Source organism: Flavobacterium sp. AK-345, assembly GCF_058310175.1.
The window spans coordinates 1-57,671 of sequence record NZ_JBZEER010000003.1 but is presented as its reverse complement, the minus strand read 5'-3'; the positions used below and the strand labels follow the sequence as shown (position 1 = coordinate 57,671).

Here is a 57,671-nt window from a genome sequence, read left to right as displayed (position 1 = left end):
CGTCAGAGGGTGCGCCAATTCCAGCATCAACAATTACAGGAACATTGCTTTGTTCGATAATAATCTCAAGAAAATCAATTGTCTTTAAACCTTTATTGCTTCCAATAGGAGAGCCCAAAGGCATTACGGCAGTTGTTCCTGCATTTTCCAAATGTTTGCACAAAACCGGATCAGCATGAATGTAGGGCAAAACAAAAAATCCAAGTTTAGCCAGTTCTTCCGTCGCTTTCAATGTTTCAATCGGATCAGGCATTAAATATTTTGGATCAGGATGAATTTCGAGTTTCACCCAATTGGTTTCTAATGCTTCACGCGCCAATTGAGCTGCAAAAACAGCTTCTTTTGCATTTCTTGCTCCGGAAGTATTAGGTAACAAATGAATATTTGGATGTTGCAAATGCGATAAAATAGCATCTGTTTCGGTTTCGAGATCAATGCGTTTTAAAGCAACAGTAACTAATTCACTTTCTGAGGCTAAAATTGCTTTTTCCATTTCTCTGTTTGAGCCAAATTTCCCGGTTCCTAAAAATAGGCGTGAGGTTAATGTTTTATCTCCAATTTTAAACAATGATGTTTGCATATAGTTTTTCATTAAGTTTTTGGATTAATTTTTTCTTTTTGTCGCTTTTTGTGATCATTCCAGACACAGCAATGCCATGAATTCCAGTTTCAATCAATCGTTCTACATCTTCTAATGCGATTCCGCCAATGGCGTAAATTGGAATTTTGAGGTTGCTGCTTTTTAGTTTCTGAATAATTTCCAAGTATCCGGATAAACCCAGAATTGGACTTAATTTTTCTTTTGTTTCAGTAAACTGAAAAGGCCCTAATCCAATATAATCACAACCGTTTTTTATATGATTTTGAATGTCTTCAAAAGTATTGGCTGTTCCGCCAATGATTTTAGTGTTTCCCAGGATCGCCCTTGCTTCGGCAATATTCATATCGGTTAAACCCAAATGCACACCATCGGCTGCAATTTGTTGTGCCAGATAAAGATTGTCGTTTACTATAAAATTGGCGAGATATTCTTCGCATAAAAATTTTACAGCTTCCGCTAATGTAAAAGTGTCTTTGGCAGTTTGATTTTTGAAACGCATTTGTATCCAATCGCATCCGGCGTCGAGAGCCTGATGGATATTATACAATTGTTCTTCGATTGTTCTTCCTTGTGAAATGTATTGCAGTTTATGGTACATAATGATATCCGGTTAAAGTTGAAGTTGAGCTCAGGTATTTTTCTATGTAGGTTTTAGCATTTTTACAAGCTTCTTGTAAAGTTTGATCTAATGCAAGATTTGAGGCAATTGCGGCTGACAAAACACAACCGGAGCCATGTTTTTCAAAGCACTTTTTTTCTGAGGGCAATAAATCAATTATTTCATCTTTTAGAAACAAACGATCTGTTCCAATAGCCAAAGGATTATGTCCGCCTTTTAGTAAAATAGCACTCGAGACTTCATTTTGCATTCTAAGCTGGTGCTGAGTAAAACCTGGGAAAAGCAATTCTATTTCATTATAATTAGGCGTTATCAAATCAATTTTGGATAATATTTTATTCAGATCCAAACGATCTTCAATACTCATAAACTCAAACTTTGTTGTTGATTTTAAAACAGGGTCCCAAACAATTTGTGTTGAAGGTGATAACAACTTAATGGTCGAAAGAATTCGATTTAAATAATGCAGATTGGGAACAATTCCGATTTTTACAGCATTGATTTTATACCTTTCAAATAAAGTTTCAACAGAACGAATGACGTAACTAAGATCTATCCATTGAATGTCAAAAAACTCATTTTCGGTTTGAATTGTATTTGCTGTTAAAACAGCAAATCCAGTCAGGGAATGTTGTTCGAAAGTTTTGATATCTGCTAAAACTCCTGCGCCACCAGAGGGATCGAAACCGGCTATACTAAGTATGAATGGACGATTTGCTGACATAATTTAAATTGTTTTACAGGATTTTCATTGTTCCAAATAGTTCCTAAAAGTGCAACATCATCAAACCCATTTTTGAGAGTTTTTTTAATGTTTTCAGAATCAATTCCGCCTAAAGCGATACATTTTGTACTGTGATTTGTTCTTGATTTTAATGCTTCAAATAAATTTTCTTTTGGATAATAATCTTCCTTAGAAATACTTTTAAAAACCGGACTTAAAAATGCATAATCGAAATGATTTTCCAATGCATTGAAATCTTCAATTGAATGAGTTGAAGTTGTATACCTGCAAGGTTTTGAAAACCTCGCAGGATAATCAAAACTGTTCTTTCTGTCTTTTTCAGAGAAATGGATTCGGGTAATTCCAAAATCTTCTGCTAATTCATAATGATTATGCAATACCAATTTAGATCGAAATTCGATTTTTATCTGATGAATAAATTGTGCCATTTCTATTTCAGAAAAATTAGGCTTCCGAATATGAAGCAAAGACAATCCTTCCTCAAATAAAGAATCAATAATGCTGATTTCGCCAGAAATTGCAGAAGGATTAGTAATCACAATCATATCTTTCTTCTTTACTCTATTTTCTTTAAATGTAAATCTCTTTCCCCTGTTCAATAAATTCTTCTGATTTTTCCTGCATGCCTTTTTCGGCGGCAGCCACATCTCTAATTTCCTGAGATATTTTCATAGAGCAGAATTTTGGTCCGCACATCGAGCAAAAATGAGCAACTTTTGCACCGTCAGCAGGAAGTGTTTCATCATGAAATTCCCTGGCCGTATCAGGATCAAGAGACAGATTAAACTGATCTTCCCAACGGAATTCAAAACGAGCTTTGCTTAATGCATTATCACGATATTGGGCACCCGGATGACCTTTGGCCAAATCTGCAGCATGGGCTGATATTTTATAAGTTATAACGCCATCTTTTACATCTTTTTTGTTGGGTAAACCAAGATGTTCTTTTGGCGTTACATAACATAACATCGCACAGCCGTACCAGCCAATCATGGCGGCTCCAATTGCAGATGTAATATGATCGTAACCCGGAGCAATATCAGTCGTTAATGGTCCAAGAGTGTAAAATGGCGCTTCGTTACAATGTTCCAATTGTTTATCCATGTTTTCTTTAATCATGTGCATTGGCACGTGACCCGGACCTTCAATGAAAACCTGAACATCATGTTTCCAGGCAATTTTTGTGAGTTCACCCAAGGTTTCTAATTCTGCAAATTGTGCAGCATCATTAGCATCTGCAATAGAACCCGGACGTAAACCATCGCCAAGAGAGAAAGCCACATCATATTGTTTCATAATTTCACAGATTTCTTCAAAATGGGTGTATAAGAAGTTTTCTTTATGATGAAATAAACACCATTTTGCCATAATTGATCCTCCTCTGGAAACAATTCCGGTAACGCGATCTGCAGTTAAATGAATGTAGCGCAACAAAACTCCTGCATGAATTGTGAAATACGAAACACCTTGTTCTGCCTGTTCAATTAAAGTGTCACGAAAAACTTCCCAAGTCAAATCTTCGGCGATTCCTTTTACTTTTTCTAAAGCCTGATAAATCGGAACTGTTCCAATTGGAACCGGCGAATTGCGAATAATCCATTCTCTGGTTTCATGAATGTTTTTTCCGGTAGACAAATCCATAATTGTATCTGCACCCCAGCGACAAGCCCAAACTGCTTTTTCGACTTCTTCTTCAATGCTCGAAGTCACAGCGCTGTTACCAATATTGGCGTTTATTTTGACCAAAAAGTTACGACCAACAATCATGGGTTCACTTTCAGGATGATTGATATTGTTGGGAATAATTGCTCTTCCGCAAGCTACTTCACTACGAACAAATTCGGCTGTAATTTTGCTTTTTGGTGTGTTTGCTCCAAAACTGTGTCCGTTGTGTTGACATTGCATTGCTTTAGTTTGCTCGTTTAGGAGTTCAATGCGTTGGTTTTCACGAATCGCAATATATTCCATTTCAGGAGTAATTATTCCCTGTTTCGCATAATAAAGCTGAGTTACGTTGGCGCCTTTTTTTGCACGTTTTGGCTGGTGTAAATACTCAAAGCGAAGATGGTTTAAACTTTCATCTTTCAATCGGCTTTGACCGTAATTGGAAGAGATTTCTTCTAAGATTTCGACATCATTTCGATCTAGGATCCAGCTTTCGCGTAAGCGAGGTAATCCTTTTCTAATGTCGATTTCAATGTTTGGATCTGTATAAGCACCTGAAGTGTCGTAAACAGTTACAGGCGGATTTTTCTCAATCCCACCATTTGAAAGCTTTGTATCGCTAAGAATAACTTCGCGCATAGCAACTTTTATAGGATGAATTTCGCCACTAACGTATACTTTTTTAGAATTGGGAAAAGGAGTTCTGGAGATTTGTTCTTCGGTTGTCATAGAGAGAAGTTTTATGGTTTGTTGTTTTTTGTTTCAGGTTTCAAGTTTCAAGTTTCAGGTTGATCTTGACTGTGTTTTTTGTTTGCGCTCGTATAGGCGCACTGTAGTGCGTCTACGTTATGTATATAATTGGAATTTGGAATTTATTTTTTGGAATTTAACTCCTATCCTCCCTGAGTAGCAGAAATAATCAAAATTTCGTCAGTTTCGGATACAAAATGTTGGTTCCAATTAATTTTTGGAACAACAGTATTGTTGATGGCAACGGCAATTCCGTTTTGTTTATTAGGAATTTCGAGATCGAGCAATGATTGAACGCTTAGCGATTCAGCATTGAACTTTTTGATTTGTTGGTTGATTTTTAGTTCCATTCCTTAAGTTTTTAGGTTTTATAAGATTCACTGCAGTGAATCTCTACCTTAGGAATGGCTACAATTACGCATGAAAATGCGCGCAGAAGTCATCTTACTTTTCCCTACGCTAGTATGAACTAGATCAGGTTCAGAGGGTAAAATCTCAGCCTGCTTTTTTAGCAGACACCCCTAAAGTGTGAAGCAAATATATGTAATTTTTGTTTAAAAGTTTCAAGTTTCAATTTTCAGGTTGTGAAAAATTGAAAATTGTGACTGAAAACCGAGAGTGTTTACGAGCTTCTTTTCCAGCAATTTTCGGCGTGATCATTGACCATTCCGGTGGCTTGCATATGAGCATAAACAACAGTTGAGCCCACAAATTTAAAACCTCTTTTTTTTAAATCTTTACTAATTTCGTCAGAAAGTGGAGTAGTGGCAGGAACGTCTTTTGACGTTTTTGGATGATTTATAATCGGTTTTCCGTTAGTAAATTTCCAGATGTAATCAGAGAAGGTGCCAAATTCTTCTTGTATTTTCATAAAGGCCTGTGCATTTGAAACTGCGGCATTTATTTTAAGTTTATTTCTGATGATTCCGGTATTTTGTAGTAATTCTTCGATTTTGTTTTCAGAATAAAGGGCTATTTTTTTGTAATCAAAATGATCAAAAGCATTTCTGAAATTTTCTCTTTTGTTTAAAATAGTAATCCAGCTTAGTCCTGCCTGAAAAGTCTCCAAAATTAAAAATTCGAATAAAGTAGGATCGTCGTAAACCGGAACACCCCATTCCTCGTCATGGTATTTTTTATATAAATCGCTGGCGGTGCACCAACCACATCTTATCGGTTCCATTTTTTATTTCAAATGTATAAAAAAACCTCAAATCAATTAAGATTTGAGGTTGTTCAAAATTAGTATCTTTTAAAAATTAGATTTTTTTGTATACTTGTACGGCTGAAACTGTGATTCCTCCTTGAGAATAAGTGAATTTTATTTTTAGTTTGCTTCCTGTTAATTCAGCAACTTCATATTCTTCTTCATCTTCACTTGCGTATTTTTTAGTCAATTTGCTTCCGTCTTTAGTCCAAGTTCCTTCTTGAGTATAAGCAGTACATTTATCATTAGAAAATTCTGAGTAACTATCAACAAATTTTCCGTCTGTTTTAAATTCGACGATATCGTTATCACATCCTTCATTTGTAGCTGGCTCTAATGCTTCCTGACCATTAAAAACAACTCCTACTTCAGTAAGTTGCCATTTTCCTTCGATTGATCCTCCATTGTCATCATCACTACTACAAGACGTTGCTGCTAATCCTAATGTCAATACAGACAAAAATAAAATGCTTAATTTTTTCATTTTGGTGGGTTTTTAATTGTTAATTTTTTGGCAAAAATAAAATCTTTTTCAAAAAATTAACATAATATAACAGGTTTTTTCGTCTTTATTTTAAATTTTTATGTAATGTATTGATAAAGAGCTTACTTGTTAAAAACGGCTTTTTTTAAGCTGTAAAAATGATCTTGTTAAAATTAAAATGTATGCTTAGGCGAAAATTAAAATGGATGTAAAGAAGGATATTTGAGTATAAATTTAGAATGATTTGCTGTTATTTATTTACCAATTTCCCAGTGATATCCTTTTACCTTTGGAATATAAGCGGATTGGCCAATAATCACCAAATCATTATAGATTTTTCTATTATATTTTATGCCGATGGCTTTGCCGGAAGTGTACATTTTATTAGCAACAAACTTAATTTTCATACGACCATCGCTCAGCTTTGCATCTGAAATTTTTTCAATAAACCAGGTCGAATGCCATTTTAGATCAATTTCATCTTCGGCAGTTTTAGTAACACTTTTTACTAGTTTTACTGCGTCTTTCGGAATTGCAAAATTGTGAATTAAGTCTTTTTGTGTCAGGGTTTCCCCAATTTCAGCCCCAGAAAGAATTTTACGAATATTAACAAAACTTATTAATTGATTATTTGATTCGTTGTTTGTTTCATCTGCAATGCTTTTCTTTTCAATTGCTGAACTATCAATTGGTTTATTAGGGAATAATATTTTTTTAGTATTAGTAATATTATGTTTGTTTTTAATAGGTGTAGTAATAGTTATAGTATTTGAAGAAATAGTTTCAGAAATAGGTTTTAAAGAATTGACAGGATACAGCTTTTTCTTCGGCCGTTTTTTTTCGTCGTTACCACAGCTGGAAAAGCAATATACTATAGAGAAAAGTATAATTATGATGTATTTTTTCATTGTGGTAATTCGTCTTATAGTTCTTGAGAATGATTTTCATCATCTTCACCTAAATATTTTTTTATTAAATGATGACCAGCATAAATTAACGGAGTAAGTAAAACGGCTACTGATAATTTGAAAATATATCCGGTCAATCCTGATGAAATAAAAGTATCAAAATCAATTTTTCCAGGTAACCAGAAAGCAATTCCAAGAACAATAAATGAATCGAATAATTGAGAAATTACAGTTGATCCTGTTGTTCTAAGCCAGATTTTTTTTTCGCCGGTTCGTTTTTTAAAGAACCAAAAAATCCAAACGTCAATTAATTGAGATGCAATAAATGCTATTAAACTACCTACGATAATCCACATACTTTGCCCGAAAACGGCCTGAAATTGTTCATCATTTACCGGACTTATTCCTTTTGCAGCCGGAATTACGATTGCCATAAACAATATCAAAAAGGCATATGCAATTAAACAGGCTGTTATAAAAGAAAGTTTTTTAACTCCTTTTTCTCCGAAATATTCATTAATTAAATCTGTAGTAAGAAAAACAATTGGCCAGGGTAAAATACCAATACTCATTACAAATGGTCCAATCTGAATTAATTTTCCTCCAATAAGCTCTGCAACAACGGCGTTGGTAATAAATATTCCGGCAAGAATTACAAATACAATTTCTTTTTTGGTTTTAAACATACTATTTCGGGTAAATTATTTTTCAAATTTAAGGTATTTCTATTTAAATTATTGTTTGAACTAATAAATTAAAAGATCAAATTGAGCGTAATAAAATTGTAAATTTGGGTTAATAATTTATTATAAATGCATTTAAAATGGACAATATTGTGCTTTAATAGATTATTTTTTATGAATAAAAATCATGTTATTTCTTATGACTACAACAACTTTTAACGCTACAGAAGGATCTTTTCAGAATCCATTACTTCAAAAATGGTCAGGTCCTTATGGAGGAGTACCTTCTTTTGATAAATATAGAGTTTCAGATTTCCAACCGGCAATAGAGTTTGCTATTCAGGAAAATTTAAATGAATTAGATGCTATTGCGAATAATTTAGAAACACCAACTTTTAAGAACACAATAGCAGCACTCGAAAATTCAGGAAAAACAATTGCCAGAATTAATGCTGTATATGGAATATATAGCTCTAATATTTTTACAAAAGAATTTGGAATTGTAGAAACAGAAATGTCACCGAAATTATCAGCTTTGAGTGATAAAATGTACCAAAATAATAGACTTTTCTCTCGTATTGAAACTTTGTACAATGCAAAAGACAAAGAAAAACTAAATAGCGAGCAACAGCGCTTGGTTTGGCTGTATTATACAAATTTTGTTCGTGAAGGCGCAAAATTAAACCATGACGATAAAATAAAAGTGGCTAGGATCAATCAGGAATTGGCAACGCTTTTTACAAGATTCAGTCAAAATTTATTGGCAGAAGAAAATAGTCAATATGTAGTTTTAGAAACTCACGCTGATTTTGAAGGTTTGCCTGTTGAAATAAAAAATGCTGCTATTGCCGAAGCAAAAGAAAGAAATATTGATGCTTTGGGATGTGTTGCAAATACGCGTTCTTCAATTGAACCGTTTTTGACATTTTCTACCAGAAGAGATTTAAGAAAGAAAGCTTTTGATATTTTTGTTAAAAGAGGTGATAATGGAAATGAAAATGACAATAATGAAACGCTGATTTCCATTTTAAAATTGCGTTCTCAAAAGGCGAAATTGTTAGGATTTAGTTCATTTGCAGAATGGAGTTTGTCTAATAAAATGGCAAAAGACCCTGCAAAAACACTTGACTTAATGAATTCAGTTTGGAAACCGGCAGTCGAAAAAGTACAGCAGGATGTTGCCGAAATGCAAAAAATGGTAAATGCAGAAGGTGGCGATTTTAAAATTCAGCCTTGGGATTATCGCTATTATGCCGAAAGAGTTAGAAAAGCAAAATATGATTTAGATCAGAATGAAGTTAAACAATATTTGCAACTTGAAAACTTGCGTGAAGCTATGTTTTGGGTTGCAGGTGAATTGTTTAATTTAAGTTTTAAACAAATTACCGATGTGTCTGTTTTTCATCCGGATGTGTGTGTTTGGGAAGTAAGAAATAAAGTCACAGATAAGGCAGTTGGTTTGTGGTATTTTGATCCTTACGCGCGAGTTGGAAAACGTTCTGGTGCCTGGATGGATTCTTGTCGCGATCAGGAGAAGTTGGATGCAGATGTTCTGCCAATCGTATCTAACAATTGTAATTTTATTAAAGGAAACGAAAATGAAGCTGTTTTAATTTCCTGGGATGATGCCACAACTTTATTTCATGAATTTGGTCATGCGCTACACGGATTATGTTCTAATGTAACTTATCCAAGTTTGGCAGGAACGGCAGTTGCAAGGGATTATGTTGAATTCCCTTCGCAGTTATTAGAACATTGGCTTGCGACACCAGAGGTGTTGAATAAGTTTGCTCTGCATTATAAAACCAATGAACCATTACCACAATCAATGGTTGACAGAATAGAACAAGCGGCAAATTTTAACGAAGGCTTTGCAACGGTTGAGACAATTTCAAGTTCTTTTGTTGATATGGAGCTGCATTTGACAACTGAAACTATTGATCCTGATAAATTTGAAAAAGAAACATTAGAAAAGCTCAATATGCCATCAGAAATTGTGATGCGTCACAGAATTCCACAATTTGCACATATTTTTTCCGGAGATGGATATGCGGCCGGCTATTATAGTTATTTGTGGGCAGATGTAATAAATGCAGATGCTTATGAAGCTTTTATGGAAGGTAAAGGACCTTATGATAAAGAAGTTGCCAAAAGACTTTACGATACAGTTTTTAGTGTTGGAAATACTGTAGATAATGAAACAGGATATGAAAATTTTAGAGGAAGAGCACCAAAATCTGATGCACTGATGCGAGCGAGAAATTTTCCAATTACAGAAAAAATTTAATAAACATAGTGAAATAAAAAAGCCCGAATAAATTAATATTCGGGCTTTTTATATTGAAATAATAATAATATATTAACCTAAAGTAACTCTTTTGAAACCTGTAATTTCAACGTTGAATCCTTTAACATAATCACCAACTTTTTTACTATCATCTTTGATGAAGTTTTGATCAAGTAAAGCTTTTTCCTGATCTAAAGTAGTATTGTCAGAGATGAAACGTTGAACTTTTCCTGGAATAATTTTATCCCAAATTTGTTCTGGTTTACCTTCAGCTTTTAATTCAGCTTTAGCATCTTCTTCAGCTTGTTTTAAAACTTCTTCAGTCAATTGAGAGAAAGAAATATATTTAGGAACATTTTTTAAAGTTTTTCCTAAACGTTTTGCTTCTTCATTATCCTTTTCGATTACAGCAATGCGAGCAGCAAGTTCAGATTCAACGAAAGCAGGATCAAAATCTTTGTAAGATAATGTATCAGCTCCCATAGAAGCAACTTGCATAGAAACATCTTTAGTTAAAACGTCAGCATTAGGAATTGCAGCAGAAATTGCAGTTAATGCAGCAATTTTGTTAACGTGAACATAAGATCCAACGAAAGCACCTTCTAAAATTTCAAAACCACCGATTTCGATTTTTTCACCGATAACACCAGTTTGCTCGATTAATTTTTCAGCAACAGTAATTCCGTTGAAATCTGAAGCTAAAAATTCTTCTTTAGAAGAGAAGTTAATAGCTCTTTCTACTAATTCTTTAGCCAAAGTTACGAAAGCCTCATTTTTACCTACGAAATCAGTTTCGCAGTTTAAAGTGATGATAGCTCCTTTAGTTTTGTCAGCATTGATAAAAGAAACAGCAGCTCCTTCAGAAGACTCACGGTCAGAACGGTTAGCAGCAACTTTTTGTCCTTTTTCTCTAAGGTTTTGTATAGCTTTATCGAAATCTCCATCAGCTTCAACTAAAGCTTTTTTACAGTCCATCATTCCGGCACCTGTAGTTTGTCTTAATTTATTTACGTCTGCAGCAGTAATTGTTGCCATAATATTTTGAATTTTAATGTTAAAAGTAAAAATTCCATCTTTTAAATTCTAAACTCCAATTTTATTAAATTATCAACATAACGTTTTTAATTTTGTATTTGGATTTTAGAATTTAAAATTTGGAATTTAAAATTTGATTTATTCTTCAGTTGCAGGAGCAGCAGCTTCAACAGCTGGTGCAGCCTCTGCAGCAGGAGCAGCTTCAGCAGCAGCTTCTTCTGTAAATACTTCAGTTTCTTTATCAGAACCTCTGTCAGAAAGACCATCGATTACAGCAGCAGTTACTAAAGATAAAATTTTGTCAATTGATTTAGAAGCATCATCATTTGCAGGAATAACGTAATCAACCTCTCTTGGGTCAGAATTCGTATCAACCATTGCGAAAACTGGAATGTTTAATTTTTGTGCTTCTTTTATTGCGATGTGTTCAGCTTTGATATCTACTACGAACAATGCTGCAGGTAGTCTAGACATATCAGCGATTGAACCTAAGTTTTTCTCTAATTTAGCACGTAGACGATCAACTTGCAAACGCTCTTTTTTAGATAACGTCATGAAAGTACCATCTTTCTTCATTTTATCAATAGAAGACATTTTTTTAACTGCCTTTCTGATAGTTACAAAGTTAGTTAGCATTCCACCAGGCCATCTTTCAGTGATGTAAGGCATGTTTGCAGCCTTTGCTTTTTCAGCAACGATGTCTTTAGCTTGTTTTTTGGTAGCTACGAATAAGATTTTTCTACCTGATGCAGCGATTTTTTTCAAAGCTTCGTTAGCTTCTTCAATTTTTGCTGCAGTTTTATATAGATTGATAATGTGAATACCATTACGCTCCATATAAATGTAAGGGGCCATGTTTGGATCCCATTTTCTAGTCATGTGTCCGAAGTGAACACCTGCTTCTAGTAAGTCTTTTACTTCTATTTTGTTTGCCATTTTTGTACTAGTTTACGTTCTGTTGATTAGCAATGTATAAATGGCGGTTTCCCAGGCTTTATACATTTAGATGCTAAACTATTTCCTACCTCGATAGGAGAGCAACAACAACTGTGTTTTTTAATTTCAATAAATTGATGATGTCTTGTACCATATGCACAAGACAGGTAATATTAACGTTTAGAGAATTGGAATCTCTTACGAGCTTTCTTCTGACCGAATTTCTTACGTTCAACCATTCTTGGATCTCTTGTTAATAAACCTTCTGGTTTTAAGATAGCTCTGTTTTCAGCATTTACTTCACACATAACGCGTGCCAATGCCATTCTTACAGCTTCTGCCTGACCAGTTGAACCACCTCCGTAAACGTTTACTTTTACGTCAAAGTTGTTTACATTTTCTGTCATAGACATTGGTTGTAAAACTTTGTATTGTAAAGTTGCAGTTGGAAAGTAAGTTGCGAATTCTTTTTTGTTTACAGTGATTTTTCCTGTTCCTTCAGAAACATATACACGTGCAACAGCGGTTTTTCTTCTACCGATTTTGTGAATAACTCCCATTACTTAAGATCGTTTAGGTTAACAGTTCTAGGTTTTTGAGCTCCGTGAGTATGCTCAGCACCTACAACAACATTTAGATTTCTAAAAAGTTCAGCTCCTAATTTGTTTTTAGGTAACATTCCTTTTACAGCTTTTTCTACTAATAATGCAGGATTTTTAGATTGCAATACTTTAGCAGTTAAAGTTCTTTGTCCTCCTGGGTAACCTGTATGACGCATGTAAATTTTGTCATTCATTTTTGTACCTGTAAGGTTAATTTTTTCTGAGTTGATAACAATTACGTTATCTCCACAGTCAACGTGTGGTGTGTAACTTGGCTTGTACTTACCTCTTAAGATCATCGCAACCTTTGAAGCAAGACGACCTAAGTTATGACCTTCAGCGTCAACAACAATCCACTCTTTTGTTACAGTGGCTTTGCTAGCTGAAATTGTCTTGTAGCTTAATGCGTCCATAATATTATTTTAATTAAACATTCCATCCCCAATAAAGGGGATGCAAAAGTACAATTAATTATTTTAAAACCAAATACCTGAAAAGATTATTTTATCTACTGAAAATCAGCGTATCAGTTTTTTATTTAAAACAATAAAAAAAAACCACCTTCACAATAACGCGAAGGTGGTTCAATATTTAGAATTATTTTTCTTAAACAATAAATAAATTGGCAATATCAACTACTTGTTGTGTCGCAAGCGGTTCATCATAAGCTTCTGATCCGGCGGCTGCTCCAAATAAAGTAGCGGTATTATAACCTGCCTGTACTGTAACGCCTTCGCCAGCGTAAACTGCCTGAGTTGCTTCTGGCATTCCGGCACCTCTTTCATCATTAGAAATCCATCCTTTTAATCCGCGCAGGCGTCGTACTTCTGATGCGTGACGAGCTTCTACAGAGTGTATTTGTAATGCTGCAGTTAATAAGTCAGGTGTTGTAATTAAATTTCCGGCCTGACCTTTATAGGCTCTTACTCCGGTGTCTTCAAAGGCTTGTGCCAATGCTAAAAAGGTTGGATAATCACCAAAAGGATCAAATGCTCCACCAACAGTGAAATCAAAAGTAGGTTTCGGAACAAAATTTGCACTCATGGTACCGCCCAAACCAGCGATTAAAAAAGAGACGTGATCTGCTTCGTGTGCTGCAATTTGCTGGAAAACCTTTAAATCGCGTCCGCCATTTTCTGATGCAGGAATTACTCCTGAATCTAAAGCCATAGCATAAAATTCGTTTTCAAGATATTCTAAAGTCAATGCAAATTGCAAAGCCCCAATTGGAGTTGCGGGAGTTGCAGTAATATCTTTTGCTAATGCTTTATTTGCCATCGCAGATAATCCGAATGGAATTGATGCATATGCCAATGTTTTTCCTATGTTTCCAAACTGCGAAAAACTGTCTCTGCGAGAACCAGTGCTTCTCATTAAGCTATCATCAGTGAAGGTTTCTATAAATTTTAAAATATTCATAATTTCTAAGTTTTAGCTAGTTAAGATTAAGGTAAATATTTGGCAGTAAATTTTGTAGTAATAAATCCTCCTGCAATTGGCAGAATTTTTGAAGGATCCTGAGCAACATCTAATCCTGTTGATGTGTTAATAACATCATCACCGGCAAAATCTGCAGAATTTGGATTAATCAAACTTCTGATTGCTGAAGCGTGTCTTGCTTCTACAGAAACAATTTTCCCAGCCAATACTAAATAGTCAGGACTTTTAATTAATTTTCCCGCTCCGTTATAAGCAGCGACTCCGGTATCTTCTAGTGCTTTTGCAGTAGCAAGAACTTCGGTACGGCTGTTAAAATTTAAAGCACCATAATTAAAAGCTAAGGATGGAAGTAATTGTGAACTTGGATCAGGTAGCGCTCCGCTTAAAGCTGCTTTGAAAAAATCTCTGTGAATTACTTCATGATGGTACAAGTCAGTCAAAACCTGACGCTCTGTATCGTTAAAAGTTGCATTAAAACTTGTAGCATTTACAACTTTAGTATAAAAATCTGCTTCAAGCTGTTCTAAGGCATAAGCATAAGTTAGTACGCCAAAATCTCCTGATCCTAAATCGAAAACACCATTTCGAATTCCAGGCAATGAAGTGTCATCCATTTCTTCATCGTTATCATTATCGCTGCATCCAGCCAAAACCAAACCTGCGGTAACTAATGTTAAGCCACTGAGCTTAAGAAAGCTCCTTCTGTTATTCAATGAAGGATCTACTTCATGAATTTTAACTTCGTTTTTCATAATTAAAGGTTTTTTAATAAGTTAATAACATGTATTAAGTTATTAACGAAATTTTAGGAAGTGCGGTTTTATAAAATCAATCTTTTTTAGTTTTATTTTGAAAAGGGCTTATAATTTGAAATAGTAATAGGTGTTTTTTGTTTTATTTTCGGTAATTCTACTATATTTGTATCAATTACATAAACATTTATTAGATGAAAGCTAAAGCAACTCTAAAACAAATTGCGAAAGAACTAGGTGTTTCTGTGTCGACTGTGTCTAAAGCATTGAATGACAGTCCGGAAATCAGTGAGCAAACGAAGGTGAAGATTAAGGAGTATGCCAAACTCAAGAATTATAAGCCGAATGTTATTGGTCTGAATTTAAAGAATCGTAAAACCAAAACTATTGGGGTAATTATACCTAATATATTAAACTCCTTTTTTGCAAAGGTTTTTAGTGGTATCGAAAAAGTAGCGGATAAAAAAGGATATAATGTAATTACATGTATTTCGAATGAATCTTTAGAAAAAGAAATTCATACACTTGAAATGCTGAGCAACGGAACAATTGACGGATTTATTCTTTCTGTCTCTGAAGAAGCTCAGAAATTACAAGATTACAGTCATTTTTCTGCTATTATTAATGACGGAACGCCAATTGTAATGTTTGACAGAATTGCAGATGAAGTAGAATGTGATAAAGTTGTAGTTGATGATTTTGATTCGGCTTTAAATTCAACACAGCATTTAATTAATTTAGGATGTAAAAACATTGCCTTAATTTCTTCTGTAGATAATTTAAGTGTTGGGAAATTGAGAGCTGATGGATATTTAAAAGCTTTAAAAGACAACAATATTCCGGTAAACGAAAAAATTATCCTTCGTACCGATTCTGAAGATGATATGAAAGCTAAAATTGATGGATTGTTTGATCATAAAATCGATGCCATTTTTGCTTTGGATGAAAATGATTCGGTTGCTGCATTAAGAGTAAGTTTGAAAAAAGGTTTTAGAGTTCCGGAAGATATTTCGATAATAGGTTTTGCCGATGGAATTTTAGCATCTCGCCGTTTGTCACCAAGTTTAACTACAATTAGCCAACACGGAATTGAAATTGGAGAAGTTGCCGCTAAACAATTAATCAAACGATTAGAAGAAAAAGAAGATGAAACTTCAGATTATGAAACTATCGTCATTAAAACAAAGTTGAAAGAACGAGAGTCGACTAGAAAAGTTTAAAAAAATCAAAAAAAATATAAAAAAGACTGTCCGAAAGGGCAGTCTTTTTACGTTTTTGTCATTTCGACGAAATGACAAGATTGTAGTTAAATCTAAAAAATTCTTAATGCGCAGCAAGCCAGTCTTTACCCAAACCAAGTTCAACTTCTAAAGGAACTGCCATTATAAAAGCATTCTCCATTTCGTGTTTAATCATTGGCTGAATTTTCTCGAGTTCATCGTTGTGAACATCGAAGACAAGCTCATCATGTACCTGAAGCAGCATTTTAGATTTCCAGTTTTCTTCTGTTAGTTTTTTATGAATGTTAATCATTGCGATTTTAATGACATCGGCAGCACTTCCCTGGATTGGAGCGTTAACTGCATTTCGTTCAGCAGCACTTCTTACCACAGCATTTACTGAGTTAATGTCTTTTAAATAACGGCGACGTCCCAAAATTGTTTGTACATATCCTTTTTCGCGCGCAAATTCGATTTGCTCATTAATATAAGATCTTAATCTTGGATATGTTTTGTAATACGCTTCGATCAAAGCAGCACTTTCGCTTCTTGATAACGAAGTTTGATTGCTTAATCCAAAAGCCGAAACACCATATATAATACCGAAGTTTACTGTTTTAGCATTGCTTCTTTGTTCGCGTGAAACTTCTTCTAACGGAACATCAAAAACTTTTGCAGCGGTGGCTTTATGAATATCTTCTCCATCCTGAAAAGCTTTAATCATATTTTCTTCACCACTTAAAGCGGCGATAATTCTTAATTCTATTTGCGAGTAATCGGCAGAAATTAAAGTATGGTTTTCATCACGAGCTACAAACGCTTTACGAATCTGACGGCCTCTTTCGGTACGGATCGGAATGTTTTGTAAGTTCGGATTATTAGAACTCAAACGTCCCGTTGCAGCAACGGTTTGCATATAATCGGTATGAACGCGCAATGTCTTTTTATCTACTTGTTCTGGCAAAGCCAAAATATAAGTGCTTTGTAATTTCACCATTTGGCGCCAATCCAAAATTTCTTTTACAATCGGGTTGACGTTGGCCAAATATGTCAAAACTTCTTCACCGGTTGCATATTGTCCGGTTTTGGTTTTCTTTTGTTTTGCTCCGCCAATTTTTAATTTATCAAATAAAATATCACCCAATTGTTTCGGTGAGGCCAAATTGAATTTCTCGCCCGCAGTTTCGTATATTTTCTCTTCTAAAGATTTGATTTCAATCTCCATTTCTTTAGACATGATACTTAAAAACTCCGTGTCTAAACGAATTCCTTCGGTTTCCATTGCAGCTAAAACACTTACTAACGGAATTTCGATTTCATTAAATAATTTTTTGGTTTCGGTTTTATCTAATTCTGTTGTAAAAATTTCTTTTAATTGCAAAGTAACATCAGCATCTTCTGCAGCATATTCCTTAATATCTTCAAGAGGAACCTGGCGCATCGAAATTTGATTTTTTCCTTTTTTACCAATTAAGGTTTCAATTGATTTTGGCGAATATTTCAAATAGGTTTCTGCCAAAATATCCATATTATGACGCATATCCGGATTAATCAAATAATGCGCAATCATGGTGTCAAAAAGTTTTCCTTTTACAGTAACGCCATAATTAGAAAGTATTTTTAAGTCGTATTTTAAATTCTGACCAATTTTTTCGATGTTTTCATTCTCGAAAAACGGTTTGAATTTATCTACTAAAACCTGAGCTTCTTCCTGACTTTCTGGAAACGGAACATAAAAAGCTTTTCCTTTTTCATAAGAAAATGACATTCCGACCAATTCTGCATGCAAAGCATCTAAACCAGTTGTTTCGGTATCAAAACAAACCGAAGTCTGCTTTTGTAAATTTTGTAAAAGCAATTTTATTCCCAAATCACCTTCAATAGCCTGATAGGAATGCGTTGTGTTTTCTAGAGTATTGTAAAAGGAAGTTCTTTCCTCAGTTTCTGCGTCTATAGTTGCACCGCCTCCAAACAGATCAAACTGATCTTCGTTTTTAGGTTGTGGTTTTTTATATAATTTGGCTTCGTCACCTTTGTTGGCTAATTCATTTCCACCGCCAATTTTAAATAAATTGTCAAATTGTTCGGCCATTCTTCTAAATTCCAATTCCTGAAAAATAGCATCTGTTTTTTCAATATCCGGGCGAGAAAGTTCGTAGTCATTCTCATTAAAAACAACATCGCAGTCACATATAATAGTAGCCAGTTTTTTAGATAAAATTCCTTTTTCTTTATTGGCTTCGATGTTTTCTTTCATTTTACCTTTCAGTAAATGTGTGTTTTCCAAAAGATTTTCCATCGTACCAAATTCTTTCAGGAATTTTTTAGCGGTAACTTCTCCAACTCCCGGCAGTCCCGGAATGTTATCGACAGCATCCCCCATCATTCCTAGAAAGTCAATTACCTGATCTGGTCTTTCGATTTCAAATTTTGCTAAAACTTCGGGAACTCCCCAAATTTCGATACCATTTCCCATACGGGCTGGTTTGTACATGAATATATTTTCTGAAACTAATTGTGCAAAATCTTTATCGGGAGTAACCATAAAAACTTTGTAGTTTTCTTTTTCGGCTTGTTTGGCAATAGTTCCAATTAAATCATCGGCTTCACAACCTTCTATTTCAATAATCGGAATATGCATGGCTCTTAATAAATCCTGAATATACGGAATCGCAATTTTAATCGCCTCAGGTGTTGCATCACGATTGGCTTTGTATTCAACAAACATTTCGGTTCTAACATGACTTCCGCCTTTATCAAAAGCTACAGCCAAATGATCCGGTTTTTCACGTTTTATAACATCTAAAAGCGAATTCATAAATCCCATGATCGCTGATGTATCCATTCCTTTTGAGTTAATTCGCGGGTTTTTTATAAAGGCATAATATCCACGAAAAATTAATGCATAAGCATCGAGAAGAAAAAGACGTTTTTGAGTTGACATAAAAAAAATATTAGTCTGTAAAAATAAACAATTGGGTTCTCAAAAATTAGACTAATAAGAATTTTTTTTCACCATATAAGTTATATAAGTTCATTTAATTTTAATAATGTAATGTTAGACACACTGCAGTGCGTCTCTACAATAATACGCGTCTCTACTAATATTGACTTATATAACTTATATGGTGGAAAACCACACAAACCGTTAATGTCTCGTTAAAATATTCACGGTAGCTATTTTCTTCATTTTCTCTTCATTTTACAGAGGTAAATTTGATCTGTAAAATAAAAAATAATAATTTTTAAATAATAGAAATCATGAGAAATTTATTGATGTTATTAGTAGCAGTTTTAGGAACAAGTGTGATGGTAAGTGCATTTCCTGCAAAAGGAAAAGAAACTCCGGTGAAAGAAATTAAAGCAACAAAACACCCAAAAACCAAAGCTGAGAAAAAAGCAAAATCTGAGAAAAAAGCAGCAGCAAAATCTGAAACTGCTAAATCAGAACCTGCCAAAGCAAGTAAATAGTATTTTTTTTGTTTTGCTATCGAAGAATTGTAAGGGCAGCAAAACAGAAAGGATAATTATGGAGAGAGCTGATAGAGAAATTTATCAGCTTTTTTTGATTCGTTAATTTTTTAATAATTGGCAACCGCGCTTTTTAGAATTGTTTACTTTAGTTGCGTTTACAACTTTTGCTTATGAATATTTTAATTGTTGAAGATAATAAAGAACTTGCCGCAGAAGTTTACGACTTTTTGTGCAACACGGGTTATATATGCAAAATTGCAAATACTTGTGCTGATGCTTTAGAAGAAATAAATAGTAATGATTATGATGCGATGCTGCTCGATCTTGGTTTGCCTGACGGAGATGGTTTTGAGGTTTTAAAAACTGTTAGAAAATCAAAATCTAAAATAGCGGTAATTGTTATTACGGCACGCGGAGAACTCGACGACAGAATTAATGGACTGCATCTTGGTGCCGATGATTATTTGACAAAACCATTTGCTTTGACAGAACTTAGCGCCAGAATATTTGCTGTAATCCGTAGAATACATGGTTTTACTTTGAATGATTTACTGATTCACGGATTTTCAATGCAATTGCAGGATTATAAAGTAAGCTACGATTCAATTCCAATTAATTTGACCAAAAAAGAGTTTGATATTTTTCAGTATTTGGTTCTGAATAAAAACCGGGTAATTACAAGATTACAGCTTACAGAACATATTTGGGGAGATATTCTCGAAGTCAATTCTGATTCTAATTTTATTGATGTTCATGTTCGAAATCTTCGAAAAAAACTCGACAAACATACTGCTATAGATTGGTTCGAAACCGTACGAAATGTGGGTTATCGTATAAACGAATAAATAAACGATGAAAATAAAACATCAGCTCGCTATTTTTAATGCACTAACGCGTTTGTTGGTGATTTTGGTTTTATGGCTGATGTTGCCGATTTTAGTTCAAAATGTAGTTTATAAACACATTAATAACGGATTGCTGGAAAAGAAGAAAAAATTCATTGATCATTTAAACCAAAATGAAATTAATGATTTTATCGAAAACGAAGGTGATTCTACCGAAACATATTCTCAATTTTCGACCTTACACAGTGAGTTTTTGGTTTTGTCAAGAACTTCTGTTAAACCAAAACAAAAGAAAACCACTTTTAGCAACGATTTTCGAATTATTGAAGGTGAAGAAAGTGAATATAGAATTCTTCGTCATCATTTTACGTATGAAAATCAGGATTATCAGCTCGAAATTGGCAGCAGTCTTAGCGAAGTAAATGATCTTACGTTTATTATCAAGCTGTTTATTATTATTGTTTTGGTGGTTATTCTTCTGGTTACTTTTTTGGCAGATACTTTTTATATTGAATATTTGCTTAAACCTTTTTATAAAATTATTGATACTAAAATAAGGCGTGTAAACGAACCCGAAGCGTTTGATTATACACCCATAAATGCGAAGTCGAGAGATTTTAGAGAACTGGATTTGGTTTTAAATCAAATGATGGACCGCATTGGAATTGTTTTCAAAAAAGAAAAACAATTTATTTCGAATGTTTCTCATGAACTGCTTACGCCAATTGCTTTGCTAAAAAACAAATTGGAGAACTTACTTCAAAATGATTCTTTGGATGATAATGCAATTGATAAAATTGCCAGTTCACTCAAAACATTGGATATGCTCAAAAAAATCATTAATAATTTATTGTTGATTTCCAGAATCGAAAACAATCAATATGAAGCCAATGAAAGTATTGACTTTAATGAAATCATAAATGGATTATACGAAGATTTGCAGGATCGAATTGAGGATAAAGGTTTGCAGTTTGAAAATGCAATTCGGCACGATTTTCATTTTACAGGAAATAAAACACTAATTCATATTTTGTTGTATAATTTGGTAACCAATGCGATAAAATACAATCGCGAAAATGGAAATGTCAAAGTTAGCGACGGATTTTCAAATCAAAATTATTTCTTATCTATTTCTGATTCCGGAATTGGAATGGATGAATCTCAACTAGAACGTATATTCACTCGTTTTACCCGTATTAGTTCAGATCAGGACGGGCAGGGTTTAGGTCTTGCTATTGCAGAAAGTATTGCCGTTTTTCATCACATCGAAATTAAAGTTACTTCGACTTTAAATCATGGAACGACGTTTTTATTATTGTTTCCAAATCTTGTAAAAGCCAATTAAATGTTAATTGTTTTAGTAAGATAATTTCTTCATTTTGTCTTCATTTAGCGATTATATCTTTGGCTTATAAATAATGAAACAATAATAATCATAAAACTTTAAGTCATGAAAAAATTAGTAATGTTAGCTGTAGCAATCTTAGGAACAACAGCAATGGTAAACGCTCAAACTACTCCAGCTCAAACTACTCCAACAAAAGAAGTTAAAGCTACAAAACATTCAAAAAAGAAAGCAGAAAAAGCAGATAAAAAAGCTGAAGCTGCAAAAACAGAAGCTGCAAAGCCAGAAACTGCAAAAGCTAAAAAATAACGATTGATTTTCATTTTGGGTTCATAAATTGTTGGTTTGGTTTATGAAATTAGTTGACAATGATAATTTTTAGTCAGAGAAAAAGCTGTTAGAGAAATCTATCAGCTTTTTTGTTTCTTTTTTGAGTTAAATTTTTGATAATAAAAAGCAATAAAATTTTCATTCTTTGTTACTTTGCTTAAAACTATACCTACATGATAATTCGTTTTGTTATTCTTTGTGCTCTTTTTTTATTTATTGAGTTCTATTCTTATCAAGCCTTTCGTACCCTAATCAAATTAAGATGGGTTTTGATCAGTTATCAAGTTATAAGCTTACTTATTTTACTCTTTATAATTTATTCTTTTTCGCAAGTAGATCGTTCTGTTGGTCAAACCAGACAGTTCATGTTTACTACAGGTTTAATGTTGCTGGTTTATGTCCCAAAAATTGTTCTGACATTGGTAATGTTTGGAGAAGATATTTTTAGAGTAGGGGCAAGTATCCTGAATTATTTTATTTATAATGCTCCAAGAAAAGAAATGATGCCGGACAGACGAAAGTTTATCAGTCAGATTGCTTTAGGACTTGCTGCCGTACCATTTTTATCTTTAATTTACGGAATTTTTGAAGGAAAATATAATTTTAAGGTATTCAAACAAACGATCTTTTTTCCTGATTTGCCAGATGCTTTTGATGGTTTTAAAATCACTCAGATTTCAGATGTTCATAGTGGAAGTTTTGATAACCCCGAAAAAATAAATTATGCTATTGATTTGATTAATCAACAAGAATCGGATATAATTTTGTTTACCGGAGATATTGTAAATACACACGCTGTAGAAATGAATCCTTGGCTAACAGCTTTTAACAGAATAAAAGAGTATAAATATGGTAAGTTTTCAGTTTTAGGAAATCATGATTACGGAGAATATGTGACATGGCCTTCTGAAAAAGAAAAAGATGAAAATTTTCAGGCTATTAAAAGCCTTTACGGGCAAATAGGTTTTAAACTTTTATTAAATGAACATACTTACATTCAAAAAGGCGATGATAAAATTGCAATTATTGGTGTTGAAAACTGGGGTGTAAATTTTAAGAAAGCGGGTGATTTAAATAAAGCTTCGCAAAATGTTCATCAGGACGATTTTAAAGTTTTAATGAGTCATGATCCAAGTCATTGGGAGGCAGAGATTAAAGAACATCCTAAAAATTTCCACTTAACATTATCAGGACATACGCATGGAATGCAATTTGGAATTGAAATTCCGGGATATTTTAAATGGAGTCTGGCTCAATACATCTATAAACAATGGGCGGGCCTTTATGAAAATGTAGGAAGATATGTTTATGTAAACCGCGGTTTTGGATTTCATGCCTATCCGGGACGTGTTGGTATCATGCCGGAAATAACGGTTATTGAACTAAAAAAAGGCAACAATGTGGCTTAATTCGTTAAAAATGCTACATTTGTATTAATTATCTCTTTTTAAAAGATTAAAAGAATTAAATTTTTGGTTTTATGTCAAAATTTGGAGAACTTATAAATGCTCAAGTTCCGGTGTTAATCGATTTTTACACCGATTGGAACGAATCATCTGTATCTATGCATCCTGTTATTAAAGATGTTGCGGCTGCGCTTGGCGATAAAGCCAAAGTGATTAAAATTGATGTAGATAAGAATCAGGAGCTGGCTGAAGCATTACGTATTAAAGGACTTCCTACTTTAATGATTTATAAAGAAGGACAAATGATCTGGAGACAATCCGGAGAACTTGACGCGAATACTATTATAGGAATAGTTCAGGATCAATTTAGCGTATAAAGGAAACTACTCCTTGAAGGATATTAGTGAATAATATCAAAAGCAAATCCGTTTTCTTTTAAAAAATGCAGTGTTTTAGGTAACGCAAATTTTAAATTTTGTGAAGCTTTAATACTGTCATGAAATACAATTACACTTCCTGATTTTACATTTTTAGTAACGTTTTCAAGACATTTCTCGGGTGTAATGCTTTGATCAAAATCGGCACTCAAAACATCCCACATTATTATTTTATAGCCCAGATTTCGCAAAATCTTAGATTGTTCTTTTTTGATTTTCCCGTAAGGAGGACGAAATATAAGTGTTTTTTCTTTTTTCTCTTCTTCTAAAACAGCAGCACAATTTTTTACATTCTCTATATAATCATTCGTATGGCTTTTCCATCCATTAACGTGATTCATAGTGTGGTTTCCTATTGAATGCCCTTCTTTAATTAGTTTTTCAAATAAGGATAAATTGGCTTTTATGTTTTTTCCAATACAGAAAAAAGTTGCTTTTGCATCAAATTTTTTCAATTCAGATAAAACCCAATCAGTAATTTCCGGAGTAGGCCCATCATCAAAAGTGAGGTAGATTTTCTTTTCATTGTTCGGAATATCCCAACAATATTTAGAAAATACCCTTTTTATAAATGAATTAGTTTTTACCCAATAAAAGCTCATTTTGAAATTATTTTAGATATATGTAAAAATAAAAAATGTAGCGCTATTTTTCAATAATGCTACATTTTTTTAATTAATATGTTTTTCGTATCTTATTATTCTTTTTCTCTGCCAAAGCGTTCGAAAATATTTACATAAGTGTTAAAAGTTGCTTTATGTTTTTCATAGAAAGCCGAGTCTTTGTTTTCTTTCATCACCTGTAACAAGCTTCTGTAGCGCTCAATATCTGTAATGATATCAATTGCCAAATCAGATTGGTCTCCGGCAGTTAAAGTTTTATAATAATCTAAGTTCTCTCTGTATTTTTGAACTAGTTTATCAAGTAAATCGTGTGCTTTTGCTGTTTCTCCTACTTTATAATATCCTCCGGCAAAAGGCTCTACTAATGAATAGTAACCAAATTTATCTAAAGGCATTTTTGTCATGGCTAAATTGATAATGTTTTTAGCCTTGTCAATTTTTCCTTCTTCAATAAGTTGATACATTAAACGCGACAGGTTTGTGCGGTATGTAATACTATTTCTTCTTGTTTCAGGATCGTGATAGATTTTTTCGCTTTCGCTATTGCCCCAATCCCATTTCATTACAATGTCGTACATTTTATCAGCATCAATTTGTCCCATGTCCATAGGTCCGCCATCTTTAGAAGGCGTATTTTTAACTGGAACTAATTTGTAGACCATTCCGTCTAGCTGTAAATAATCTTTCAGCCATAAATAATCTTCATCATCAAAAGCACCTCCACTAAAATAAATAGGACGTTTCCAGTTGTTATTCGCTAAGATATCCAACATCATTAAGCGGTTTTTGTAGATCGCGCTTCCTTTGATATCAATGTCCATATAAGGAACAATAGAATCGTTGTATTTAGGGTTGACAACTTTATTTTTGATGATTAAATCTTTGTCAACATTTACTCTGATTTTATTTGTTGGATAAAAGTGAATCGTTTGTCCGTTTTGTAAACCAACGGTCGATTTTGGATTCTTAATAAAACTAATAAAATCATTAATATTCCAACGAGTTTCTATTTTCGGTATATGAGCCACATAATCCAGTTTATCACCCACATATTCTGCATGCGTAAATGAAATAGGTAATGGATCGGATTCATACGATTTGGCTTTCATTTGATCGATATACCAATCTGTCATAAATAAACTCGTATTTACGATTTTTACGTCGGTTCTAAAATGCTCAATTTCCTGCGCATACCATAATGGGAAAGTGTCATTGTCTCCAATGGTAAATAAAATAGCATCTTTGTCGCAAGAATCCAGGTAAGCTTTTGCCATTGCAACTGCCGTACGTTTGTTAGATCTGTCATGATCATCCCAGTTTTGAGATGCCATTAAAATTGGCGCTGCTAATAAACTTCCCGCAATAATAATTGGACCCGCAATTCTTGGGGCTACATATTTTTGAATGCTTTCGTATAAAGAATAAACCCCAAAGCCTATCCAGATTGCAAACACATAAAATGATCCTACAAGAGCATAATCTCTTTCACGAGGCTCAAAAGGTCTCTCGTTTAAGTATATTTTTAAAGCAATTCCAGTAAATAAGAATAATGCTAAAAGCACATAGAAACTTTTAAGATCTTTATTTGCATGGTACATTAAACCAATAAGTCCAAGAATAAATGGCAGGAAGAAATAAACATTTCTTCCTTTGTTATTTAAAACATCCGAAGGTAAATTATCCTGAGACCCAAGATGTACAGAGTCCAGAGGTTTAATTCCGCTAATCCAGTTTCCATCCAGATTGTCGTATTTTCCCTGAACGTCACTTTGGCGTCCAACAAAATTCCACATTAAATACCTCCAGTACATATATCCAAATTGATATTCAATCATGAAACTGAAATTGTCAGCAGTAGTTGGTTTTTCGATGATTAAATAATCACCGTAACTTTTAAGGAATTTTACATAACCTTCGTTGTCAATTTGTTTTTGCGCATAAGCTCTTCTAAATTCAGAAACTGTTTTCTCAACTTCATTACGTAATTGTGCAGTAGCTTTATTGTACTCTTCTTCGCTTAATTGGCTGGCGTCAATTCCGTATTTAGCCAAATCATCTTCATAAGGATAATTAGGATTTATTTTGAATTGAGGAGGACTTGTAAAATTGATATAGTTTTGAATGTGTCCGGTTTCGGTACTCCACATTCTTGGCAGAATCGTTTTTTGATTATCATCAGTATTCTGTTCTGCATTTTTATAATTATTGGTAATAATATATTTACCTGTTTTATAATCTCTTTCGTAGTTTGGTTTTTTATCTAAATAAGGCGTTTTTGCATCTAAACCAGCAAATACTTCTGTGTATTGTGGTCCATAAAACAATGGATTGACACCATATTGTTCACGATTGTAATATGCCAAAACCTCTGTAGCATCCGATGGTTTGTTTTCGTTAATTACAGTATTGGCATTAGCACGAACCGGCAGCATCATCCAGGTAGAGAAGCCTATTAAGATAAAAAGAATGCAAAGAATGATAGTATTATAGAAAACCAGTCCTTTTTCTTTGGTGAATTTTAATCCAAAATAAAAGAATGCAATAAAAAGTAAACCAACAAAAATAGTTCCTGAGTTAAATGGCAATCCCATACTGTTTACCATGAATATTTCGGTTTTACCGAAGAAAGCCATTGTTAACGGAAGAAGCAATTTGAATATAAACAACAAAATAGCAATTACAACAGCGTTTGCAATAATGAAATTTTTGATGGTAACTTTTTCGTAGTGTTTAAAATAGTAAAGAAAACCAATTGCAGGAATGGTTAATAGTGCCATAAAGTGAACTCCAAAAGAAAGTCCGATAACAAGTGAAATGATTAATAACCATTTGTTTCCTTTAGGTTCGTCCATATCTTGTTCCCAACGTAATCCAAGCCAAAAAAGCAATGCGATTAATAAGGAAGCCATAGCATAAACTTCGGCTTCAACAGCGTTGAACCAAAAACTGTCAGAGAATGTATAGGCAAGGGCTCCAACAAAAGAACTTCCCAGAATAACAACTGAATTGTTTTTGTCAATTTCTGCAAATCGTGCAATGATTTTTTTCAAAATCATTGATGAGGACCAAAACATAAACAAAATTGTAAATGCGCTAGAAAATACAGACATCATATTTACCATTACCGCCACATGTTCTTTATCTATAGCAAACATGGCGAAAAAGGCACCCATCATTTGAAATAAAGGTGCTCCCGGAGGGTGGCCAACTTCCAGTTTAGCGGCTGTAGCAATATATTCGCCACAATCCCAAAAACTCATGGTAGGTTCAACAGTTAGTGTATAGGTAATTAAAGCGATTGCAAATGCAAACCAACCAATAATTGTATTCCATTTATTGAAATTGAATTGTGCCATATTTAGGTGTTAAAATTTTGTATGTTTTCTATCCTACAAAGAAAATGTTTTTTTGTGTAAAGAAACGACCATTAACAAAAAATTCTACAAAACTATTTGCTCGAAGTAACGTATTGTTTGTGAAATACTTGTGGTGGTATTAAAGGTTTTGGAGGAATAAAAAGGAAAAAAAATTGATTTTTTTCGTCAAAAAGTTTGCGCAAACTAAAAAAAGCTTTAAATTTGCACTCGCTTAACAGCACTGCTGGTCTATGGTGTAATGGTAACACAACTGTTTTTGGTGCAGTCTTTCAAGGTTCGAGTCCTTGTAGACCAACATAAAGCCTCTCAATCGAGAGGCTTTTTTTATGTTATAAACTTAAGGATTTTGTTGAGATAAGTAATTTTCAATTTTTACTGGAGAGAGAAATTTTTTATAGAAAAAAAAATAATTTTCTCTTTTTATTTAATCTTTCGTTAGTGTTTGGATTTTTATAAAAAAAAATGTTTACGGTTATTTTATAAAAAGTTTGTGTAAACTAAAAATTAAATTAAATTTGCATTCGCTTAATCGCACTGCTGGTCTATGGTGTAATGGTAACACAACTGTTTTTGGTGCAGTCTTTCAAGGTTCGAGTCCTTGTAGACCAACATAAAAGCCTCTCAATCGAGAGGCTTTTTTTATGCAATGTCTCGTGCTGAAGCAAGTGTACTACTTGAGGGTAGTATTTAATCTCTTGATATCTGAATATTTAAATAAAAATTGAAAATGATAAGCTCAGGTTTCTCGTTTTCTTGTATTGTATACGAGCTTTGCTGAAAAATATAAATAGTTGTTGAATATTTATTTTGAAAACAAGGAAGAAGGAACTACTCCAAATTTCTTTTTAAACGAAAAAGAAAAATGGGATAAATCTTCAAAGCCTACTCCGATATAAACTTCTGATGGAGGATTTCCTTGCTTGATTAAATAATAAGCTTCCTGAAGTCTTTTGTTTAATAACCATTTTCCGGGCGTTTGCTGAAAGACTTTTTCAAAATCTCTTTTGAAAGTAGCTAGGCTTCTGCCGGTTAAATAAGCAAAACGATTTAAGTGTACATTAAAATGAAAGTTTTTATTCATAAAGGCTTCCAGATCTATTTTTCCGGGTTCGGTAAAATCAAACAGAATGTTTTTTAATTCAGGATTTACTTTAATTAAAAGATGAATGGCTTCTTTTATTTTTAGTTTAAACAAAGCTTCGTTGTTTTCCTGTTCAACTTCAAGATAAGAAATTAGTGATTCTATGAATGATTTGTACAGCGGATCAGGATCTAGCGGAATGATAGATTCTGAATGTGCTTTTTTTTGAATTGTGATGTTGTATTCGCTGCTTACTTCGCGTAAAACTTCCTGATCTAAAAAAAGTGATATCGATTTGAATTCGCCTCCCTCGGGCGGAATTTTTATAAATTTAGCTAAATGATTTCTTTTGCTAAGGCGAAAATCACCAGGTTTAGAATGATAGGTGTTTTTGCTGTCAGAAGCGATCATTTCTCCGGAAACCTGATAACTAAAAACATGTTCGGGAATAAAATGTTCACCTTCGCGACTGCGTGCAAAATAACAGGAATATAGTATTTTGGGTTTTGTATTAGTAATTGCTGCCATAATGTAAAGTTAGTAAAAGATCTGAAAATCTATTTATGAAGATTTTCAGATCCTTGTATTTAGGTATTTATCGAATTAAGGCTTTTGGTTCAAGATAAGCTTCAAGCCCAATTGTGCCAAATTCCCTGCCTATTCCTGATTGTTTAAATCCGCCAAAAGGAGCCATTGGATCATGTTTAATTCCGTTTATTTGCACACGTCCTGCATTAATTTGAGAAGCTACGTTATGTGCTCTTTTTTCGTCAGAAGAGCTTACATAAGCTTGTAATCCGTAAGTGGTGTCGTTTGCAATTTTAATGGCTTCTTCTTCTGTTTGGTAAGTAATGATTGATAAAACCGGACCAAATATTTCTTCTTGTGCAATACGCATGTTATTTTTCACATTTACAAATACAGTTGGTTTAACAAAATTACCGTTTTCTAATCCGTTAGGTTTTCCTAAACCGCCAATTAAAATTTCAGCACCTTCATTAATTCCTATTTGAATATAATTCTGAACTCGTTCATATTGTTTTCTGCTAACCATTGGGCCCACTGTAGTAGTTGTGTTTTTTGGGTCGCCAACAACGATGTTTTGAGTGCTATTTTTAATCAGGGATTTAACTTCTTCCAGTTTATCTTCAGGTACCAATAATCTTGTACCTGCAATACACGCTTGTCCACTGTTCATATACGCGGCGGCTATTGCACGCGGAATTGCTTCTGAAAAATTAGCATCATCAAGAATAATATTTGGTGATTTTCCTCCAAGTTCAAGCGTAACGCGTTTCATGGTGTTAACAGCTTCTTTTGCAATAATTTTCCCGACAATTGTAGAGCCTGTAAACGAAATTTTGGCAACATCAGGATTACGGCTTATTTCGGCACCGACAATTTCGCCTAAACCATTAACGATATTAAAAACGCCTTTTGGCAAGCCGGCTTCATGAAGGCATTCTGTCATTAATTGTGTTTGTTGAGCACTCATTTCGCTTGGTTTTATTACTGCCGTACATCCCGCGGCAATTGCTGTTGAGAGTTTGCCACAGATGAAACCATTGCTTGAATTCCATGGAATAATAATTCCAACCACACCAATTGGTGTCATCTGAACTTCAGATTCCCCCATAATTTTGTTGAAACTATAAGTGTTTAATAGTTGAATTGCCGACTCAAAACTTTTTAGCATATAATCAAAGCTGATTGTTGCAAATTGAGATGTTCCCCCGTATTCTTCAATCATTGTGCTAATGAATTCTTCTTTTCTTTTTTTAATAGAAGTTTGGATATTCTGTAAATAGTGAATTCTTTCGGTAATTGTTGTTTTAGAAAAAGTTTTAAAAGCTGTTTTAGCGGCGTCTATCGCTTTTTTTGTGTCTTCTTGGTTTCCTAAAAGAACTTTTCCTAATTTTTCATTAGTTGTGGGGCTAATAAGATCGAAATATTCTGTTCCTTTTGGTGTAATAAATTCTCCGTTAATGTAAATTTTGTCTATTGTTTTCATGGTATATTTTTTATGAATTTTATTAGACAAAGATCTGGATTAAGAATACTGCTTACTTTGTTGTAAGGTTCAAATAGACTTTGTTATAAAGCTCATAAAAAAAAGTTTTTATGAAGAATAATTATAGCGGAATATAAATTTAGATGTTAAAATTTCAAATAAGTAAGTTTTTTATTTGACTTATATGTCTGTTTATTAGTATTTTAAGTATATTTGATATGACGAAAAAATACTGCAGTGCGTTTTTGTTTTAACTAAAAATTTAAAATTATGGATAATTTAAAAAAATTTGAGTTTGAAGCGTTAGATTCTTCTGAAATGAAAGAAGTGCAAGGTGGAAATTTGTTTGATGATCTTGTAAAGGTGATAAAATCTTTAGAGCCAATTATTAATCCAATAGTTGGAATAGTAACATAAGAGTGTTAAACGTAGTTATTATAAAAAAAGCTTCTCAATTGAGAAGCTTTTGTGTTTATTGTGTTTTGTTATTTAAATTTTAAATGTTATTACGGGTTTAACAGCGTGATTTACTAAACCTTCGCTAATGCTTCCATTGAAAAAATGTGCAAAACCAGTTCTTCCGTGTGTGCACATCCCAATAATGTCTGCATTTATACTATTAGAGAAATTAATAATTCCCTTTTCTATATTCGTGTCGTTATAAATGTGTGTTGAGTAATTCGTAAGGTTGAATTCTGAAGTGAATTCCTTTATTGCTTGTTCTACAACATGAGTTGGTTTAAAACTGTTTGGTGTGCAAATAGTTACCAGGTGTATTTTTGAATCGAAAAATTTAGTAATATTCAACAGTTTTTCAAATGGTTTTTTAGTTTCGTCTGTAAAATCTGATGCGAAAACAATATTTGAAGCATTAAAGTTTTTTATGTCTTTTTTGATAACCAAAACCGGGATTTCAGAATTACGAACCACTTTTTCAGTATTAGAGCCAATTAGTAATTCCTCAATTCCAGAAGAACCGTGTGATCCCATAATGATTAAGTCAACATCGTAATCTTTGCTTATTTGAGTGATGCCGTGAATTGGTTTGTCCATTTTTACAATTTCGGTAACAGGAATTCCGTCCAGATATGGCCTTGATGAAATTTCGTCAAGTGTTTCGTTTGCTTTTTTCATAAAAAGCATGGTTTCCGGAATACTCACACCGCCCAAAATTGCATCATTCATTTGATGGGGTAACTCAAGCATGTGTAAAATGATAATTTCAGAATCGTTTTTTTTGGCAATCTGTGCGGCGACTTTTAAAGCGTCTTCAGCATGTTCTGAAAAATCTGTAGGTACTAGAATTCGTTTCATAACTTTTAGGGTTAAATAAGGTGAAATTCTTTATTTTTAATGCTTCTATAAAGATAAGAAATATTTTAGAGCAATGTATTTATTTTGATTTATAAAAAAAACACTATATTTGCACCGTTATTTATTAAAATCTAAATAATGAGGGGACTAAGTGTCCCCTCTTTTTATAAAATTATGACATTTAAAGAAAAAGTAAACGAACTAATTACAGAGGCTCTTCTGGAAAAGCCGTCAATCTTTTTGATTGATCTTGCTATTTCGGATTCTTTCAAAATTAGTGTAGGTTTAGATGGGGATAATGGAGTGGCGTTGCAGGATTGTATCGATATTAGTCGCGCAATCGAGAATAATCTGGATCGTGAAGAGCAGGATTTTTCGCTTGAAGTAGCATCTGTTGGAGTAGGATCGCCTTTGAAAATGACAAGACAATACAAGAAAAATGTAGGTAGAACGTTGATTGTTACTACAAAAACTGAAAAAATTGAAGCAGAATTAGTAGAAGCTAACGATGTTTTTATAATTTTGTCTTGGAAAGCAAGAGAACCGAAAAAAGTAGGAAAAGGAAAAGAAACAGTTCAAAAAGAGCAACAAATACCTTATACAGAAATTAAAGAGGCAATTGTTACAGTAACATTTTAATTAAAGAATTCGCATGGAAAATTTAGCATTAATCGATTCATTCTCAGAGTTTAAAGATAATAAACTTATTGATCGTGTAACGCTTATGGCAATTTTAGAGGACGTGTTTAGAAATGCATTGAAGAAAAAATACGGTTCTGATGACAACTTCGACATTATTATAAATCCTGATAAAGGGGATATGGAGATATGGAGAAGAAGAGTAATCGTTGCTGACGAAGATCTTGATTTTGAGAACGAAGAAATTACCTTGACTGAAGCAAGAATGATTGAAGCGGATTTTGAAATTGGTGAAGAAGTTTCTGAAGAAGTTAAATTGATCGATTTAGGAAGAAGAGCTATTTTGGCATTGCGTCAAAACTTAATATCTAAAATTCACGAACACGATAATACCAATCTTTACAAGCAATTTAAAGATATTATCGGTGATATTTATACTGCTGAAGTACACCACGTGCGCCCTAGAGTAGTTATCTTAGTAGATGATGAAGGAAACGAAATTGTGCTTCCGAAAGAAAAACAAATTCCATCTGACTTTTTCCGTAAAGGAGATAACGTTCGTGGAATTATTGAAAGCGTTGAATTAAAAGGAAATAAACCTCAAATTATCATGTCAAGAACTTCTGAAAAGTTCTTGGAAAAATTATTTGAACAAGAAATTCCGGAAGTATTCGACGGTTTGATTACAGTTAAAAATGTAGTGCGTATTCCTGGTGAAAAAGCAAAAGTAGCGGTAGATTCTTATGACGATAGAATTGACCCTGTTGGAGCTTGCGTAGGTATGAAAGGATCTCGTATTCACGGAATTGTTCGTGAATTAGGAAACGAAAATATCGACGTAATCAACTATACAAGCAATATTCAATTGTTTATTACGAGAGCATTAAGCCCTGCAAAAGTTTCTTCAATCAAAATTGATGAAGAAAACAAAAGAGCTGAAGTTTTCTTAAAATTAGAAGAAGTTTCTAAAGCAATTGGTAGAGGAGGTCACAATATTAAATTAGCAGGTCAGCTAACAGGTTACGAGTTAGATGTTATTCGTGAAGGAGATGTTGCAGGTGCAACGGCTGATGAAGACGATGTTGAATTAACAGAGTTTTCAGACGAAATCGAAGGCTGGGTAATTGAAGAATTTGCTAAAATAGGTTTAGATACTGCAAAAAGTATCTTAAAGCAAGAAGTAGAAGATTTAGTAAGAAGAACGGATTTAGAAGAGGAAACTATTCTTGACGTTATGAAAATACTAAAAGAAGAGTTTGATAGTTAGTTATCTGCTCTAACAACACAACGAAAAAGGTAATAATAAAAAGGTTATATGTCTGAAGAGAGAGTAATAAGAATAAACAAGGTTTTAAGGGAATTAAATATTTCGTTAGAAAGAGCTGTTGATTATCTAAAAGATAAGGGAATTGCTATTGATGCAAATCCAAATGCGAAAATTTCTGATAGCGAATTTAATATCCTACAAAGCCAATTTGCGGGCGATAAGGGGAATAAGGAAGCTTCTAAAGAGGTAGGAGAAGAAAAAAGAAAAGAAAAAGAAGCATTACGTGTTGAGCGTGAGAAAGAAATTGAAGACAAACGCAGACAGGACGAAGAGCGCCAAAAACAACAAGAGATTATCAAAGCGAGAGCTGTTGTAACAGGGCCTGTTCAAGTTGGTAAAATAGATTTAAATCCAAAGAAACCTGCAGTTGTTTCTACACCACCTGTTGAGGAACCGGCTAAAGTCGAAGAACCAAAGGTAGCTGTTACTCCAACTCAACCAGAAAAACCTGTTCAAAAAGAAATTGTACAGCCTGAGCCGCCTGTTGTAGCTCCTGTAGTTTCTGAAGAGAAAAAGGTTGAAAAACCTATTATTACAGAGAAAAAAGAAGTAAAAGCTGAAACTCCCAAAGTAGCATCAGAACCTGTTGTTTCAACAGATCCTGCAACGGCTGAGGAGACAATCACTACTCAATATCAAAAATTATCAGGAACTACCCTTACTGGGCAAACAATTGATTTATCTCAATTTAACAAGCCTAAGAAAAAGAAAGAAGATCCTAAGATAATACCAAATAAACCGGGTGCTCCGGGAGCTGGAAATAACGCTAACAAAAATAAGCGTAAAAGAATTGCTCCTAAGCCTGGAACTCCGGGTGCGCCAAAACCAGCAACTGGTAATGCGCCGGGAACACCAAATCCTAATAAAATTACTCCAAACACTGGTGGTGGAGGTTTTAATGCAAACAGAAGTGCAAGACCTGGTTTTGTAAAAGGAAACCGTCCGGCTATTGTTGCTAAAGTTGAGCCAACTGAAGAGGAAGTAAAAAACCAAATTAGAGAAACTCTTGAAAAACTTCAGGGTAAAGGTGGAAAATCAAAAGCAGCTAAATATAGAAGAGATAAAAGAGAAACGCACCGTCAGAAATCTGATGATGAGCAAAGAGCACTTGATGAAGGAAGTAAAACTATTAAAGTTACTGAATTTGTTACTGTAGGTGAAATTGCAATCATGATGGATGTGCCGATTACCAAAGTAATTGGAACTTGTATGTCTCTTGGTATCATGGTAACCATGAACCAACGTTTAGATGCTGAAACATTAACAATCGTAGCTGATGAATTTGGTTATGAAGTTGAATTCATTACTGTTGATATCGAAGAAGCTATTGAGGTAGTTGCAGATAAAGAAGAAGATTTAGTTGTTAGAGCACCAATCGTTACTGTAATGGGTCACGTCGATCACGGTAAAACATCTTTACTGGATTATATTCGTAAAGAAAATGTTATTGCAGGTGAGTCTGGAGGAATTACACAGCATATTGGAGCTTACGGAGTAACTCTTGATAACGGTCAAAAAATCGCATTCTTAGATACACCAGGTCACGAGGCGTTTACTGCTATGCGTGCACGTGGAGCTCAGGTTACCGATATTGCTATTATCGTTGTAGCTGCGGATGATGATATTATGCCACAAACAAAAGAAGCAATCTCTCATGCACAAGCAGCGGGAGTTCCAATTATATTTGCAATCAATAAAATTGATAAACCAAATGCTAATGTTGAGAAAATCAAAGAGCGTTTGGCTGGTATGAATTTACTTGTTGAAGATTGGGGTGGAAAAATTCAGTCACATGATATTTCTGCAAAAGTCGGAACAGGGGTAAAAGAATTATTAGAGAAGGTTTTATTAGAAGCTGAAATACTAGATTTAAAATCTAATCCAAACAAAGCGGCACAAGGAACAGTTGTAGAAGCTTTCTTAGATAAAGGAAAAGGATATGTATCAACAATTTTGGTTCAACACGGAACATTAAAAGTTGGAGATTATATGTTGGCTGGGAAACATCATGGTAAAATTAAAGCCATGCATGATGAAAGAGGGCATATCGTTATAGAAGCAGGTCCTTCGACTCCGGTATCTGTTTTAGGTCTTGATGGTGCGGCAACTGCAGGTGATAAGTTTAACGTTTTTGAAGATGAAAAAGAAGCAAAACAAATTGCATCAAAACGTTCTCAATTAATGCGTGAACAATCTGTACGTACACAACGACATATAACACTTGATGAAATTGGTCGTCGTATCGCTCTTGGTCAGTTTAAAGAATTAAACGTAATCCTTAAAGGAGACGTTGATGGATCTGTTGAAGCATTGTCAGATTCGTTCTCTAAACTTTCTACAGAAGAAATTCAAATTAATATTATCCATAAAGGAGTGGGGGCAATTACTGAAACTGATGTTATGTTGGCTTCTGCATCTGATGCGATTATTATTGGATTTAATGTTCGTCCTGCTGGAAATGCTCGACAACTTGCAGATAAGGAAGAAATCGATATCCGTTACTATTCTATTATCTATGCAGCGATAGATGACTTGAAAGATGCAATGGAAGGAATGTTGGCTCCTGAAATGAAAGAAGAAATTTTAGGAACTGCTGAAATTCGTGAGATTTTCAAAATTTCTAAAGTTGGATCGATTGCAGGTTGTATGGTGATGGATGGTAAAATTATGAGAACTTCTAAAATCAGAGTTATCAGAGATGGAGTAGTAGTGCATACGGGAGAACTTGTGGCCTTGAAACGTTTCAAAGATGATGTGAAAGAAGTTTCGAAAGGTTACGATTGTGGTATCCAGATTAAAGGTTATAATGACATTGAAGAAAGAGATGTTATTGAAGCATACCATGAAGTTGCTATCAAGAAAAAATTGAAATAAAATTGAAATATTTTTCAAATATAAAAATCCCGAGCCATCGGGATTTTTTTTTGTTTTATACTTTTTGAAATTGAATTTCTATGTTTCAGAGTTGTTTTTTATTCATTCTTTTATAATGGTGGCGTATTTTAAACAAGATGAAATCTAAATAGCTTTCAATTAGACATTGGTAATTAATTGTTTCAAATTATAATTACGCATAATTTTTAATGAATTATTGATTTCTTTGTGATAACATTTTTTGTTTTCTGATTGAAGAAATTTTGTTTTATTAATGAAAGTCTTAAATGAAAATTAGAATAATTCATACAATAAATACACTTATAAATAAAGGTTTTTAAATCTAATGCTATACGTGCCTTTACAAATATTGAGCAGTTAAAGGAAATTATGCCTGATTTGTTGTGCGGATATTTATCAGAAGACGAAATGCCAAATAGTTTAGTGTTGTTATCACCACCTCCGGAACTTAATTATGAGGCCTTCATACTTGACCTGGAGCATGCTAAAAAAGCAGTAGAATCTAAGATAGAATTCGTTTTATACAGGCGGCTAATGATGCAAATTTGTCATTTCCGGCTGCAGTTAAATCCTTTGAATCTACTTTAGGTATTAAAATTAGTGAGGAAAAAACACCCAAGCTTTATTTATGCGCAGAGTAATGACAGATGCCGGTTTGTCTACATATGCAGCTAAAAAACATTACAATCGAGAACGCCCTTTTGTTGTTAATAATTCTAAAACCTGTACTATGGAGCAAGAGGAAGTATTGTGTAAAATAGGTTCTTTTCCCTCTGGATACAGCCGTTGGCTGGACTTGGACATTGGTTTTTAGCGAAATTTTTCCCTATAGAGAAGAAATGATTTTAAAACGTGGATACGAGTTTGGTGAAAGTCGTGTCATTTGTAATGCGCATTGGTATAGTGATGTGGAAATGGGTAGGATTATGGGGAATGAAACCGTAAAGCGTCTTCGTTCTAATCAGGCTTTCCAAAGAGACTTTGAAGCAGTTAAAGAAGAAGTATTAGGAATAATAGAGCAAAGTAAAGAAAAAGAATAAAAATGATTAATCAGATTTAAAATAAATCAGGTAAATTTTGAAACAAAAAACAAAATTATTTTTATTTTGGGGAATCTTTAATATAAATTTATTTTTGTGATTTGGTCATAAAAAAAAGCAACTAATTAAGTTGCTTTTTTTATCATTACTTGGTTGGTTTTATTAGAAAAACACTTTTGTATTTTTTCTTAATCTCTACTAAATTTCGTTCAGCTTCTATTCTTGTTTTAAAATTTCCAACTAAAACTTTGTAGTTGGGAGTATTAAAAATTATAGTACCATCAATATCACTATATTCTCTTTTGAAATCACTCAAGGTCTTTTTTGCATCTTCGCTTTTTCCGCTGAATATTTGAATTTTATAAGTTTCGTTTGTGGTTAACGACGTGTTAATTTTACGCTTGTCATTTAATAATTGCTCAAATTTAGGGTCTTGATTTAGTGTTAAATTTTGGTCTTGTGCATTAATGTTATATGCTAAAGTTGTCATTATTAATGTTAAGAAAACTTTTTTTGAAGGAGTTAAAATTCTCATAATGTGATGGTTTTTATGCAAAAATAGGATTTAAAGTTTGTATTAAAAATTTTGATATTATTTAGAATTGATATAAATTGATATTTAAGAGTATTTTAAGGTTTTGAGAATAGTTCATAAGTCGTATTTTTGTGCAAGTTTTAAAAGAGGGTATAGATTTTTGCTTAATTAATACAGAAAAAATCATACCAAAAATTAGTAGATAATTATTATACTATATGAAAAAGGTGGGTAACCATAATTCGATCTCAAGAAAATTGCTGCTTAGCTTATCGCTAACACTTATTTTCTCCCTAACTTCATTTGCTCAAGATGCTGCTGCTGCTCCGGCGGCGCCTGAAGCTGCTGCTCCGGCTGCAACTGCAGGCGGTGATCCAGTAAAAGGGAAAGAACTTTTTAATGCAAATTGCGCTGCATGTCACAAACTAGATGCTAAATCGACAGGTCCTGCTCTACGAGGAGTTGCTGCTAAGCATGAAATGGCTTGGATCTACAAGTGGGTTCATAACAGTTCTGACATGATTAAGTCAGGTGATCCTGTTGCAGTAAAACTTTTTGAAGAAAACAACAAGTCTGTAATGACTTCTTTTCCTCAATTATCTGAAGGTGATATTGATAATATTATCGCTTATACTTCTGAAGAAAAAGCTGCGCCAGCTGCTGGTGCTCCTGGAACTGCTGCATTGCCAACAGGTGGTGTGCAGGAAGGAAGTGGAATTTCTAATAATATTATTTTAGGTGCTCTTGCTTTAGTAATGGCTATTTTGGTTGTCATGTTGTTCATGGTAAACAAAGTGTTAACTAAAGTTGCTAGTAACAATGGTATTGTAGTCGCTCCTAGAGAGGCTAGAACTCCAATCTGGAAAGCATTTGCTAAAAATCAATTTTTAGTATTGGTTACTTCTATATTTTTACTTTTGGCAAGTGGTTATTTTGTGTATGGATTTTTGATGCAGGTTGGTGTAGATCAAAACTATGAGCCAATTCAGCCAATTCACTATTCGCATAAAATTCATGCTGGAGATAACGAGATCAATTGTAAATATTGTCACTCTGCTGCACGTGTAAGTAAAAATGCAGGTATTCCTTCCTTAAATGTTTGTATGAACTGTCATAAAAACATTTCTGAAGTTGCTGAAACTACAGCTACTGCAGATCACAGTAAAGCATTTTACGATGGTGAAATTCAAAAGCTGTATGATGCTGTTGGTTGGGATAAAACTAAACAAGTATATACTGGAAAAACTAAGCCTGTAAAATGGGTTCGTATTCATAATTTACCTGATTTTGTATATTTCAATCACTCACAACACGTTTCTGTTGCAGGAGTTGAATGTCAGACTTGTCACGGTCCGGTACAAGAATTTGAAATCATGAAACAATATTCTAAATTAACAATGGGATGGTGCGTTGATTGCCATAGAAAAACTGATGTTAAGATGGAAGGAAACGCATACTATGATAAAATTCATGCTGAACTTTCTAAAAAATACGGTGTAGAAAAATTGACTGCAGCGCAAATGGGAGGTTTAGAATGCGGTAAATGCCACTATTAATCGAATTATTAAGATTTTAATATTTATATACAATGTCATCAAACAAAAAATACTGGAAAAGTGTTGAAGAACTAGAAAATAGTTCTATTGTTGAGGCGCTTAGAAATAACGAATTTGTTGAAGAAATTCCTACGGATGAATTCTTAGGAAATGCAGATGCTTTAGCTTCATCTGGAACTTCACGTCGTGACTTTTTAAAGTACGTAGGGTTTAGTACAGCAGCTGTTACACTTGCTGCCTGCGAAGGTCCTGTTCACAAGTCTATCCCTTATGTGTTACAACCGGAACAAATCATTCCTGGTGTTGCAGATTATTATGCAACTACTGTTTTTGATGGTTTTGATTTTGCTAACTTATTAGTAAAAACTCGTGAGGGTCGTCCAATTAAAATTGAAAACAATACTATTTCTGGAGCTAAATTTTCAGCCAATGCGAGAATTCATGCATCTATCTTAGCTTTATATGATAGTATGCGTTTGAAAGAACCTAAATTGGAAGGTAAAAATAGTAGCTGGTCTGCTGTTGACTTGAAAATTAAATCAAGTCTTGCTGATGCAAAAGCGAAAGGAGGACAAGTAGTGTTGTTGACTAATACTTTGGCGAGTCCATCTACTGAAAAATTAATAGCTGAGTTCATCGCTAAGAATCCTAATGCAAAACACGTTGTTTATGATGCGGTTTCTTCATCAGACGCATTAGATGCATTTGAGACTGTATATGGTGAAAGAGCTTTAGTTGATTATGATTTTTCAAAAGCTTCATTAATCGTTTCTGTTGGTGCTGATTTCTTAGGAGACTGGCAAGGTGGAGGATACGATGCTGGATATGCTCAGGGACGTATTCCTCAAAATGGAAAAATGTCTCGTCATTTTCAGTTTGAATCAAATATGACATTATCTGGAGCTGCTGCTGATAAGCGTGTCCCAATGACAACTGCTGATCAAAAACAAGCTTTAGTTCAAATATACAATATCGTTGCAGGTGCTTCTGTTCCGGTTACTTTAGAAGCTAAGTACAAAACAGAAGTAGTTAAAGCTGCCCAACAGTTAAGAGCCGCTGGTTCTAAAGGAGTTTTAGTATCTGGAATTGAAGATAAAAATGCTCAATTATTAGTTTTGGCTATCAATCAGGTATTGGCTAGTGAAGCTTATAATACAGCTGGTACAAGACAAATTAGAAAAGGTTCTAATGCAGTTGTATCTCAATTAATAAAAGATATGAATGCTGGAAGTGTTCATACTTTAATCATGAGTGGAATTAATCCTGTTTACACATTAGCTGATTCAGCTTCTTTTGTATCTGGATTGAAAAAAGTAAAAACTTCAGTTGCTTTCTCTTTAAAAGAGGATGAAACTGCTTCGATTACTACAATTGCTGCTCCTGCACCTCATTACTTAGAATCTTGGGGAGATGTTGAAATTACAAAAGGTACTTATAGTTTAACTCAACCAACTATTCGTCCTATATTTAATACAAAACAATTTCAAGATGTTTTATTGTCATTAAACGGAGTTTCTGGAAATTTCTATGATTACCTTAAAGTTAATTCAGCTGGTATTATTGTAGGTTCTTCTTGGAATAAAGTATTACATGATGGTATTTTTGTAATTGGCTCTGGTGCATTAGCTGCTGGTTCTTTTGATTATTCTGCTGCTGCAAATGCAGTTTCAAAATCAAAATCAACTGGTGACTTTGAATTAGTATTGTATACCAAAACAGGTATGGGAGACGGACAACATGCTAACAACCCATGGTTGCAAGAGTTTCCAGATCCAATCACAAGAGTTTCTTGGGATAACTATGTTACTGTTTCAAATGCAGATGCTAAAAAATTAGGCTTAACGAATGAAATTGTTGCTAACGGAGGTTTAAACGGAAGTTATGCTACAATTACTACTGCTGATGGTTCTAAATTAGAAAATGTGCCGGTAATTGTTCAGCCAGGACAAGCTATTGGAACAGTTGGTTTAGCTGTTGGTTATGGTCGTAAAGCGGCTTTGAAAGAAGAAATGCAAGTAGGTTTAAATGCTTACGCTTTATATAAAAACTTTAATAGTGTTCAGTCTGTTTCTATTGCGAAAGCAAATGGAGAGCATGAGTTTGCTTGTGTTCAGGGACAAAAAACATTAATGGGTAGAGGAGATATCATTAAAGAAACTACTTTAGAGATCTTCAATACTAAAGATGCTAAACACTGGAATGAGCAACCAATGGTATCATTAGATCACCAGGAGGTTGAAGCTACAACAGTCGATTTATGGGAATCATTTGATCGTTCTACAGGACATCACTTTAATCTTTCAATTGACTTAAATGCTTGTACAGGATGTGGAGCATGTGTTATTGCTTGTCATGCTGAAAACAACGTTCCTGTTGTTGGTAAAGCAGAAGTTAGAAGAAGCCGTGATATGCACTGGTTGCGTATTGACAGATATTATTCTTCTGAAAGTACTTTTGAAGGTGATAACGAAAGAAAAGAAAATATCGCTGGTTTATCTAGTTCATTATCTACATTTAATGAAATGGAAAAACCTGGAGATAATCCACAAGTTGCTTTCCAACCAGTAATGTGTCAACACTGTAACCACGCACCGTGTGAAACAGTTTGTCCGGTTGCTGCTACATCTCACGGTCGTCAAGGTCAAAACCATATGGCATACAACAGATGTGTTGGTACTCGTTATTGTGCAAACAACTGTCCTTATAAAGTACGTCGTTTCAACTGGTTCTTGTACAACAAAAACAGTGAATTCGATTACCACATGAATGATGATTTAGGTCGTATGGTATTAAACCCAGACGTAAACGTTCGTTCTCGTGGAGTTATGGAAAAATGTTCATTCTGTATCCAAAGTACACAAGCTGTTATTCTTGAGGCAAAACGTCAAGGTAGAGTTGTGGCAAAAGATGAATTCAACAATGCTTGTGCATGTTCTGCAGCTTGTTCATCTGGAGCAATGGTATTTGGAGATGTAAATGATAAAGAAAGCGCTGTTGCTAAATTAGCAGAAAGCGAAAGAATGTATCATTTATTAGAGCATGTTGGTACAAAACCAAATGTTTTCTATCACGTAAAAGTTAGAAATACTTAGTAAAATTATTAATAAGAAACAATATAAAGGATTATGTCGTCTCACTACGAAGCACCCATTAGAAAACCTTTAGTTATAGGTGATAAATCTTATCACGATGTAACTGTAGATGTAGCTGCACCTGTTGAAGGGCCTGCAAACAAACAATGGTGGATTGTATTTTCAATCGCATTAATAGCCTTCCTTTGGGGGTTAGGTTGTATAATTTACACCGTATCTACCGGTATCGGAACATGGGGATTAAATAAAACAGTTGGTTGGGCTTGGGATATCACGAACTTCGTTTGGTGGGTTGGTATTGGTCACGCTGGAACATTAATTTCTGCGGTATTATTACTTTTCCGTCAACGTTGGAGAATGGCTATTAACCGTTCTGCAGAAGCAATGACTATCTTCTCTGTTGTTCAGGCAGGTTTATTTCCAATTATTCACATGGGGCGCCCATGGTTGGCATACTGGGTTTTACCTATTCCAAATCAATTTGGATCTTTATGGGTAAACTTTAACTCGCCATTACTTTGGGACGTATTTGCAATTTCTACGTATCTTTCGGTATCATTAGTTTTTTGGTGGACTGGTTTATTACCTGACTTTGCAATGCTGCGTGACAGAGCAATAACACCTTTCAATAAAAGAGTATATTCTATCCTAAGTTTTGGGTGGAGTGGTAGAGCGAAAGACTGGCAGCGTTTTGAAGAAGTATCTTTAGTATTAGCAGGTTTGGCTACTCCTCTTGTACTTTCTGTACACACGATTGTATCGATGGACTTTGCTACTTCTGTAATTCCGGGATGGCATACAACAATTTTCCCTCCGTACTTCGTTGCTGGTGCGGTATTCTCAGGATTTGCGATGGTAAATACGTTGTTGATCGTTATGAGAAAAGTTTCTAATCTTGAAGCATATATTACATTACAACATATCGAATTGATGAATATCATTATCATGATTACAGGTTCTATTGTTGGTGTTGCATATATCACTGAGTTATTCGTAGCTTGGTACTCAGGTGTAGAGTATGAGCAATATGCTTTCTTAAACAGAGCTACCGGACCTTACTGGTGGGCATATTGGTCGATGATGACTTGTAACGTTTTCTCTCCACAATTTATGTGGTTCAAAAAACTAAGAACAAGTATCATGTTCTCATTTATTATTTCGATTGTAGTAAACATCGGAATGTGGTTTGAAAGATTCGTAATTATTGTTACTTCTTTACATAGAGATTACCTTCCATCTTCTTGGACAATGTTCTCACCAACATTTGTTGATATTGGAATTTTTATTGGAACAATTGGTTTCTTCTTTGTGTTGTTTTTATTATACTCTAGAACATTCCCTGTAATTGCTCAGGCGGAGGTTAAAACAATTTTGAAAGGAACAGGAGATAATTACATTAGAGAAAGAGCAAATAAAGATTCACATCATGAGTAATAAAGTAATATACGCCATTTATAATGACGATGATATTTTGATGGATGCAGTAAAGAAAACAAGAGCTGCTCATCATCATATTGAAGAAGTTTTTACTCCATTCCCAGTTCACGGATTGGATAAAGCTATGGGTTTAGCGCCAACAAGATTAGCAATTTGTTCTTTCTTGTATGGTTGCGTTGGTCTTTCTTTTGCAACATTCATGATGAGTTATATTATGATTCATGACTGGCCGCAAGATATTGGAGGAAAACCAAGTTTTAGTTATATCCAGAATATGCCATCTTTTGTGCCGATTATGTTTGAGTTGACAGTATTTTTTGCTGCCCACTTAATGGTCATTACTTTTTATATGAGAAGTAGATTATGGCCATTTAAACAGGCAGAAAATCCTGATGTAAGAACAACAGATGACCATTTCTTAATGGAAGTTGCTGTAAACGATAATGAAGCTGAACTAGTTTCTTTTTTCGAAGGTACAGGAGCTGTTGAAGTTAAAGTAATTGAAAAGAATTAATTGTAGCTATGAAAAGGATATATAAAATAACACTTTTAGTTGGTATAACTATTTTAGTTTCTTCTTGCCACAATAATTCGGCACCAAACTATCAGTATTTCCCAAATATGTATGAATCTGTTGCTTATGAGCCTTATACAGAAGCAAAAATATTTAAGGGAGGAAAAGAAGGACAACTTCCGGTAGAGGGAACTATTAACAGAGGTTTCGAACCTTATGAATATGAAAATTCAACAGCAGGTTACGAATTGGCAAAAGCTAATTTAAAATCTCCTTTGGATTCTATTGAAAGAAATTCAGGAAAAGGAAAAGAACTTTTCGAAATTTACTGTATTAGTTGTCATGGTGCAACTGGAAACGGTAAAGGTAAATTGGTGGAGAGAGAAAAATTTCTTGGAGTACCTAGCTATAAAGACAGAGTTATCACTGAAGGAAGTATCTTTCACGTTGAAACTTATGGTTTAAATGCAATGGGTTCACATGCAAATCAATTAAGTGCCCACGAACGTTGGTTAGTTGCTGACTATGTTCTAAAACTAAAAAGCCAATTATAATTGTTGAACAAACTGATCGTAATAGATATGTATACATTTTCAAGTAAATTAAAAACTTTTTCTATCATCCTAATGGCCGTTGGTATATTAGGAATTGGATATGGTTTTTTAACTGCTCCTAAAGATATTCAAGAAGTTGAAAAAATTCTTGCTGCAGATGCTCATGGTTCGCATGGTGTTGCACATGAAGAAACAGCAGAGACTTCCCATAAAGAAGCGGGACATCATGAAGCTGCGGAAGCTTCACACGAATCACATAAAGATGGTGAACATGCAGAAATTAGTGCTGCCGATGAGCATAAAGAACATTTAACACATGTATTGCACCAATTGCAAAATAAGCCTTGGTCTGCATTATATGTAGCTTGTATTTTCTTTTTGTTAATTTCTCTTGGAGTTTTAGCATTTTATGCTATTCAACAAGTGGCTCAGGCAGGTTGGTCTCCGGTTTTATTCAGAGTAATGCAGGGAATTACTGCTTACTTACCTGTAGCTTCAGTAATTTTCTTTTTAATTTTAGTTCTTTGCGGATTACATTTTAATCACATATTTGTATGGTTAGGTGAAGGAGTTACAGATCCTAAAAGTCCAAATTATGATGAAATTATTGCTGGTAAAGCAGGATATTTAAACTTTCCTTTTTGGATTGTTAGAGCGGGTATATTTTTATTAGGATGGAATTTATACCGTCACTATTCTAGAAAAAATTGCTTGGCTCAAGATGAAGCTAACGATGATTTAAATTACAAAAAGAACTTTAAATTATCTGCAGGATTCTTAGTATTCTTTATCGTATCTGAGTCTATCATGTCCTGGGATTGGATTATGTCTTTTGATCCACACTGGTTCAGTACCTTATTTGGATGGTATGTATTTGCTTCTTTCATTGTAAGCGCTATTACTACTATAGCATTAGTTACTATATATTTAAAATCTAAAGGATATTTAGAATATGTAAATACAAGTCACATACATGATTTAGCGAAATTTATGTTTGGCTTTAGTATTTTCTGGACATACTTATGGTTCTCTCAGTTTATGTTGATCTGGTATGCGAATATACCTGAAGAGGTAACTTATTTTATCACAAGAATTCAATTATATAACTTGCCTTTCTTTGGAGCAGTTGTTATGAATTTTGTTTTCCCATTATTGATTTTAGTTAATACTGACTTTAAACGTTTAAGCTGGGTTATTGTAATGGCTGGTGTTGTTATCTTATTAGGTCACTATGTGGATTTCTTTAATATGGTTATGCCTGGTACAGTTGGAGATAAATGGTTTATTGGAGTTTCTGAAATTGCATCTATTCTTTTCTTCCTGGGATTGTTTATTTTTGTAGTATTTACTGCATTGACTAAAGCTCCTCTGTTAGCAAAAAGAAATCCTTTCATAGAAGAAAGTAAACATTTTCATTATTAATATTTAAAGAAATAAACAGATGACAAGTTTGTTGGTAATTATAGTTTTAGTTTTATTAGCAGTTGCATTATGGCAATTGACCAAGATATTTGATCTTACTCAGGTAGGGTCTTCTTCGGACGATTCTCAGGTTGCATCAGATAATGATAATAATATTCAGGGGTATGTTATGTTTGGCTTCTTGGCATTCATATATATATTTACAATTTATGGTTTACTAAAATGGGGTGGTTTAGCGCTTCATACGCCTGCTTCAGAGCATGGACTTTTAGTAGATAATTTAATGAATATTACTTGGGTTTTAATTTTCGTAGTTCAATTTATTACTCAGGGTTTATTATATTGGTTCTCTTTCAAAAACAGAGGTCATAAAGATAAAAAAGCATTATTCTTTGCTGATAGTAATAAATTAGAAGCAATCTGGAGTATAATTCCATCTGTAGTTTTAGCATGTTTAATTCTTTATGGATTGTATGCATGGAACAATATTATGTTTGTTGATAAAGATGAAGATGTAATAGAAATCGAATTATATGCTCAACAATTTAAATGGACTGCAAGATATGCAGGTCAGGATAACGTTTTAGGAAAAGCTAACGTTCGTTTAATCGAAGGTATTAATACTTTGGGTGTTGATATGTCTGATCCGAATGCTCAGGATGATATTATTGTTTCTGAATTGCATATTCCAAAAGGTAAAAAAATTCATTTCAAAATGCGTTCTCAAGACGTATTACACTCAGCTTATATGCCTCACTTTAGAGCGCAAATGAACTGTGTACCTGGAATGGTTACTGAGTTTGCTTTCATTCCAACTTACACAACTGCTGAATACAGAGAGTTGCCATTTATGGTTGAGAAAGTTTCAAACATAAACAAACTTCGATCTGAAAAAAGCACAGAGTTAGTTGCAAAAGGTGGAACAGCTTTAGATCCTTATACATTTGATTATTTATTATTATGTAATAAAATTTGTGGAGCTTCTCACTACAACATGCAAATGAAAGTTGTTGTTGATACTCCGGAAGATTATAAAAAATGGTTAAGTGAAAAAACTACTTTAGCTCAGGATATTAAAGCGGCTGCTGCTGCTGAAAAGCCAGCTGAAGGAGCAGGAGCTACTACTACAGATAGTGCAAGTACTATTGCTAAAGATACTGTAAAAGCGGTTATCGATACTGTAAAAGCAGCTGTAGCTAAAGTTGCTATGAAATAATATTTATTTAAGAAAATTTAAAGTACACATATATGTCAGCAGAAGCGCACGATCACGATCACGGACACGATCATCACGAGCACGAACATCATCATAAAGACACGTTCATTACTAAATACATCTTTAGTATTGATCATAAAATGATTGCTAAGCAATACTTGATTACAGGTATTATCATGGGTATTATTGGTATTGCAATGTCCTTGCTTTTCAGAATGCAATTAGCATGGCCAGAGGAGTCTTTTAAAATTTTTAATGTTTTATTAGGAGACAAATTTGCACCAGATGGTGTAATGGCAAATGATATTTATCTGGCTTTAGTAACAATTCACGGTACCATCATGGTATTCTTTGTACTAACGGCTGGTTTGAGTGGAACATTCAGTAACTTACTTATTCCACTTCAAATTGGTGCACGAGATATGGCTTCGGGATTCATGAATATGATTTCATATTGGTTGTTTTTCTTGTCTGCTGTAATAATGTTGTCTTCATTATTTGTTGAAGCTGGTCCAGCTTCTGCAGGTTGGACAATTTATCCACCATTAAGTGCTTTACCACAAGCTATTCCGGGTTCTGGAACAGGTATGACTTTATGGTTAGTTTCAATGGCTATCTTTATTGCATCTTCTTTAATGGGATCTTTAAATTACATTGTTACTGTAATCAACTTAAGAACTAAAGGAATGTCTATGACTAGACTTCCTCTTACAATCTGGACATTTTTCGTAACAGCTATTATTGGTGTTATTTCGTTTCCAGTATTATTATCAGCTGCATTATTATTAATTTTTGATAGAAGTTTTGGTACTTCATTTTTCTTGTCAGATATCTATATTGCAGGAGAGGTTTTACACTATCAAGGTGGTTCTCCAGTTTTATTCGAACACTTATTCTGGTTTTTAGGTCACCCTGAGGTTTATATTGTAATCTTACCAGCAATGGGACTTGTTTCTGAAATTATGGCTACGAACTCTCGTAAACCAATCTTCGGATACAGAGCGATGATTATGTCTGTTCTTGCAATTGCATTTTTATCAACTATTGTTTGGGGTCATCACATGTTTATTTCAGGTATGAATCCTTTCTTAGGATCTGTATTTACTTTTACAACTTTATTGATTGCAATTCCATCTGCTGTAAAAGCATTTAACTGGATTACAACTTTATGGAAAGGTAACTTACAATTCAACCCTGCAATGTTATTCTCTATCGGGATGGTTTCTACTTTCATTACTGGAGGTTTAACAGGAATCATTTTAGGAGATAGTACTTTAGATATTAACGTTCATGATACTTACTTTGTAATTGCTCACTTTCACTTAGTAATGGGTATCTCTGCACTTTACGGAATGTTTGCTGGTATTTACCACTGGTTCCCTAAAATGTACGGAAGAATGCTGAATAAAAACTTAGGTTATATTCACTTTTGGGTAACAGCAGTTTGTGCTTACGGAGTATTCTTCCCAATGCACTTTATTGGATTAGCTGGTTTACCAAGACGCTATTATACAAACACAAACTTCCCATTATTTGATGATTTGCAAAATGTGAATGTTTTAATTACAACATTTGCTCTTGTGGGAGGTGCGTTCCAATTAGTATTCTTGTACAACTTCTTTAGTAGTATTTTCTATGGTAAGAAAGCTGTTCAAAATCCATGGAGATCAACAACATTAGAGTGGACAACTCCAGTAGAACATATTCACGGTAACTGGCCAGGTGAAATTCCTCATGTATACCGTTGGCCGTACGACTACAGTAACCCAAATCATGATGTAGATTTTGTTCCTCAAAATGTACCAATGAAAGAAGGTGAAGAAGTTTTACACCACTAAAAATAATAAAGAAAGGTCATCTGAAAAGATGGCTTTTTTTGTTTTTGGCAATTAGTATTTAGCTGAAAATTTCAATTACGGAAATGTTCTCAATTGTTGGAGTTGGGAATTTAGATATTAGGATTTGTTCCTGAAATTCTGAATTTTATTAAAAATTATCTGTTTTACAAACTGATTACTTTGTCTATCTTTGTAAAATGAATGAAAATCTGGATCCTACAACAAAAGGATATAACCCTGAAGAACTAGATCTTGAAAAAAGATTGCGTCCGCTGTCATTTGATGATTTTGCCGGACAGGACCAAGTTTTAGAAAATTTAAAAGTTTTTGTGGCAGCCGCTAATCAACGTGGAGAAGCACTTGACCATACACTTTTTCACGGACCTCCGGGATTAGGTAAAACCACTTTAGCTAATATTTTAGCAAATGAATTGGAAGTAGGTATTAAAATAACTTCAGGTCCTGTTTTGGATAAACCAGGAGATTTGGCGGGTTTATTAACAAATCTTGATGAAAGAGATGTTTTATTTATTGACGAGATTCATCGTTTAAGTCCAATTGTAGAAGAGTATTTATATTCGGCTATGGAAGACTTTAAAATTGATATTATGATTGAATCTGGCCCTAATGCAAGGACAGTGCAAATTAATTTGAATCCTTTTACATTAATTGGGGCAACAACAAGATCTGGATTGTTAACGGCTCCAATGCGTGCCCGTTTTGGAATTTCATCACGACTACAATATTATACTACTGAACTTTTGACGACAATTGTTGAGAGAAGTGCTTCGATATTAAAAATGCCAATTTCGCTTGAAGCGGCAATTGAAATTGCTGGACGAAGCCGTGGTACACCTCGTATAGCAAATGCATTATTAAGAAGAGTTCGTGACTTTGCACAAATAAAAGGGAACGGTACTATTGATATTGAAATTGCACGTTACGCACTTAAAGCATTAAATGTGGATGCACATGGTCTTGATGAAATGGACAATAAAATTTTGTTGACCATCATTAATAAATTTAAAGGTGGACCTGTCGGCCTTTCAACTTTAGCGACTGCTGTTTCTGAAAGCAGTGAAACAATTGAAGAGGTTTATGAACCATTCCTTATCCAGGAAGGGTTTATTATGCGAACACCACGTGGACGTGAAGTAACTGATAAAGCGTATAAGCATTTGGGAAAAATAAACACTAACATTCAGGGCGGATTGTTTTAATTCTGTTTAAAATGTCTGAGAATAAAAAATATAATTACCCTAACCGACTTTCAATATTTAGATTTTTTTTGGATGCTGAAGGAGTGCGTAAAAACCCTATTCCTTTTCATAAAAGATATTTTGATAAGTTTGGAGATTCTTTTTCTTTAAAAATTGGCTTTTCAAAGCATATAATTTTATCCAGAGATAACGAAGTTGCCCAATATATTTTACAAAAAAATCAGAAGAACTATCATAAATCTAAGTTTCAGTCTGTTTATCTTTCTAAATATTTAGGAAAAGGGCTTTTAACTGTTGACGGTGATTTCTGGCTGAAACAAAGAAGACTTATTCAACCCGCATTTCATAAGCAAAAAATGAATCAGTTAGTTGAAAATATGAATCAAACAATTGTTTTAGAGCTTGATGATTTAATTGAGGAAAAAGCTGTTGATCTTTTTCCAATTATGAGCCAGTTGGCCTTTAATGTTGTTGCTAAGTCTCTTTTCGAACTTTCAATTTCAGAGGAAAAATTAATTCGCATTAAATATATTATCGAAGAAGTGCAGAATTTTTTAATCAAAGAAATTAGGCTTCCTCATAAAGCCTGGTGGTTTTCTGTAACAGGTCAGGTTAAGAAACATCTTGAATTGGCAGAGGAGAACAATAGTATTATTCGGGAGATTGTTGAGGAGAGAGGCAAATCTAAAGAAGATATTAATGATTTACTTAATATGCTTTTAGAAACGCGATATGAAGATACAGGTGAAGGAATGTCTGTAAAACAATTGGTTGATGAGATTAAAGTCCTATTTATTGCCGGTCATGAAACTACCGCAAATGCATTAACTTTCACTCTTTATCTTTTGGGAATAAATCCTAAGATACAACAGAAAGTTTTAGATGAAATTACAGCTATTGAATCTCAAACGGAAAATATTGTTGAGCAGCTTCAGAAAATGACTTATACAAATGCGGTTTTAAATGAGGCTATGCGTTTATATCCACCAGCCTGGATTACTGATAGGGGAAATGTTGAAGATGATAATTTAGCTGGTTATAATATAAAGAAAGGAACATTAATTGGGGTTTCTTTTTATGAATTGCACCGAAATCCAAAGTATTGGGAAAATCCGGATGAATTTATACCAGAAAGATTTCTGGGAGAACAGAAGAAACAGTCAATGCAATATTTTTATCCATTTGGAGCAGGGCCCAGAATGTGTATTGGAGCTGGATTTGCTATTTATGAAATGTGTTTGACGATTTCTAATTTAGTAAAAAGATACAATATTACATCTGTTAATAGTGAAATACAGCTCAATCCACTGATTACATTGAAGCCTGTTGGAGTAAAAGTCTTATTCTCTAAAAGATGACAATTAATGCTAAAGAAACATATTCAAAGTTTATAAAAGCTGAGGCGAAAAGGCTTGGGTTTCTTTCTTGTGGTATTTCCAAAGCCGGATTTTTAGAAAAAGAAGCGCCCCGACTTGAAAACTGGTTAAAGAATAACAGTCATGGTCAAATGGCTTATATGGAAAACCATTTTGACAAACGATTAGATCCTACTTTATTGGTTGATGATGCTAAGAGTGTTGTTTCGCTTTTATTAAATTATTATCCTGAAGAATCTCAAACTCAGGAAAGTTTCAAAATCTCCAAATATGCTTATGGACAGGATTATCATTTTGTTATCAAGGAGAAACTAAAGGAATTCCTTTTTTCGATTCAGGAAAATGTTGGAGATGTTTCCGGTCGTGCCTTTGTCGATTCTGCTCCGGTTCTCGATAAAGCCTGGGCAGCTAAGAGCGGTTTGGGCTGGATTGGAAAAAACAGCAATCTTATAACTCAAAAGGTAGGTTCTTTTTACTTTATTGCAGAGCTTATTCTCGATTTAGATCTTGAATATGACTATGCCACTACAGATCACTGCGGTTCTTGTACAGCCTGCATTGATGCTTGTCCTACACAAGCTATCGTTGCTCCTCATGTTGTTGACGGCAGCAAATGTATTTCATATTACACCATCGAATTGAAAGAAAATATTCCGAATGATATGAAAGGTAAATTTGATGAGTGGATGTTTGGATGTGATACTTGCCAGGATGTTTGTCCCTGGAATAGATTCTCAAAATCGCATTCTGAACCATTATTTAATCCTAATCCTGATTTGCTTTCTTTTACTAAAAAAGACTGGATTGAAATTACAGAAGAAACTTTTCGTACTGTTTTTAAAAATTCTCCTATTAAGAGAACAAAATTTGATGGTTTAAAACGAAATATTAAGTTTCTTGAATAAAATTTATTTTTTATTCTGCTCATTTATAAGCTTTTATTCTTTCTTTTTATTTTTTCTGTTTATTTTTTTTGAATAACATTCAGGATCTAGCTGTGAAAAAGTTGTAGGTTATTTTTGTTTTGTAAAAGTATATAATTATTTGATTTATAAGTGATTATAAAATATTTCTTATTGTAGTTTTGTAAGATTGTTTTATGATTTTGTCATCTTTTTGCTCAAAAACAAAATATTTGATAAAAATTTAAGAATTTTCTCCGCTATTATTATCAAATAGTTAATTTTTATACAGGTTCAGGTTAATTTTTGTTGATAAAAAGTGTTATTCAACGTTTATCTTGGTAGTTTGTCGACGAAAGTATTTAGTATAGAGGACTTTATATAATTTCGCGACTCCAAAACTACTAATTTAATCCAAAGACAATTTTAGTCTTGAGCCTATAAATACTAATGGTCCAAACACTACTTTCTTTTTGCATTGATTTTGACAAATCTTTTAAGAGATCTTCAAAATCCATTTCCTTTCTTTTATCGTATCTGTCCTATATGTTGAAGATCTCGTTTGATTTTTCAACTTCTAATATTTCTATTATTCAAATTACAATTGTCTATGCGTAACTTTACTCTTAGAAAGTTTAATTCAATTAAACTACTTGCTTTTATTTTATTTTTAATGATTAGCTATAATGCCTCAGCTCAATTTTATACTAAGCATTATATAGCGCCAGCGCCTTGGCAGTATTTTAGTAAAGCAAATGAAATTGTTATTGCGACGAATTCAACAGCAACTGTAAATATTACCGTTTCAAAAAGTGATGGTACAGTTGTAACAACACTTATAGCTTCAAAAGGAGCACCTGCAATATATAGATTTGCCGGTAAACCGAGTGCAGCTCCTGCTTTTGCATTTAATACAGTTTTAAATGCTGCAGGATTAATCGTTACGGGTAGTGCGCCGATATCTATTAATTTACGAAACGTAGCTTCTGATGCTTTAGGTGGTGATGGATCTGATCAGGATATTAAAGGAAATGCAGCATTGACTAGTTTTGGTGATGCCGGAATTGGGATAAGATTTAGAGTTGGATATTACAGAGATGGTTCTCTTGGAAATTTCAATAATTACGGTGATCAACGTCCGATTTATAGTGTAATGGCAATTACAAACGGTACAACCGTAACAATTGGAGGTGTTATAACAGCAACTTTAAATGCAGGACAAAGTTATTTATTCAAAGCAACAATTGGAACTTTAGTAGAAACTTCAAACCCGAGTGTTATGAATACTTCTGCTTTTATCGATACACCAAATGGTTGTGGAGATGGAGCTTTTAATCAAATTCCGCCAGAAGCAGTTTTAGGTTCAGAATATTTTATAGAAAGAGGAAAAGGAAACGATACGGCAGAACAAACTACTGTAATTGCAACTAAACCCAATACAAAAGTTATTGTAGATACTTATTCGGTAACCGGTGCTTTGGTATCTACAAAAACAACAACATTAGCAACAGCGGGTAGCTTTTTTACCTTTTTGAATGGTGTTTCCGGAGCTAATTTTTCAGCTTCAAGAGTTTCTGCAGATAACAATGTTGTTGTTTATTCAGGAACAGCTCAATCTTGTGAAGTTGATATTTCGACGATTGCTCCGGTCTCAGAATGTGGAGGGTCTAAATTTATAGAAACAGCAAAATTTAGAAATTACGGTACAGGTTCATTGCCTTATTTTGGATATGTTCTTTTAAAAGATGCCGTATCAAAAGTATATGTTAATGGTGTAGATATTGAAACAAAATCAGGAGTTTCAGCACGTCATCAATTGGGAGCAACAGGATGGTATTTAATTAATTTTGAAGATACTCAAATCGGAAGCCCGGATGTTCTTTCCATATCTAGTGATGCTAAATTAACAGTTTCGATTGTACAACAAGGCGGAGGATTCTCTATGGCAGGTTTCTTTTCGAATTTTGCTGTTCAGCCAGAAGATCCAACTTTGTCTTACATTGCAGGAGGTGGTTGTACAAATAGTACAGCTATATTGTCAACACCAACCGGATTTGTTCCATACCAATGGTATTTTAATGGTACTGCAATATCAGGTGCTACCTCAAATACCTACACAGCAACTAAAACGGGTTCTTATTCTGTAGCTTCAACTTTAACATGTGGAGCTCAAACACAATCAAAGCCTGTATCCGTTACTTTGTGCACAGATTTGGGTGTTACAAAAACAGTAGACAATGCAACACCATGTGTGGGATCGAATGTAGAATTTACAGTAACCTTATCCAATTTAGGAGTAAATAATGCTACAGGAGTTTCTGTAAATGATTTGCTTCCTACAGGATATACTTTTGTGAGTTCAACACCATCCGTAGGAACTTATAATTCAGGAACAGGAGTTTGGAGTATTGGAGATATAAACGGAGGCATAGCTGTAACATTAAAAATTGTTGCCAAAGTAAATGCTAGTGGAGCTTATACTAATACTGCAATAATTCCGGCATCTGTTCCGGATACTAATTCAGCAAATAATTCGGCTAGTATTTCAACAACGCCAAATCCTTTGCCAACAGCTTCAATAAACGGAACATTAACAGCATGTTATACAACTACATTGACAGCGGTTACCAATGCTGGTTCTCCAGCATATGTTTGGTATAAAGATAACGTCGTAATTTCAGGACAAATATCATCTACACTAGTTGTTACAGTTGATGGAGACTATAAAGTTAAAGTCACCAATACAGCTACAACTTGCGAAAATACTTCTGCAGTTTCAACGGTTAAAGTTAGTGATACCCAAAAACCAACAATTACCTGTCCGTCGAATGTTACGGCTGTAGCCGATGCCAATTCATGTACTGCTACGGGAGTTGTTTTGGGAACACCAACAACAACGGACAATTGCACAGGAACAATCACAGTTAGCAATAATACACCATCAAGTTTCCCAATCGGAATTACTACGGTGACTTGGACAGCAAAAGATGCTGCAGGAAATACGCAAACGTGTACACAAACGGTAACAGTAAGCGATACCCAAAAACCAACAATCACCTGTCCGTCGAATGTTACGGCTGTAGCCGATGCCAATTCATGTACTGCTACAGGAGTTGTTTTAGGAACACCAACAACAACTGATAACTGCACAGGCACAATCACAGTTACTAATAATGCACCATCGAGCTTTCCAATCGGCGTTACAACAGTAACCTGGACAGCAAAAGATGCTTCGGGAAATACACAAACGTGTACACAAACGGTAACAGTTAGCGATACCCAAAAACCAACAATTACCTGTCCGTCAAATGTTACGGCTGTAGCCGATGTTAATTCATGCGCTGCTACGGGAGTTGTTTTAGGAACTCCAACAACAACGGACAACTGCACAGGCACAATCACAGTTACCAATAATGCACCATCAAGTTTTCCAATCGGAATTACTACCGTTACCTGGACAGCAAAAGATGCTGCAGGAAATACACAAACGTGTACACAAACGGTAACAGTTAGCGATGCCCAAAAACCAACAATTACCTGTCCGTCGAATGTTACGGCTGTAGCCGATGCCAATTCATGCGCTGCTACGGGAGTTGTTTTAGGAACTCCAACAACAACGGACAACTGCACAGGGACAATCACAGTTACCAATAATGCACCATCAAGTTTTCCAATTGGAATTACTACGGTGACCTGGACAGCAAAAGATGCTGCAGGAAATACGCAAACGTGTACACAAACAGTAACAGTTAACGATATCCAAAAACCAACAATTACCTGTCCGTCGAATGTTACGGCTGTAGCCGATGCCAATTCATGTACTGCTACAGGAGTTGTTTTAGGAACACCAACAACAACTGATAACTGCACAGGCACAATCACAGTTACTAATAATGCACCATCGAGCTTTCCAATCGGCGTTACAACAGTA

At 34.1% G+C, this 57,671-nt stretch carries 49 protein-coding genes, 2 tRNA genes and 1 riboswitch (1 of these 52 running past the window's edge); of the genes, 28 read left to right on the top strand and 23 right to left on the bottom strand.

Annotated elements, in window-relative coordinates; genetic code table 11:
* The 10 genes from AC4FQ3_RS07230 to AC4FQ3_RS07185 form a co-directional block, all read right to left on the bottom strand.
* Window positions 1-580 carry the 5' portion of a thiazole synthase gene (locus AC4FQ3_RS07230; RefSeq protein ID WP_491181648.1) on the bottom strand. The gene continues 197 nt to the left of window position 1, outside the view, so the window shows 580 of its 777 coding nt (coding positions 1-580); the start codon lies at window positions 578-580; its stop codon lies beyond the left edge, outside the window.
* Complete coding sequence (locus tag AC4FQ3_RS07225) at window positions 561-1,199, bottom strand: thiamine phosphate synthase (protein WP_491181420.1); 639 nt, start codon at window positions 1,197-1,199, stop codon at window positions 561-563. The genes AC4FQ3_RS07230 and AC4FQ3_RS07225 overlap by 20 nt, the downstream gene beginning before the upstream one ends.
* A complete protein-coding gene (locus AC4FQ3_RS07220; RefSeq protein WP_491181419.1) occupies window positions 1,189-1,944 on the bottom strand; it encodes a hydroxymethylpyrimidine/phosphomethylpyrimidine kinase in 756 nt (251 codons plus the stop codon). The genes AC4FQ3_RS07225 and AC4FQ3_RS07220 overlap by 11 nt, the downstream gene beginning before the upstream one ends.
* A complete protein-coding gene (locus AC4FQ3_RS07215) occupies window positions 1,911-2,510 on the bottom strand; it encodes a thiamine phosphate synthase (RefSeq protein ID WP_491181418.1) in 600 nt (199 codons plus the stop codon). The genes AC4FQ3_RS07220 and AC4FQ3_RS07215 overlap by 34 nt, the downstream gene beginning before the upstream one ends.
* A gap of 25 nt (window positions 2,511-2,535) precedes the next feature.
* Window positions 2,536-4,359 (bottom strand): phosphomethylpyrimidine synthase ThiC, encoded by a 1,824-nt coding sequence (gene thiC / locus AC4FQ3_RS07210; RefSeq protein ID WP_491181417.1) that lies wholly within the window; start codon window positions 4,357-4,359, stop codon window positions 2,536-2,538.
* Between the two features lie 164 nt (window positions 4,360-4,523).
* Window positions 4,524-4,730, bottom strand: a complete 207-nt coding sequence (thiS, locus tag AC4FQ3_RS07205) for a sulfur carrier protein ThiS (protein ID WP_073394985.1) — start codon at window positions 4,728-4,730, stop codon at window positions 4,524-4,526.
* An 84-nt stretch (window positions 4,731-4,814) separates the two neighbouring features.
* Window positions 4,815-4,913: riboswitch (TPP riboswitch) on the bottom strand.
* Between the two features lie 89 nt (window positions 4,914-5,002).
* Window positions 5,003-5,563 carry a DNA-3-methyladenine glycosylase I gene (locus tag AC4FQ3_RS07200; protein ID WP_491181416.1) on the bottom strand — a complete coding sequence of 187 codons (561 nt, stop codon included), beginning with the start codon at window positions 5,561-5,563 and terminating at the stop codon, window positions 5,003-5,005.
* A 76-nt stretch (window positions 5,564-5,639) separates the two neighbouring features.
* Window positions 5,640-6,071, bottom strand: coding sequence for a lipocalin-like domain-containing protein (locus AC4FQ3_RS07195; protein WP_073394987.1), 432 nt, complete (start codon window positions 6,069-6,071; stop codon window positions 5,640-5,642).
* A gap of 254 nt (window positions 6,072-6,325) precedes the next feature.
* Entirely contained in the window at window positions 6,326-6,979 is a 654-nt protein-coding gene (locus AC4FQ3_RS07190; protein WP_491181415.1) for a hypothetical protein, read from the bottom strand.
* Between the two features lie 14 nt (window positions 6,980-6,993).
* Window positions 6,994-7,665 (bottom strand): queuosine precursor transporter, encoded by a 672-nt coding sequence (locus AC4FQ3_RS07185; RefSeq protein ID WP_042566255.1) that lies wholly within the window; start codon window positions 7,663-7,665, stop codon window positions 6,994-6,996.
* 196 nt (window positions 7,666-7,861) lie between these two features.
* Here AC4FQ3_RS07185 and AC4FQ3_RS07180 point away from each other — a divergent pair, with 196 nt between their 5' ends.
* Window positions 7,862-9,949: a M3 family metallopeptidase gene (locus tag AC4FQ3_RS07180; RefSeq protein ID WP_491181414.1), complete on the top strand. Its 2,088-nt coding sequence runs from the start codon at window positions 7,862-7,864 to the stop codon at window positions 9,947-9,949.
* 72 nt (window positions 9,950-10,021) lie between these two features.
* Here the strand turns inward: AC4FQ3_RS07180 and tsf are convergent, their stop codons facing one another.
* The 6 genes from tsf to AC4FQ3_RS07150 all read right to left on the bottom strand — a co-directional run bounded on the left by tsf (window position 10,022) and on the right by AC4FQ3_RS07150 (window position 14,714).
* Window positions 10,022-10,984 carry a translation elongation factor Ts gene (gene tsf, locus AC4FQ3_RS07175; RefSeq protein ID WP_042566257.1) on the bottom strand — a complete coding sequence of 321 codons (963 nt, stop codon included), beginning with the start codon at window positions 10,982-10,984 and terminating at the stop codon, window positions 10,022-10,024.
* Between the two features lie 138 nt (window positions 10,985-11,122).
* The gene (rpsB, locus tag AC4FQ3_RS07170; RefSeq protein WP_042566258.1) at window positions 11,123-11,920 is read right to left on the bottom strand and encodes a 30S ribosomal protein S2; all 798 of its coding nucleotides are present in this window, start codon (window positions 11,918-11,920) and stop codon (window positions 11,123-11,125) included.
* A gap of 173 nt (window positions 11,921-12,093) precedes the next feature.
* Entirely contained in the window at window positions 12,094-12,480 is a 387-nt protein-coding gene (rpsI, locus tag AC4FQ3_RS07165) for a 30S ribosomal protein S9 (protein ID WP_007808909.1), read from the bottom strand.
* Window positions 12,480-12,935, bottom strand: coding sequence for a 50S ribosomal protein L13 (rplM, locus tag AC4FQ3_RS07160; protein WP_026983738.1), 456 nt, complete (start codon window positions 12,933-12,935; stop codon window positions 12,480-12,482). The genes rpsI and rplM overlap by 1 nt, the downstream gene beginning before the upstream one ends.
* Window positions 12,936-13,128: 193 nt before the next feature.
* Complete coding sequence (locus AC4FQ3_RS07155) at window positions 13,129-13,941, bottom strand: ferritin-like domain-containing protein (protein ID WP_042566259.1); 813 nt, start codon at window positions 13,939-13,941, stop codon at window positions 13,129-13,131.
* A gap of 26 nt (window positions 13,942-13,967) precedes the next feature.
* On the bottom strand, window positions 13,968-14,714 hold the full coding sequence (locus AC4FQ3_RS07150) for a ferritin-like domain-containing protein (RefSeq protein ID WP_491181413.1): 747 nt from the start codon (window positions 14,712-14,714) through the stop codon (window positions 13,968-13,970).
* Window positions 14,715-14,908: 194 nt separating this feature from the next.
* On the opposite strand from AC4FQ3_RS07150, the gene AC4FQ3_RS07145 reads away from it, so the two are divergent.
* On the top strand, window positions 14,909-15,934 hold the full coding sequence (locus AC4FQ3_RS07145) for a LacI family DNA-binding transcriptional regulator (RefSeq protein WP_302094581.1): 1,026 nt from the start codon (window positions 14,909-14,911) through the stop codon (window positions 15,932-15,934).
* A gap of 103 nt (window positions 15,935-16,037) precedes the next feature.
* Here AC4FQ3_RS07145 and polA read toward each other — a convergent pair whose 3' ends face one another.
* A complete protein-coding gene (gene polA, locus AC4FQ3_RS07140; protein ID WP_491181412.1) occupies window positions 16,038-18,878 on the bottom strand; it encodes a DNA polymerase I in 2,841 nt (946 codons plus the stop codon).
* Between the two features lie 317 nt (window positions 18,879-19,195).
* On the opposite strand from polA, the gene AC4FQ3_RS07135 reads away from it, so the two are divergent.
* The 6 genes from AC4FQ3_RS07135 to AC4FQ3_RS07110 all read left to right on the top strand — a co-directional run bounded on the left by AC4FQ3_RS07135 (window position 19,196) and on the right by AC4FQ3_RS07110 (window position 23,711).
* A complete protein-coding gene (locus tag AC4FQ3_RS07135) occupies window positions 19,196-19,405 on the top strand; it encodes a hypothetical protein (RefSeq protein WP_491181411.1) in 210 nt (69 codons plus the stop codon).
* A 173-nt stretch (window positions 19,406-19,578) separates the two neighbouring features.
* Window positions 19,579-20,253 (top strand): response regulator transcription factor, encoded by a 675-nt coding sequence (locus tag AC4FQ3_RS07130; RefSeq protein ID WP_042566264.1) that lies wholly within the window; start codon window positions 19,579-19,581, stop codon window positions 20,251-20,253.
* A 7-nt stretch (window positions 20,254-20,260) separates the two neighbouring features.
* Window positions 20,261-21,598 carry a sensor histidine kinase gene (locus tag AC4FQ3_RS07125; protein WP_491181410.1) on the top strand — a complete coding sequence of 446 codons (1,338 nt, stop codon included), beginning with the start codon at window positions 20,261-20,263 and terminating at the stop codon, window positions 21,596-21,598.
* Window positions 21,599-21,703: 105 nt separating this feature from the next.
* Window positions 21,704-21,907 (top strand): hypothetical protein, encoded by a 204-nt coding sequence (locus AC4FQ3_RS07120; protein ID WP_042566265.1) that lies wholly within the window; start codon window positions 21,704-21,706, stop codon window positions 21,905-21,907.
* 194 nt (window positions 21,908-22,101) lie between these two features.
* Complete coding sequence (locus AC4FQ3_RS07115) at window positions 22,102-23,337, top strand: metallophosphoesterase (protein WP_042566266.1); 1,236 nt, start codon at window positions 22,102-22,104, stop codon at window positions 23,335-23,337.
* Between the two features lie 71 nt (window positions 23,338-23,408).
* On the top strand, window positions 23,409-23,711 hold the full coding sequence (locus AC4FQ3_RS07110; RefSeq protein WP_042566267.1) for a thioredoxin family protein: 303 nt from the start codon (window positions 23,409-23,411) through the stop codon (window positions 23,709-23,711).
* A gap of 23 nt (window positions 23,712-23,734) precedes the next feature.
* On the opposite strand, the gene AC4FQ3_RS07105 is transcribed toward AC4FQ3_RS07110, so the two are convergent.
* Window positions 23,735-24,373 carry a polysaccharide deacetylase family protein gene (locus tag AC4FQ3_RS07105; RefSeq protein WP_491181409.1) on the bottom strand — a complete coding sequence of 213 codons (639 nt, stop codon included), beginning with the start codon at window positions 24,371-24,373 and terminating at the stop codon, window positions 23,735-23,737.
* 95 nt (window positions 24,374-24,468) lie between these two features.
* The gene (locus tag AC4FQ3_RS07100; protein WP_491181408.1) at window positions 24,469-27,750 is read right to left on the bottom strand and encodes a glycosyltransferase family 117 protein; all 3,282 of its coding nucleotides are present in this window, start codon (window positions 27,748-27,750) and stop codon (window positions 24,469-24,471) included.
* Window positions 27,751-27,995: 245 nt separating this feature from the next.
* On the opposite strand from AC4FQ3_RS07100, the gene AC4FQ3_RS07095 reads away from it, so the two are divergent.
* Together AC4FQ3_RS07095 and AC4FQ3_RS07090 are read left to right on the top strand one after the other, a co-directional pair.
* Window positions 27,996-28,066, top strand: a tRNA-Gln gene (locus AC4FQ3_RS07095).
* Window positions 28,067-28,309: 243 nt separating this feature from the next.
* Window positions 28,310-28,380 (top strand) — tRNA-Gln (locus tag AC4FQ3_RS07090).
* A 193-nt stretch (window positions 28,381-28,573) separates the two neighbouring features.
* Here the strand turns inward: AC4FQ3_RS07090 and AC4FQ3_RS07085 are convergent.
* Both AC4FQ3_RS07085 and AC4FQ3_RS07080 read right to left on the bottom strand, forming a co-directional pair.
* Window positions 28,574-29,380: a helix-turn-helix domain-containing protein gene (locus AC4FQ3_RS07085; protein ID WP_491181407.1), complete on the bottom strand. Its 807-nt coding sequence runs from the start codon at window positions 29,378-29,380 to the stop codon at window positions 28,574-28,576.
* A 67-nt stretch (window positions 29,381-29,447) separates the two neighbouring features.
* Window positions 29,448-30,863, bottom strand: a complete 1,416-nt coding sequence (locus tag AC4FQ3_RS07080) for an aldehyde dehydrogenase family protein (protein ID WP_491181406.1) — start codon at window positions 30,861-30,863, stop codon at window positions 29,448-29,450.
* A 270-nt stretch (window positions 30,864-31,133) separates the two neighbouring features.
* Between AC4FQ3_RS07080 and AC4FQ3_RS07075 the strand changes: the two genes are divergently transcribed.
* The gene (locus tag AC4FQ3_RS07075; RefSeq protein ID WP_491181405.1) at window positions 31,134-31,280 is read left to right on the top strand and encodes a hypothetical protein; all 147 of its coding nucleotides are present in this window, start codon (window positions 31,134-31,136) and stop codon (window positions 31,278-31,280) included.
* 72 nt (window positions 31,281-31,352) lie between these two features.
* On the opposite strand, the gene AC4FQ3_RS07070 is transcribed toward AC4FQ3_RS07075, so the two are convergent.
* The gene (locus AC4FQ3_RS07070; RefSeq protein WP_491181404.1) at window positions 31,353-32,177 is read right to left on the bottom strand and encodes a universal stress protein; all 825 of its coding nucleotides are present in this window, start codon (window positions 32,175-32,177) and stop codon (window positions 31,353-31,355) included.
* 174 nt (window positions 32,178-32,351) lie between these two features.
* Between AC4FQ3_RS07070 and rimP the strand changes: the two genes are divergently transcribed.
* The 5 genes from rimP (at window position 32,352) to AC4FQ3_RS07045 (ending at window position 38,078) form a co-directional block, all read left to right on the top strand.
* Window positions 32,352-32,816, top strand: coding sequence for a ribosome assembly cofactor RimP (gene rimP / locus AC4FQ3_RS07065; protein ID WP_073394998.1), 465 nt, complete (start codon window positions 32,352-32,354; stop codon window positions 32,814-32,816).
* A 13-nt stretch (window positions 32,817-32,829) separates the two neighbouring features.
* Complete coding sequence (gene nusA / locus AC4FQ3_RS07060; RefSeq protein WP_042566274.1) at window positions 32,830-34,083, top strand: transcription termination factor NusA; 1,254 nt, start codon at window positions 32,830-32,832, stop codon at window positions 34,081-34,083.
* 48 nt (window positions 34,084-34,131) lie between these two features.
* Complete coding sequence (gene infB / locus AC4FQ3_RS07055; RefSeq protein ID WP_491181403.1) at window positions 34,132-37,017, top strand: translation initiation factor IF-2; 2,886 nt, start codon at window positions 34,132-34,134, stop codon at window positions 37,015-37,017.
* Between the two features lie 649 nt (window positions 37,018-37,666).
* A complete protein-coding gene (locus tag AC4FQ3_RS07050; protein ID WP_491181402.1) occupies window positions 37,667-37,852 on the top strand; it encodes a hypothetical protein in 186 nt (61 codons plus the stop codon).
* 25 nt (window positions 37,853-37,877) lie between these two features.
* The gene (locus AC4FQ3_RS07045) at window positions 37,878-38,078 is read left to right on the top strand and encodes a hypothetical protein (RefSeq protein ID WP_491181401.1); all 201 of its coding nucleotides are present in this window, start codon (window positions 37,878-37,880) and stop codon (window positions 38,076-38,078) included.
* A gap of 145 nt (window positions 38,079-38,223) precedes the next feature.
* Here the strand turns inward: AC4FQ3_RS07045 and AC4FQ3_RS07040 are convergent, their stop codons facing one another.
* Window positions 38,224-38,613 carry an SPOR domain-containing protein gene (locus AC4FQ3_RS07040; protein ID WP_491181400.1) on the bottom strand — a complete coding sequence of 130 codons (390 nt, stop codon included), beginning with the start codon at window positions 38,611-38,613 and terminating at the stop codon, window positions 38,224-38,226.
* A 218-nt stretch (window positions 38,614-38,831) separates the two neighbouring features.
* Between AC4FQ3_RS07040 and AC4FQ3_RS07035 the strand changes: the two genes are divergently transcribed.
* The 12 genes from AC4FQ3_RS07035 to AC4FQ3_RS06980 all read left to right on the top strand — a co-directional run.
* A complete protein-coding gene (locus AC4FQ3_RS07035) occupies window positions 38,832-40,169 on the top strand; it encodes a c-type cytochrome (RefSeq protein WP_491181399.1) in 1,338 nt (445 codons plus the stop codon).
* A gap of 32 nt (window positions 40,170-40,201) precedes the next feature.
* On the top strand, window positions 40,202-43,261 hold the full coding sequence (locus AC4FQ3_RS07030; RefSeq protein WP_491181398.1) for a TAT-variant-translocated molybdopterin oxidoreductase: 3,060 nt from the start codon (window positions 40,202-40,204) through the stop codon (window positions 43,259-43,261).
* A 33-nt stretch (window positions 43,262-43,294) separates the two neighbouring features.
* A complete protein-coding gene (gene nrfD, locus AC4FQ3_RS07025; protein ID WP_042566279.1) occupies window positions 43,295-44,695 on the top strand; it encodes an NrfD/PsrC family molybdoenzyme membrane anchor subunit in 1,401 nt (466 codons plus the stop codon).
* Window positions 44,688-45,212: a DUF3341 domain-containing protein gene (locus AC4FQ3_RS07020; RefSeq protein ID WP_042566280.1), complete on the top strand. Its 525-nt coding sequence runs from the start codon at window positions 44,688-44,690 to the stop codon at window positions 45,210-45,212. Before nrfD ends, AC4FQ3_RS07020 begins: the two co-directional genes overlap by 8 nt.
* A gap of 8 nt (window positions 45,213-45,220) precedes the next feature.
* Window positions 45,221-45,766: a c-type cytochrome gene (locus AC4FQ3_RS07015; RefSeq protein ID WP_491181397.1), complete on the top strand. Its 546-nt coding sequence runs from the start codon at window positions 45,221-45,223 to the stop codon at window positions 45,764-45,766.
* A 27-nt stretch (window positions 45,767-45,793) separates the two neighbouring features.
* Complete coding sequence (locus AC4FQ3_RS07010) at window positions 45,794-47,188, top strand: quinol:cytochrome C oxidoreductase (protein WP_491181396.1); 1,395 nt, start codon at window positions 45,794-45,796, stop codon at window positions 47,186-47,188.
* A 19-nt stretch (window positions 47,189-47,207) separates the two neighbouring features.
* On the top strand, window positions 47,208-48,404 hold the full coding sequence (locus tag AC4FQ3_RS07005; protein WP_491181395.1) for a cytochrome c oxidase subunit II: 1,197 nt from the start codon (window positions 47,208-47,210) through the stop codon (window positions 48,402-48,404).
* Window positions 48,405-48,436: 32 nt separating this feature from the next.
* Window positions 48,437-50,242, top strand: coding sequence for a cytochrome c oxidase subunit I (locus AC4FQ3_RS07000; RefSeq protein WP_042566284.1), 1,806 nt, complete (start codon window positions 48,437-48,439; stop codon window positions 50,240-50,242).
* A gap of 197 nt (window positions 50,243-50,439) precedes the next feature.
* The gene (ruvB, locus tag AC4FQ3_RS06995; protein ID WP_042566285.1) at window positions 50,440-51,462 is read left to right on the top strand and encodes a Holliday junction branch migration DNA helicase RuvB; all 1,023 of its coding nucleotides are present in this window, start codon (window positions 50,440-50,442) and stop codon (window positions 51,460-51,462) included.
* A gap of 11 nt (window positions 51,463-51,473) precedes the next feature.
* A complete protein-coding gene (locus tag AC4FQ3_RS06990; protein WP_491181394.1) occupies window positions 51,474-52,820 on the top strand; it encodes a cytochrome P450 in 1,347 nt (448 codons plus the stop codon).
* Entirely contained in the window at window positions 52,817-53,743 is a 927-nt protein-coding gene (queG, locus tag AC4FQ3_RS06985) for a tRNA epoxyqueuosine(34) reductase QueG (RefSeq protein ID WP_491181393.1), read from the top strand. Before AC4FQ3_RS06990 ends, queG begins: the two co-directional genes overlap by 4 nt.
* A 607-nt stretch (window positions 53,744-54,350) precedes the next feature.
* Window positions 54,351-57,671, top strand: a 3,321-nt coding sequence (locus AC4FQ3_RS06980; RefSeq protein ID WP_491181392.1) for an HYR domain-containing protein, incomplete at its 3' end; no start/stop codon positions are given.

Coding starts and splice junctions, on each gene's coding strand:
- tsf (WP_042566257.1), bottom strand. CDS start 10,984: ATGGCAACAATTACTGCTGCAGACGTAAATAAATTAAGACAAACTACA.
- AC4FQ3_RS07010 (WP_491181396.1), top strand. CDS start 45,794: ATGTATACATTTTCAAGTAAATTAAAAACTTTTTCTATCATCCTAATG.
- AC4FQ3_RS07180 (WP_491181414.1), top strand. CDS start 7,862: ATGACTACAACAACTTTTAACGCTACAGAAGGATCTTTTCAGAATCCA.
- ruvB (WP_042566285.1), top strand. CDS start 50,440: ATGAATGAAAATCTGGATCCTACAACAAAAGGATATAACCCTGAAGAA.
- AC4FQ3_RS07110 (WP_042566267.1), top strand. CDS start 23,409: ATGTCAAAATTTGGAGAACTTATAAATGCTCAAGTTCCGGTGTTAATC.
- AC4FQ3_RS07075 (WP_491181405.1), top strand. CDS start 31,134: ATGGATAATTTAAAAAAATTTGAGTTTGAAGCGTTAGATTCTTCTGAA.
- AC4FQ3_RS07030 (WP_491181398.1), top strand. CDS start 40,202: ATGTCATCAAACAAAAAATACTGGAAAAGTGTTGAAGAACTAGAAAAT.
- polA (WP_491181412.1), bottom strand. CDS start 18,878: ATGTCAACTCAAAAACGTCTTTTTCTTCTCGATGCTTATGCATTAATT.
- AC4FQ3_RS07125 (WP_491181410.1), top strand. CDS start 20,261: ATGAAAATAAAACATCAGCTCGCTATTTTTAATGCACTAACGCGTTTG.
- AC4FQ3_RS07015 (WP_491181397.1), top strand. CDS start 45,221: ATGAAAAGGATATATAAAATAACACTTTTAGTTGGTATAACTATTTTA.
- rimP (WP_073394998.1), top strand. CDS start 32,352: ATGACATTTAAAGAAAAAGTAAACGAACTAATTACAGAGGCTCTTCTG.
- AC4FQ3_RS07150 (WP_491181413.1), bottom strand. CDS start 14,714: ATGAAAAACGAAGTTAAAATTCATGAAGTAGATCCTTCATTGAATAAC.
- nusA (WP_042566274.1), top strand. CDS start 32,830: ATGGAAAATTTAGCATTAATCGATTCATTCTCAGAGTTTAAAGATAAT.
- AC4FQ3_RS07190 (WP_491181415.1), bottom strand. CDS start 6,979: ATGAAAAAATACATCATAATTATACTTTTCTCTATAGTATATTGCTTT.
- AC4FQ3_RS07000 (WP_042566284.1), top strand. CDS start 48,437: ATGTCAGCAGAAGCGCACGATCACGATCACGGACACGATCATCACGAG.
- AC4FQ3_RS07035 (WP_491181399.1), top strand. CDS start 38,832: ATGAAAAAGGTGGGTAACCATAATTCGATCTCAAGAAAATTGCTGCTT.
- rpsI (WP_007808909.1), bottom strand. CDS start 12,480: ATGGGAGTTATTCACAAAATCGGTAGAAGAAAAACCGCTGTTGCACGT.
- AC4FQ3_RS07220 (WP_491181419.1), bottom strand. CDS start 1,944: ATGTCAGCAAATCGTCCATTCATACTTAGTATAGCCGGTTTCGATCCC.
- AC4FQ3_RS07085 (WP_491181407.1), bottom strand. CDS start 29,380: ATGGCAGCAATTACTAATACAAAACCCAAAATACTATATTCCTGTTAT.
- thiS (WP_073394985.1), bottom strand. CDS start 4,730: ATGGAACTAAAAATCAACCAACAAATCAAAAAGTTCAATGCTGAATCG.
- AC4FQ3_RS07115 (WP_042566266.1), top strand. CDS start 22,102: ATGATAATTCGTTTTGTTATTCTTTGTGCTCTTTTTTTATTTATTGAG.
- infB (WP_491181403.1), top strand. CDS start 34,132: ATGTCTGAAGAGAGAGTAATAAGAATAAACAAGGTTTTAAGGGAATTA.
- AC4FQ3_RS07225 (WP_491181420.1), bottom strand. CDS start 1,199: ATGTACCATAAACTGCAATACATTTCACAAGGAAGAACAATCGAAGAA.
- queG (WP_491181393.1), top strand. CDS start 52,817: ATGACAATTAATGCTAAAGAAACATATTCAAAGTTTATAAAAGCTGAG.
- AC4FQ3_RS07155 (WP_042566259.1), bottom strand. CDS start 13,941: ATGAATATTTTAAAATTTATAGAAACCTTCACTGATGATAGCTTAATG.
- AC4FQ3_RS07050 (WP_491181402.1), top strand. CDS start 37,667: ATGCGCAGAGTAATGACAGATGCCGGTTTGTCTACATATGCAGCTAAA.
- AC4FQ3_RS07080 (WP_491181406.1), bottom strand. CDS start 30,863: ATGAAAACAATAGACAAAATTTACATTAACGGAGAATTTATTACACCA.
- AC4FQ3_RS07020 (WP_042566280.1), top strand. CDS start 44,688: ATGAGTAATAAAGTAATATACGCCATTTATAATGACGATGATATTTTG.
- AC4FQ3_RS07200 (WP_491181416.1), bottom strand. CDS start 5,563: ATGGAACCGATAAGATGTGGTTGGTGCACCGCCAGCGATTTATATAAA.
- AC4FQ3_RS07130 (WP_042566264.1), top strand. CDS start 19,579: ATGAATATTTTAATTGTTGAAGATAATAAAGAACTTGCCGCAGAAGTT.
- AC4FQ3_RS07145 (WP_302094581.1), top strand. CDS start 14,909: ATGAAAGCTAAAGCAACTCTAAAACAAATTGCGAAAGAACTAGGTGTT.
- AC4FQ3_RS07105 (WP_491181409.1), bottom strand. CDS start 24,373: ATGAGCTTTTATTGGGTAAAAACTAATTCATTTATAAAAAGGGTATTT.
- AC4FQ3_RS07100 (WP_491181408.1), bottom strand. CDS start 27,750: ATGGCACAATTCAATTTCAATAAATGGAATACAATTATTGGTTGGTTT.
- AC4FQ3_RS07135 (WP_491181411.1), top strand. CDS start 19,196: ATGAGAAATTTATTGATGTTATTAGTAGCAGTTTTAGGAACAAGTGTG.
- AC4FQ3_RS06990 (WP_491181394.1), top strand. CDS start 51,474: ATGTCTGAGAATAAAAAATATAATTACCCTAACCGACTTTCAATATTT.
- rplM (WP_026983738.1), bottom strand. CDS start 12,935: ATGGACGCATTAAGCTACAAGACAATTTCAGCTAGCAAAGCCACTGTA.
- AC4FQ3_RS07120 (WP_042566265.1), top strand. CDS start 21,704: ATGAAAAAATTAGTAATGTTAGCTGTAGCAATCTTAGGAACAACAGCA.
- AC4FQ3_RS07195 (WP_073394987.1), bottom strand. CDS start 6,071: ATGAAAAAATTAAGCATTTTATTTTTGTCTGTATTGACATTAGGATTA.
- AC4FQ3_RS07005 (WP_491181395.1), top strand. CDS start 47,208: ATGACAAGTTTGTTGGTAATTATAGTTTTAGTTTTATTAGCAGTTGCA.
- rpsB (WP_042566258.1), bottom strand. CDS start 11,920: ATGGCAAACAAAATAGAAGTAAAAGACTTACTAGAAGCAGGTGTTCAC.
- nrfD (WP_042566279.1), top strand. CDS start 43,295: ATGTCGTCTCACTACGAAGCACCCATTAGAAAACCTTTAGTTATAGGT.
- AC4FQ3_RS07215 (WP_491181418.1), bottom strand. CDS start 2,510: ATGATTGTGATTACTAATCCTTCTGCAATTTCTGGCGAAATCAGCATT.
- AC4FQ3_RS07045 (WP_491181401.1), top strand. CDS start 37,878: ATGATTTTAAAACGTGGATACGAGTTTGGTGAAAGTCGTGTCATTTGT.
- AC4FQ3_RS07185 (WP_042566255.1), bottom strand. CDS start 7,665: ATGTTTAAAACCAAAAAAGAAATTGTATTTGTAATTCTTGCCGGAATA.
- AC4FQ3_RS07070 (WP_491181404.1), bottom strand. CDS start 32,177: ATGAAACGAATTCTAGTACCTACAGATTTTTCAGAACATGCTGAAGAC.
- AC4FQ3_RS07040 (WP_491181400.1), bottom strand. CDS start 38,613: ATGAGAATTTTAACTCCTTCAAAAAAAGTTTTCTTAACATTAATAATG.
- thiC (WP_491181417.1), bottom strand. CDS start 4,359: ATGACAACCGAAGAACAAATCTCCAGAACTCCTTTTCCCAATTCTAAA.